Origin of the sequence: Halioxenophilus sp. WMMB6, assembly GCF_033283405.1 — a bacterium.
Taxonomy (GTDB): domain Bacteria; phylum Pseudomonadota; class Gammaproteobacteria; order Pseudomonadales; family Cellvibrionaceae; genus Halioxenophilus.
Genome location: NZ_JAWMQR010000004.1, coordinates 1 through 57,671 on the forward strand (window position 1 = coordinate 1; position 57,671 = coordinate 57,671).

49 protein-coding genes (1 of these 49 running past the window's edge) are annotated in these 57,671 nt (G+C 54.2%); 18 read left to right on the top strand and 31 right to left on the bottom strand.

From position 1 onward, the window contains the following. Positions 1 to 407: 407 nt before the first annotated feature. Positions 408 to 1,247 (bottom strand): CDP-diacylglycerol--serine O-phosphatidyltransferase, encoded by an 840-nt coding sequence (gene pssA / locus SBL51_RS11810; RefSeq protein ID WP_317931164.1) that lies wholly within the window; start codon positions 1,245 to 1,247, stop codon positions 408 to 410. Between the two features lie 147 nt (positions 1,248 to 1,394). Continuing rightward, entirely contained in the window at positions 1,395 to 2,411 is a 1,017-nt protein-coding gene (gene ilvC, locus SBL51_RS11815) for a ketol-acid reductoisomerase (protein WP_317931165.1), read from the bottom strand. 137 nt (positions 2,412 to 2,548) lie between these two features. On the opposite strand from ilvC, the gene ilvY reads away from it, so the two are divergent. Further along, positions 2,549 to 3,415, top strand: a complete 867-nt coding sequence (gene ilvY / locus SBL51_RS11820; RefSeq protein ID WP_317931166.1) for an HTH-type transcriptional activator IlvY — start codon at positions 2,549 to 2,551, stop codon at positions 3,413 to 3,415. Between the two features lie 14 nt (positions 3,416 to 3,429). Here the strand turns inward: ilvY and SBL51_RS11825 are convergent, their stop codons facing one another. Continuing rightward, complete coding sequence (locus SBL51_RS11825; RefSeq protein WP_317931167.1) at positions 3,430 to 4,254, bottom strand: hypothetical protein; 825 nt, start codon at positions 4,252 to 4,254, stop codon at positions 3,430 to 3,432. Between the two features lie 749 nt (positions 4,255 to 5,003). Between SBL51_RS11825 and SBL51_RS11830 the strand changes: the two genes are divergently transcribed. Beyond that, complete coding sequence (locus SBL51_RS11830) at positions 5,004 to 5,318, top strand: hypothetical protein (RefSeq protein WP_317931168.1); 315 nt, start codon at positions 5,004 to 5,006, stop codon at positions 5,316 to 5,318. A gap of 41 nt (positions 5,319 to 5,359) precedes the next feature. Here SBL51_RS11830 and SBL51_RS11835 read toward each other — a convergent pair whose 3' ends face one another. The 10 genes from SBL51_RS11835 to SBL51_RS11880 form a co-directional block, all read right to left on the bottom strand. Further along, positions 5,360 to 6,088: a putative metalloprotease CJM1_0395 family protein gene (locus tag SBL51_RS11835; protein ID WP_317931169.1), complete on the bottom strand. Its 729-nt coding sequence runs from the start codon at positions 6,086 to 6,088 to the stop codon at positions 5,360 to 5,362. 33 nt (positions 6,089 to 6,121) lie between these two features. Continuing rightward, entirely contained in the window at positions 6,122 to 6,454 is a 333-nt protein-coding gene (locus SBL51_RS11840; protein WP_317931170.1) for a hypothetical protein, read from the bottom strand. A gap of 288 nt (positions 6,455 to 6,742) precedes the next feature. Continuing rightward, positions 6,743 to 8,308 carry a metallophosphoesterase family protein gene (locus SBL51_RS11845; RefSeq protein ID WP_317931171.1) on the bottom strand — a complete coding sequence of 522 codons (1,566 nt, stop codon included), beginning with the start codon at positions 8,306 to 8,308 and terminating at the stop codon, positions 6,743 to 6,745. Between the two features lie 59 nt (positions 8,309 to 8,367). Then, complete coding sequence (locus tag SBL51_RS11850) at positions 8,368 to 8,775, bottom strand: hypothetical protein (RefSeq protein ID WP_317931172.1); 408 nt, start codon at positions 8,773 to 8,775, stop codon at positions 8,368 to 8,370. A 46-nt stretch (positions 8,776 to 8,821) separates the two neighbouring features. Next, entirely contained in the window at positions 8,822 to 9,214 is a 393-nt protein-coding gene (locus tag SBL51_RS11855; protein WP_317931173.1) for a roadblock/LC7 domain-containing protein, read from the bottom strand. 574 nt (positions 9,215 to 9,788) lie between these two features. After that, positions 9,789 to 11,363: a metallophosphoesterase family protein gene (locus tag SBL51_RS11860; protein WP_317931174.1), complete on the bottom strand. Its 1,575-nt coding sequence runs from the start codon at positions 11,361 to 11,363 to the stop codon at positions 9,789 to 9,791. 48 nt (positions 11,364 to 11,411) lie between these two features. Then, positions 11,412 to 11,819, bottom strand: coding sequence for a hypothetical protein (locus SBL51_RS11865; RefSeq protein ID WP_317931175.1), 408 nt, complete (start codon positions 11,817 to 11,819; stop codon positions 11,412 to 11,414). A gap of 46 nt (positions 11,820 to 11,865) precedes the next feature. Beyond that, entirely contained in the window at positions 11,866 to 12,258 is a 393-nt protein-coding gene (locus tag SBL51_RS11870) for a roadblock/LC7 domain-containing protein (protein ID WP_317931176.1), read from the bottom strand. Positions 12,259 to 12,261: 3 nt separating this feature from the next. Then, a complete protein-coding gene (locus SBL51_RS11875) occupies positions 12,262 to 12,768 on the bottom strand; it encodes a GTP-binding protein (RefSeq protein WP_317931177.1) in 507 nt (168 codons plus the stop codon). Between the two features lie 14 nt (positions 12,769 to 12,782). Then, on the bottom strand, positions 12,783 to 13,415 hold the full coding sequence (locus tag SBL51_RS11880; protein WP_317931178.1) for a hypothetical protein: 633 nt from the start codon (positions 13,413 to 13,415) through the stop codon (positions 12,783 to 12,785). Between the two features lie 526 nt (positions 13,416 to 13,941). On the opposite strand from SBL51_RS11880, the gene SBL51_RS11885 reads away from it, so the two are divergent. Then, positions 13,942 to 15,633, top strand: coding sequence for an ATP-binding protein (locus SBL51_RS11885; RefSeq protein WP_317931179.1), 1,692 nt, complete (start codon positions 13,942 to 13,944; stop codon positions 15,631 to 15,633). Positions 15,634 to 15,694: 61 nt separating this feature from the next. Here SBL51_RS11885 and SBL51_RS11890 read toward each other — a convergent pair whose 3' ends face one another. Further along, a complete protein-coding gene (locus tag SBL51_RS11890; protein ID WP_317931180.1) occupies positions 15,695 to 16,135 on the bottom strand; it encodes a VOC family protein in 441 nt (146 codons plus the stop codon). A 164-nt stretch (positions 16,136 to 16,299) separates the two neighbouring features. Here SBL51_RS11890 and SBL51_RS11895 point away from each other — a divergent pair, with 164 nt between their 5' ends. Both SBL51_RS11895 and SBL51_RS11900 read left to right on the top strand, forming a co-directional pair. Next, positions 16,300 to 16,977, top strand: coding sequence for an OmpW/AlkL family protein (locus SBL51_RS11895; protein WP_317931181.1), 678 nt, complete (start codon positions 16,300 to 16,302; stop codon positions 16,975 to 16,977). A gap of 309 nt (positions 16,978 to 17,286) precedes the next feature. Then, positions 17,287 to 17,715, top strand: a complete 429-nt coding sequence (locus tag SBL51_RS11900) for a hotdog fold thioesterase (RefSeq protein ID WP_317931182.1) — start codon at positions 17,287 to 17,289, stop codon at positions 17,713 to 17,715. A 209-nt stretch (positions 17,716 to 17,924) separates the two neighbouring features. On the opposite strand, the gene SBL51_RS11905 is transcribed toward SBL51_RS11900, so the two are convergent. From SBL51_RS11905 to ald, 3 genes are all read right to left on the bottom strand, one after another. Then, positions 17,925 to 20,024: a VWA domain-containing protein gene (locus SBL51_RS11905; protein ID WP_317931183.1), complete on the bottom strand. Its 2,100-nt coding sequence runs from the start codon at positions 20,022 to 20,024 to the stop codon at positions 17,925 to 17,927. Further along, a complete protein-coding gene (locus tag SBL51_RS11910) occupies positions 20,017 to 20,559 on the bottom strand; it encodes an RNA polymerase sigma factor (protein WP_317931184.1) in 543 nt (180 codons plus the stop codon). Before SBL51_RS11910 ends, SBL51_RS11905 begins: the two co-directional genes overlap by 8 nt. A 170-nt stretch (positions 20,560 to 20,729) precedes the next feature. Beyond that, positions 20,730 to 21,842, bottom strand: coding sequence for an alanine dehydrogenase (gene ald / locus SBL51_RS11915; protein WP_317931185.1), 1,113 nt, complete (start codon positions 21,840 to 21,842; stop codon positions 20,730 to 20,732). Between the two features lie 184 nt (positions 21,843 to 22,026). Between ald and SBL51_RS11920 the strand changes: the two genes are divergently transcribed. Beyond that, positions 22,027 to 22,500, top strand: a complete 474-nt coding sequence (locus SBL51_RS11920; RefSeq protein WP_317931186.1) for an Lrp/AsnC ligand binding domain-containing protein — start codon at positions 22,027 to 22,029, stop codon at positions 22,498 to 22,500. Here SBL51_RS11920 and SBL51_RS11925 read toward each other — a convergent pair. Further along, positions 22,497 to 23,219: a sulfite exporter TauE/SafE family protein gene (locus SBL51_RS11925; RefSeq protein ID WP_317931187.1), complete on the bottom strand. Its 723-nt coding sequence runs from the start codon at positions 23,217 to 23,219 to the stop codon at positions 22,497 to 22,499. The genes SBL51_RS11920 and SBL51_RS11925 overlap by 4 nt on opposite strands. Positions 23,220 to 23,774: 555 nt before the next feature. Between SBL51_RS11925 and SBL51_RS11930 the strand changes: the two genes are divergently transcribed. Together SBL51_RS11930 and SBL51_RS11935 are read left to right on the top strand one after the other, a co-directional pair. Then, positions 23,775 to 25,136, top strand: a complete 1,362-nt coding sequence (locus SBL51_RS11930; protein ID WP_317931188.1) for an O-antigen ligase family protein — start codon at positions 23,775 to 23,777, stop codon at positions 25,134 to 25,136. Positions 25,137 to 25,141: 5 nt separating this feature from the next. Next, a complete protein-coding gene (locus SBL51_RS11935; RefSeq protein ID WP_317931189.1) occupies positions 25,142 to 26,041 on the top strand; it encodes a hypothetical protein in 900 nt (299 codons plus the stop codon). 77 nt (positions 26,042 to 26,118) lie between these two features. On the opposite strand, the gene SBL51_RS11940 is transcribed toward SBL51_RS11935, so the two are convergent. From SBL51_RS11940 to SBL51_RS11965, 6 genes are read right to left on the bottom strand one after another with little or no spacing between them, the layout of a single operon-like run. After that, complete coding sequence (locus SBL51_RS11940; RefSeq protein ID WP_317931190.1) at positions 26,119 to 26,913, bottom strand: TSUP family transporter; 795 nt, start codon at positions 26,911 to 26,913, stop codon at positions 26,119 to 26,121. A 39-nt stretch (positions 26,914 to 26,952) separates the two neighbouring features. Further along, the gene (locus tag SBL51_RS11945) at positions 26,953 to 27,786 is read right to left on the bottom strand and encodes a dipeptide ABC transporter ATP-binding protein (RefSeq protein ID WP_317931191.1); all 834 of its coding nucleotides are present in this window, start codon (positions 27,784 to 27,786) and stop codon (positions 26,953 to 26,955) included. Beyond that, the gene (locus SBL51_RS11950; protein ID WP_317931192.1) at positions 27,783 to 28,616 is read right to left on the bottom strand and encodes an ABC transporter ATP-binding protein; all 834 of its coding nucleotides are present in this window, start codon (positions 28,614 to 28,616) and stop codon (positions 27,783 to 27,785) included. Before SBL51_RS11950 ends, SBL51_RS11945 begins: the two co-directional genes overlap by 4 nt. Before the next feature lies 1 nt (position 28,617). Continuing rightward, complete coding sequence (locus tag SBL51_RS11955) at positions 28,618 to 29,532, bottom strand: ABC transporter permease subunit (protein WP_317931193.1); 915 nt, start codon at positions 29,530 to 29,532, stop codon at positions 28,618 to 28,620. 3 nt (positions 29,533 to 29,535) lie between these two features. Beyond that, on the bottom strand, positions 29,536 to 30,540 hold the full coding sequence (locus SBL51_RS11960; protein ID WP_317931194.1) for an ABC transporter permease subunit: 1,005 nt from the start codon (positions 30,538 to 30,540) through the stop codon (positions 29,536 to 29,538). 9 nt (positions 30,541 to 30,549) lie between these two features. Further along, the gene (locus tag SBL51_RS11965) at positions 30,550 to 32,145 is read right to left on the bottom strand and encodes an ABC transporter substrate-binding protein (protein ID WP_317931195.1); all 1,596 of its coding nucleotides are present in this window, start codon (positions 32,143 to 32,145) and stop codon (positions 30,550 to 30,552) included. Positions 32,146 to 32,765: 620 nt separating this feature from the next. Between SBL51_RS11965 and SBL51_RS11970 the strand changes: the two genes are divergently transcribed. From SBL51_RS11970 to SBL51_RS11985, 4 genes are all read left to right on the top strand, one after another. Further along, positions 32,766 to 34,598, top strand: coding sequence for a M2 family metallopeptidase (locus SBL51_RS11970; protein WP_317931196.1), 1,833 nt, complete (start codon positions 32,766 to 32,768; stop codon positions 34,596 to 34,598). Positions 34,599 to 34,921: 323 nt separating this feature from the next. Then, positions 34,922 to 35,500, top strand: a complete 579-nt coding sequence (locus SBL51_RS11975) for an RNA polymerase sigma factor (RefSeq protein ID WP_317931197.1) — start codon at positions 34,922 to 34,924, stop codon at positions 35,498 to 35,500. A 435-nt stretch (positions 35,501 to 35,935) separates the two neighbouring features. Then, positions 35,936 to 36,973: a FecR family protein gene (locus SBL51_RS11980; RefSeq protein ID WP_317931198.1), complete on the top strand. Its 1,038-nt coding sequence runs from the start codon at positions 35,936 to 35,938 to the stop codon at positions 36,971 to 36,973. A 186-nt stretch (positions 36,974 to 37,159) separates the two neighbouring features. Then, entirely contained in the window at positions 37,160 to 40,132 is a 2,973-nt protein-coding gene (locus SBL51_RS11985) for a TonB-dependent receptor (protein ID WP_317931199.1), read from the top strand. 175 nt (positions 40,133 to 40,307) lie between these two features. On the opposite strand, the gene SBL51_RS11990 is transcribed toward SBL51_RS11985, so the two are convergent. Beyond that, a complete protein-coding gene (locus SBL51_RS11990; protein WP_317931200.1) occupies positions 40,308 to 43,247 on the bottom strand; it encodes a TonB-dependent receptor in 2,940 nt (979 codons plus the stop codon). Between the two features lie 562 nt (positions 43,248 to 43,809). After that, on the bottom strand, positions 43,810 to 46,038 hold the full coding sequence (locus SBL51_RS11995) for an NADP-dependent isocitrate dehydrogenase (protein WP_317931201.1): 2,229 nt from the start codon (positions 46,036 to 46,038) through the stop codon (positions 43,810 to 43,812). 673 nt (positions 46,039 to 46,711) lie between these two features. Between SBL51_RS11995 and pdhA the strand changes: the two genes are divergently transcribed. From pdhA to SBL51_RS12010, 3 genes are all read left to right on the top strand, one after another. Continuing rightward, positions 46,712 to 47,773, top strand: coding sequence for a pyruvate dehydrogenase (acetyl-transferring) E1 component subunit alpha (gene pdhA / locus SBL51_RS12000; RefSeq protein WP_317931202.1), 1,062 nt, complete (start codon positions 46,712 to 46,714; stop codon positions 47,771 to 47,773). 64 nt (positions 47,774 to 47,837) lie between these two features. Then, positions 47,838 to 48,818 carry an alpha-ketoacid dehydrogenase subunit beta gene (locus SBL51_RS12005; protein ID WP_411860480.1) on the top strand — a complete coding sequence of 327 codons (981 nt, stop codon included), beginning with the start codon at positions 47,838 to 47,840 and terminating at the stop codon, positions 48,816 to 48,818. Between the two features lie 14 nt (positions 48,819 to 48,832). Then, on the top strand, positions 48,833 to 49,984 hold the full coding sequence (locus SBL51_RS12010) for a dihydrolipoamide acetyltransferase family protein (protein ID WP_317931204.1): 1,152 nt from the start codon (positions 48,833 to 48,835) through the stop codon (positions 49,982 to 49,984). A 63-nt stretch (positions 49,985 to 50,047) separates the two neighbouring features. Here SBL51_RS12010 and SBL51_RS12015 read toward each other — a convergent pair whose 3' ends face one another. Further along, complete coding sequence (locus SBL51_RS12015; protein ID WP_317931205.1) at positions 50,048 to 50,395, bottom strand: hypothetical protein; 348 nt, start codon at positions 50,393 to 50,395, stop codon at positions 50,048 to 50,050. Positions 50,396 to 50,811: 416 nt separating this feature from the next. On the opposite strand from SBL51_RS12015, the gene SBL51_RS12020 reads away from it, so the two are divergent. The 3 genes from SBL51_RS12020 to SBL51_RS12030 all read left to right on the top strand — a co-directional run bounded on the left by SBL51_RS12020 (position 50,812) and on the right by SBL51_RS12030 (position 54,494). Beyond that, on the top strand, positions 50,812 to 52,089 hold the full coding sequence (locus tag SBL51_RS12020; protein WP_317931206.1) for a dicarboxylate/amino acid:cation symporter: 1,278 nt from the start codon (positions 50,812 to 50,814) through the stop codon (positions 52,087 to 52,089). A gap of 75 nt (positions 52,090 to 52,164) precedes the next feature. Next, a complete protein-coding gene (locus tag SBL51_RS12025) occupies positions 52,165 to 53,727 on the top strand; it encodes an alanine/glycine:cation symporter family protein (protein ID WP_317931207.1) in 1,563 nt (520 codons plus the stop codon). A gap of 20 nt (positions 53,728 to 53,747) precedes the next feature. Next, positions 53,748 to 54,494: a sulfite exporter TauE/SafE family protein gene (locus SBL51_RS12030; RefSeq protein WP_317931208.1), complete on the top strand. Its 747-nt coding sequence runs from the start codon at positions 53,748 to 53,750 to the stop codon at positions 54,492 to 54,494. 22 nt (positions 54,495 to 54,516) lie between these two features. Here the strand turns inward: SBL51_RS12030 and SBL51_RS12035 are convergent, their stop codons facing one another. The 4 genes from SBL51_RS12035 to SBL51_RS12050 all read right to left on the bottom strand — a co-directional run. Beyond that, on the bottom strand, positions 54,517 to 55,476 hold the full coding sequence (locus SBL51_RS12035; protein ID WP_317931209.1) for a DUF3445 domain-containing protein: 960 nt from the start codon (positions 55,474 to 55,476) through the stop codon (positions 54,517 to 54,519). Between the two features lie 71 nt (positions 55,477 to 55,547). Then, a complete protein-coding gene (locus SBL51_RS12040; RefSeq protein WP_317931210.1) occupies positions 55,548 to 56,600 on the bottom strand; it encodes a methyltransferase domain-containing protein in 1,053 nt (350 codons plus the stop codon). Further along, positions 56,593 to 57,219: a TIGR04282 family arsenosugar biosynthesis glycosyltransferase gene (locus tag SBL51_RS12045; protein WP_317931211.1), complete on the bottom strand. Its 627-nt coding sequence runs from the start codon at positions 57,217 to 57,219 to the stop codon at positions 56,593 to 56,595. The genes SBL51_RS12040 and SBL51_RS12045 overlap by 8 nt, the downstream gene beginning before the upstream one ends. A gap of 32 nt (positions 57,220 to 57,251) precedes the next feature. Further along, on the bottom strand, positions 57,252 to 57,671 hold the 3' portion of the coding sequence (locus tag SBL51_RS12050; RefSeq protein WP_317931212.1) for a TIGR04283 family arsenosugar biosynthesis glycosyltransferase. Its footprint extends 255 nt past the window's final position; only the last 420 of its 675 coding nucleotides appear in the window; its start codon lies off the right edge, out of view — the gene reads right to left on this strand; its stop codon occupies positions 57,252 to 57,254.

Below are 57,671 nucleotides of genomic sequence, written 5' to 3' on the forward strand. Positions count from 1 at the left end.
GGCGCGTCTAGCAGCCACCGTTTTGGCTTAAAAGCTCAGCTCTTAAGCCCGTTGCAGCTTCCTTTCTGACCCCAACCTTAAGGCCGATTCAGAACCCCTGCTCCAACGTAGGGATGCGCATTATACGCATCTAAAACCCTTGTGCAAGCTTTTATTTTGGAAAGATTTTGGAGATTTGATAGCGACAGAAACTGCCCAATCGATCACTGCCAAACGCTTCCGGCTGATAGCCTCTTGCACTCATCAAGGCGGGATTAACTTCCTGCCTGATGACTCTCTCGGCTGGCCAGCGGCCCTGCCTGAGCGAGGGCGCGAACTATACGAGAGCGGCAGTAGCTTGGCAACAATTATTTTTGCGCGAATATCAGATTGCCCAGAAAGGAATCAATTCGAATGATTTTTCAACATTATTGTGCCGACTTCTCTTTACCAAAGCGTTTAAAACCGATTCGAAACAGTGTTTGCAAAGGACCTGAAGCGGCGTACAGCACGCCAATCAGCAGAAGCACCCGGGGCGGATCAATAGTGATAATCGCAAACAGCATTACCATCACCAATATAAAAACAAAGGGTACCCTGCCCCTAAAATCGATACCCTTCATGCTTTGGTAGCGCACATTGGAGACCATCAACAGAGCGACCCCGAGGGTTACCATACCGACCAGCAGTGCCAGCCCACCGCCTACGTCAACATCAAACCCGGTCCATACCATGGTCGCGATCAACCCAGCAGCGGCTGGGCTTGCCAGGCCGACAAAATAACGTTTATCTGCCGTTTTGACTTGTGCATTAAAGCGAGCCAAGCGCAGCGCCGCACACGCCACGTAGGCAAAGGCAATTGCCCACCCCAATTTACCCAATAGCACCAGCGCCCAATTGAACATTAAAATAGAAGGCGCCACACCAAATGAGACCAGGTCCGACATGGAGTCGTACTGAACACCAAATTCACTGGAGGTGTTGGTTAATCGGGCAATACGGCCATCCAACCCATCCAGAATACCCGCCACGATCAGGGCAATAGCAGCATGCTCAAAATTGTGTTGAGTAGCAGCCACGGTGGCGTAAAAGCCACTGAAGAGTGCGCCGGTGGTAAACAGATTGGGCAGCAGATAGATACCTTTACGCCGCACTTTTTGATCACCGACCTGGATCTCTTCAACATGCTCATCGACCGGAAATATGGTTTCTACCGGTGGTGCAGCATTGGCTTCTGGTTGATTGGGTTCGCGTTCGGTCTCTGTCACAATCTCATCTCTGTAGGTCAGTGGAGGCTGGTAATCCGGGCATAATAGCTCGACATTTCCGCTCTTTAAACAACAAACGCGACCCGAGGGTCGCGTTTGTTGTTGGACTTCTCACCGGCCGAAAGACCGCGAGCAGGTGCCCACAGATTAGTTTTTGGACTTGTCGATAATTTTCTTCGAGGTGATCCAAGGCATCATTGAACGCAGCTGCTCACCAACCACCTCAATACCATGGGCGGCATTGTTACGACGATGCGCCGTCATAGAGGGGTAATTTGTAGCACCTTCGCTAATGAACATTTTGGCATACTCGCCCGATTGAATGCGCTTCAGCGCATTGCGCATTGCAGCTCGAGATTGATCGTTAATCACTTCACCGCCAGTAACGTATTCACCATACTCAGCATTGTTGGAGATGGAGTAGTTCATATCGGCGATACCGCCTTCGTACATCAGATCAACGATCAGTTTTAACTCGTGCAGACACTCGAAGTAGGCCATTTCCGGTGCGTAGCCCGCTTCCACCAAGGTCTCAAACCCAGCTTTCACCAACTCAACACAGCCGCCGCACAACACAGCCTGCTCACCAAACAGGTCGGTTTCAGTCTCATCTTTAAAGGTGGTTTCGATGATACCGGTGCGACCACCCCCAATCGCAGAAGCGTAGCTCAACGCCAGCTCTTTGGCGCGGCCAGAGGCATCCTGGAATACCGCGATCAGGTCGGGAATACCACCGCCATTAACATACTCATTACGAACAGTGTGACCGGGAGCTTTGGGTGCGATCATGATCACATCCAAATCACTACGGGGAACAATTTGGTTGTAGTGAATTGAGAAACCATGAGCGAAGGCCATGGTGCCACCCTGCTTGATGTTTGGCTCAATCACCTCTTTATAGAGAGCACCCTGGAACTCATCGGGAGTGAGGATCATCACCAGGTCCGCACCGGCAACGGCATCTGCCACACCGGCAACCTTTAAACCGTGCGCTTCTGCCTTGGCCGCAGAGGCAGAGCCAGGGCGCAGACCAACGGTCACATCAACGCCTGAATCATTAAGGTTACAAGCGTGGGCATGTCCCTGTGAGCCATAGCCGATAATGGCCACTTTTTTACCCTGGATAATTGAAAGGTCGCAGTCTTTGTCGTAGTAAATTTGCATGATGCTCTCCTGATATTAGTCTGCTTAGGTTGCCTGCCGAGCGTGGCACTGCTTAAAAAACGCGCTAAGTGTACGCACTCGAATTTATTGCGTAAAATGAAATATTTGAAACGTCATGATGCACAGGCTGCAACACAATGGATGACAAGGCACTTACACTGTTCCTCGCACTCGCCGACAATTTACATTTTGGACGTGCGGCGGAGTCCTGCCATCTAAGCCCATCTGCACTTAGCCGGGCCATTCAGGCTCTGGAAACGGAGCTCGGCGCACAGCTTTTTCAACGGGATAACCGTCACGTCAGCCTAACCCGGGAAGGCCGGGTCTTCCAAGAGCAGGCCCAGCAGCTGCTGAAACAGTGGCAACAGGCCAAAGCCGCCGTATCACAGGAGGTTTTGGGCTTGACGGGTGAATTGAAGATATTCTGCTCAGTCACCGCCAGCTACAGCTTTTTGTACGAGATTTTGCACGACTTTCGTAAACGTCAACCCAACATCGACATCAAGCTCAACACCGGCGACCCAGCTCAAGGCATCCACCGAGTGAGGGACGAGACTGAAGATATTGCCATTGCCGCCATGCCGGAACGACTGCCCCGCGGCGTCGACTTTCGCCGCATCCAAACCACGCCACTGCTGTTGATTGCCAACCGTGAGTCCGCCGACCTGTATCACCGCAATACCAGACGCTTCTGGCAACAGACCCCAATGATAGTCTCCATGGAGGGCCCAGCACGTGATAAAACCGAGGCCTGGCTAACCAGAAGTAAATTAAAACCGCGAATCTACGCCCAGGTTGCCGGCAATGAGGCCATCGTCAGCATGGTCGCCCTGGGCTTTGGCGCCGGCGTGGTACCAGAGATTGTTCTGGAAAACAGCCCGCTGAAAGATCGGGTGATCGCACTGCCGCAAAGCACGGCGGTGGGTCATTTCGAAATCGGCCTGTTTGCTCTCAGAAAACGACTACAGGATCCAATCGTGAATGGCTTCTGGCAAAGCCAATAGCTATTAAAAGCAGACTAATAGTGGAAGGTAACCTGCACCCCCATGGTTTCCAAATCGGCGGAATCGCCAAAGAAACCACCATCAACCTCGCTGAATACCTGCCAGAACAGGGAAATATCCCAATCACGCTGCCAACGCAAACTCGCCTCCAGGCCGTATATAAGTGGGATGGAGGTATCGGTCGCAGTACCACTGCGCTTGCTCTCCCCCCCCGGGAAGAGCACATCGGCAATGACAGGGTCTCCCGTCACTGGGTCGAACTCATAACTGCCCAGCAGCAGTACATCGGGGAATTGATCAATGATCTTCACCTCTGAGGTGCTGGAGACCAAGCCAAAGCCTAACTTGGCCTTCAAATAGAGCCAACGGGTCACCGGCAAAATGCCCACCCCCAGAACAGAGAGCCCCTGCTGATGCACCGTGGAGACCGAATAGCCATCGTAGCTGGCAAAGACGTCTACCGCGTCCCCTTCCACCACATTGCCGCCGGCATCCAAAACACCCAAGGTGTAGTAGCCAAGATACTGGTCTGCCACTTGATGCGAACCCACCATCTTATATTTGCCGCCGTCGAAGATCTGCGCTTCAACCGCCCAATGCTTGCGGAATTGGTAACCGTAGGTGAGATGCCAACCACCATCTTCATCATTGGAGGAGGTCAAGTCGAAGGCCTCCACTCCCCCCAGATAGCTATAGCTCGCCTGCACCGCTGACTGTTCGAAAGTACTCTCGGATCCAGCCAAACCAAAATAGAGATGGGTAATCGGCTGAGCCTTCGCTACCATCGGTAGCAACCCTGCCCCCAGCATCGTCAGAATAGTCAATTTCAATCGAGACATAACTTCCTTCCCTTAGACCCCTGTGGAGGTCGCCAAACTTAATTATTAGATAGGGTTTATATCAGCTCATGTCACCAATCGACAGCCTTATTCGGAGCGGTCAATCAGCGTCAGTAACCACATTTTCGTCACTACCACCATCAGATGAGGCACCTCCGAACAATCAACAGACGCAGCGGCCGTCTAATTCCACAGCGGCGCAGGCTGTATCAAACGCCAACCTGCCCCACGAGCATGCAAACTACTACAACTGTGGACAAATAGTGCGCACACACATTGCCAGTCCAGCATGTCAATTTTGTCACACCCATCAAAACATTGACGATCTCTCTGCATAAAGAAATTTTGCCCAATTTTCATTGACTTATATTAAATCCAGCGGCTCCCGCTTAGATTTTGTGAAAATAGAAGAAATCGTTGATAGAAAGTTTCAGACAGCAACTTCTACACAAAATAGCTGAACAACCCTCTGCATTACCTGTGGATAAGTCGCTGATCCAACCACCAAATCGCATTGTAGTGGAAGTGCTTAAAAAAAAGACGAACTGGTCCACCCCCAAATTAAAACCTACTGTTCAGGTCAATTAATTGACAAAGCCTCAAACACACGTGCTTACCAACGGGGCACAAATTGTTCCGTTAACGTCCAATAGAGTTGAGAAAAAGAGCAGGGTTATTGAAAATAGCGGGTTGATTGCTCAATAACCTAAACTTAGGCATGCCACTACCCCACTAACGCCACCGCAACCATGAAACGACCAAAAACCAAAGCCGAAGTCAGAGCTGAAATTAACCAGCAGGTGAGCGAATTTTTGCAAAGTGGCGGCCAGGTGAGCGAGCATCAGCAAGGTGAGAGCAGCCGAGCCTTCGCCCTACACCCCTTCAAAGCACAATCCGTCGACAAGCCCAGCGAAACACGAACACCAGTACCTGATGCCATAGCTGCCATTGAGAGTCGCCGCAAACCAGCGGCGAAAGAGAAGGCTCCGCCGCGCAGGAAGCCACGCAAAGTTCTCATTAAAGACGACTTCGGGCAGCCATTGCGCTGGGTATGGGAGGAGTGAAACGAGAGAAAAGGCGCTAAGATTTTACGCCCGAGAGGCAATCAAACCTGAGTAGCGACAGTCTGCCCAGGTTGCTGAGCGGCCTCTGCCGCCACCAACGCAGGGTAGGCCAGCGCAGCTGGGTTTAAGCGATTTTGACCTGCCCCCTCGGCTGCAGAGGATGCACCACGCTGCTCCTCACGAAGATCGGACTTGGCATCATTCTTTATTTGCACAGCCCGAGCGGCAATCGAACGATCCTGACTGGAGGGGTCTACCGGCGCCAGCGCAGCACGAATAACCTGATCGGCCTGCCGTAGTCTCTGCTGCGGGTCGCCATCACCCACCGGCAACCTAATAGGCACCTCGCCCGCGACGGCATAGCGGTTGCCATCCGGCCCAGTATCAAAATCGAAATTGGCACTACCCGCAAATTGCCCGGCAACCGACTGGTGGGCCTGCTCGTGATCCCTTACCGACTGGTCCACCAATTTCAGCTTTTGTAAGGTAGCCAGCTCCTGCTCACTGAGCGCAGCTGAGAAGCCCTCGGGTTGAGCGAACTGCACCGCCTCAGGGGTAGAAGATTCATCAACCTCGCCTGCATCTTGTTCCACTCGGCTGGCAGGTGTTGTGCGGCGCTCAACACGATTGCTGGTCCGGTCGACGGTTTCAGCCTGTTGAATCGGCGGTAGCGGTGCGGAACGCAAAGGGTTGGCAATATCTTCCCGTACGCCGGAGGAGAACGGCGTTACGACATTAACAAAGCTGGTGTTGATACTACCAGTATTCATGGCTCTCTAAACGGCTTAAATAACACGCTGCCGTTACACAACCTCATCAATTAAACGACCGGCCAAATCATCGGCAACAGAAACTACCTTTGCAGAAGCATCGAACAGCACTTGTCCTTGGCGCTGCTGTACCAAGGCATTGGTAATATCGGCATCGCTCACCAATACCCCCTCAGACTGATACGTTGTGCCCACATTGGCCAGAGTGGTCGCCGCAGAGTAAAGCTGCTCAGAGGCGTTACGGATACCAGACACCCCCTCATTCAACACACTGCCAATACCCTCGCCGGTGCGACTGCGGTTCAGTCCACCACTTGAAGAGGACTGAGTAACGAATGATGAATTCAATGCACCGTCGACATTCATGTTAAAACCCTAAAGTCAGATGAACGTAAATATTAAACGTTTATATTTCAACCAGAAACCGTTAATTAAGATTAATAATTCACATCAAATCGAACACTGCCCCTTTTTAAACATAAAAATCATCTCGCTGAGGCTCAATAAAATAATTAGCAATTATTTATATTAGCGGGCAGAAAAATGATACGGGCCGGTGATATACCTGGGCAGACAACGCCAGTTAGACAATAGGAAAGCCAATAGAAAAGGCATTTAACGAGTTTAGGAAAATGAAAAACGCTGCATCCGCGCTCATCTTCCCTCGGCGTAGCGATCAATCAACGCCGAAGGAAAACCCAGCTGCCGCATATCGGCCATGGTTTGTTGCAGCTCATAGTCGAGCTTTTTGAAACTCACGGTCGCCGACACCGGATCAAACAGCGCGAACTCCGCCCGCCAGTCACCACTACGCGGCTGCCCCACCGAACCTGGGCATACCAAAGCCCACGACGGCTCACACAAACGAATCTCACCCGCTTTACTAAGCTGATCCTTATTGCGATAGCGCTGATAAACCGACTGCGTATGACTATGACCGTGGAACGCAATCGGCACCTCATGGCTCTGTAACCAATCTAGGTTATCCTGGTAGGTCATCTGATAAACGTACGCATAAAAAAAGTGTTTATCGATGGGCGCACCGTGTACCGCCAACCAATTGTTGAGTCGCAACTGTGGTGGCAGGCTCGATAAGAACCGCTTCGAATCAATCGACAGCCGGGGCCGGGTCCACTCGATAGCCCAACGTGCCATCTTGGAAAAACCCCGGTGCACATCACCACTCACTGCCGCGTAGTCGTGATTGCCCTGTACCGTCAAGCAGCTGCGCGTTCGAATTAATTCAACACACTCATTGGGGTGCGGGCCATAACCAACGATATCCCCCAGCAGCAAAATCTTTTTGACTCCCAGGCGATCAACTTCCTCCAGCACCGCCTGCAACGCCGGAGCATTGGCATGCACATCGGCAATAATCGCTATAACCCCATCATCATGAGGCGAGGGAGTTTCATCATCCTCGGCATCTATCAACGCCACCGCAGCAACAGAGGAGCCGTTATCGGGCGATTTCGCCAACGTGGAATTCAAGCGCTTGATCTCCACCGCCAGCAACTCCACCACCAAACTAAAAAGACGCCGCTCCCTGTCGTTGTAAGCATCCAGGTCACGCAATTGCCCATAAACAACCCGCAACAGATGTGGTGAAGAAAATTGCTCGAGCAACTGCTCCACCAGGCAGCGGATCAACACACGGCAGAAGTTTTCGGAAATGGCTGGGTATTGTCGGCACCAGACGGCAAACGCACGGCTGAAAGCGGTAAAGTCATCCCAGGCATAGAGGTCGTCATCGAGGTAGTAAAGGCGGCCATTGCGGTCCAGGCCAAAATTAGAGAGACCTTCGTCCAACCGTTTTTTATGGCCGGTAGCGACAGAGAAATAGAGGCGAAACCACTGCCGCAGCAAACTGACCAAATCGCTCTCCGGCCCACTTAACAGGCGCTCGAAAGCCAGGTGCAAGGGTTGCAACTTAGGCGTAACGCTACCGATGACAAGAGCTTCATCGTCACGCAGATAAAACCAGGTTTTGGCCGGGTGGTAAACACCCACACTGAATTCCTGGGCGCGGGCGGCGCGGGCTTTACGCTCTACATCGACCGGTCGAAAAACAAAGTCAGAGCGCAATTTCGCCACTAAATAATCATTGGCAAACAGTTGCGTTGCCGGCCGCCCAAGAAACTCGCTGTTGCGAGCTAGGGCGATGGGGCAGTTCAACACATCGCGCAGTTGCTGCTCGGCGATGATTGTCGCCCCAGCCAACGAGGGCAGTATGACTAAATCGTTAATCGCAACTGCCCTTTACTTAAACACGCAAGCGCTTAGGGGCACAACGGCGCAATTACCGTTAGCGATTTACGCAAGGCTGACCAGCCCATACCCAGGTTAGCTTTACGACCGGTGATCAGCACCAGCAGACAATCCTCTTTACCCGGCACAACCGACATAAAGTGGTAGGTATGATCGGTACTCATTTGTACCTCTTTAATGGAATTTCTCACCTCGACGCCGCGCTGGTTGGACAGCAGGCCCTCTACAGTGCTGATATTTTTGCCGCGGAACATATCCACTGCTGCGGCCGCTACCGCATCCAGATAGCTCTGGGTAAAGTAAGGCACGTTGTGGTGGGCAGACAACAACAACCCGGAAGATAGGTCGACAACCGCAGCACCAAGAGCATCGCTAACATCTCCGATCAAACTCTGACAGGCTAAATCTAAATCACTCATATTTTTCTCCATCGATCAAAAGGACTGAACACTCATTCAGTTTTTATTAATTTTGAATGGCCTTTTCCAACTCTACAGCCACAGCGTTGGTAGCAGACAACACCAACCCCAAATTCACATTCTTGGTTGCCATTGTCGAAATAACCAATTTGTCACCCACTCTGCGCAGCACCATAAAACCATCCTGATTCTGTATAATCACAAAGTTGCAACCGGCCTGCTGTGCCTCGAGAGCCATCTTCTCACCCAACGCCAGACACGAGCTGGTCATTGCCGCCAAGCGGGAATCAGAGAAGTCCCGCTTGCTCTGCTTGGCTAACGCATGCCCATCAACACTGGACAAAAGTGCGGCATAAATTCCTTCATTACTCTGTAGCAGCCGGGTCAAATTAGTTTCGACATCCTGCTTTTTAATCACAATCTGTTTTTTTTCAGACATAAATTAATAACACTCAACCAACCCAATCATAGGCAACAACAACATTTACTTATCCGGTTCATCCGCAAGACCTATCACTCTGATCGAACAAATATCTGCCACCTGTAAGCATCAATAAAAATATCCAGTGCCGCTTATCACTGCAGCACCTGGCGATCAGCCTTTTTCGTCAAAAACCCAAGTCACCTGGAACGACCGTTCTCAATATCTACAGCAGCACAGGCGCTTGTAACCATTTTGAATGACGGATACACCTTTGCCTCAAGCGTCTAGGTTTAAATCAAAAAATTGGCAATCAAGATCAAATATTAGCAGCTATTTAGAAAACAACGCGCCAAGAGGCAAAAAAAATAAAAATCTGATACCCAACGCCGTGGTAACAAAATTAGGAATTATTTGTATTAGTGTTCAATTGGGAAGGAAAAATCAAATTGAATGAAGATTACAGAAGGGAAAATCGAATAAAAAAGGATCGGCTTTTTGCCAACCACATAAATTAGCTATCACCGAAATAAAAATCGAGCTCTGCCATCGAGTCTTTACAACCCATACCGGTGGTGGTCACCCACACAGCTCATTTTCCATCGGCGTAACGGTCAACCAACGCCGATGGAAAGCCCAGCTGCCGCATATCGGTCATGGTGTATTGCAGGTCGTACTTGAGCTTTCTGAACTTCACCGAGGCGGATGCAGGATCAAACAGAGCGAACTCCGCCCGCCAGTCACCACAACGCGGCTGCCCTACCGAGCCTGGGCACACTAAAGACCAAGATGATTCACGCAGCTGGACATCGCCCTCTTTAAAGTGGTAATCCTCTCTGCGAAAACGTTGATAAACCGACTGAGTATGACTGTGGCCGTGAAACGCAATTGGCACCTCGTGACTCTGTAGCCAATCGAGGTTAGCCTGGTAGGTCATCTGATATACATAGGCATAAAAAAAATGTTTATCGATGGGTGCGCCGTGCACGGCTAACCAACTGCCAATGCGCAACTGCGGAGGCAAGCTCGACAAAAACTGTTTCGACTCAATCGACAGACGCGGCTGGGTCCACTCGATGGCCCAGCGCGCCATCTTGGAGAAACCTCGATGGACATCACCACTCACCGCCGCGTAATCGTGATTGCCCTGTACCGTTAAGCAGCTGCGTGCTTGAATCAATTCAATGCACTCATTGGGGTGCGGACCATAGCCAACGACATCCCCTAACAATAATATTTTTTTGACCCCTAGGCGATCGAGTTCCGCCAGTACCGCCTCCAACGCCGGCGCATTGGCATGCACATCGGCAAGCACAGCCATAATGCCAGGCTCATTACAACTTGGATCTTCACCACCCAGGCTACTATCTGCAACCGAGGCATCATCCACTAGGCCAAGATCGGACTTTATCAAAGTGGTGTTAAAGCGCTTGATCTCCGCTGCCAACAACTCCACTACCAAACTAAAAAGACGCCGCTCCCTGTCATTGTAGGCGTCCAGGTCACGCACTTGTCCATAAACAACCCGCAATAGATGCGGCGAAGCAAAGTGTTCGAGCAACTGCTCAACTAGGCAGCGGATCAGCACACGGCAGAAGTCTTCCGAAATAGTTGGGTATTGTCGGCACCAGACAGCAAACATGCAGCTGAAAGCGGTAAAGTCATACCACGCATAGAGGTCGTCGTCCAGGTAGTAGAGGCGACCATTCTCGTCCAGGCCAAAATTGGAGAGACCCTCATCCAGCCTTTTTTTGTGCTGGGCCGCGACGGAGAAGTAGAGACGAAACCACTGCCTTAGCAAACTGACCAAATCACACTCCGGCCCACTTAACATGCGCTCGAAAGCCAGGTGCAGCGGTTCCAACTTAGGCATGACGCTACCAATGACGAGATCGTCACCGTCGCGCAGATAAAACCAGGTTTTACTCGGGTGGTAGACAGCCACAGTAATTTCCTGGGCGCGGGCGGCCTGGGCCTTGCGCTCCACATCGACCGGTCGAAAGACAAAGTCGGAGCGCAATTTTGCCACCAGGTGATCATCGGCAAACAGTTGCGTTGCCGGCCGCCCAAGAAACTCGCTGTTGCGAGCCAGGGCCACGGGGCAGTTCAACACATCGCGCAGTTGTTGCTCGGTGATGAGTATTGCCCCACCCAACGAGGGCAGCATGACTAAATCACTAATCGCGACCACCCTCGGTTTAAACGCGGACGGCGCTTAAGGGCACAACGGTGCGATCACGGTCAAGGAGCTACGCAAAGCGGACCAGCCCATACCAAGATTGGCTTTACGACCGGTGATCAGCACCAACAGGCAGTTTTCTTTGCCAGGCACCACCGACATAAAGTGGAACGTATGGTCGGTACTCATTTGTACCTCTTTAATGGAATTTCTCACCTCGATACCGCGCTGGTTCGACAACAGGCTCTCCACCGTATTTACGTTTTTACCCCGAAACATATCCACTGCAGCAGCCGCTACCGCATCCAGATAGCTCTGGGTAAAGTAAGGCACATTATGGTGGGCAGACAACAGCAACCCGGAAGATAGGTCGACTACTGCAGCCCCTAAAGCATCGTTTACTTCTGAAATTAAGTTTTGACAGGCTGTATCTAATTGACTCATAGCTTTCTCCATCGATTAAAGAAAAAAACACACCTTTCGGTTTTTATTAATTTTGAATGGCCTTTTCCAACTCTTCGGCTACAACATTGGTAGCGGACAATACCAACCCCAAATTCACATTCTTGGTTGCCATTGTCGAAATAACCAATTTGTCACCCACTCTACGCAACACCATGAATCCGTCCTGATTTTGGATAATCACAAAATTGCAGCCCGCCTGTTGTGCCTCGAGCGCCATTTTTTCGCCCAATGCCAGACAAGAGCTGGTCATGGCGGCCAAACGGGAATCAGAGAAATCACGACTGCTTTGTTTAGCCAGAGCATGGCCATCAACACTGGATAAAAGGGCGGCGTAAATTCCTTCATTACTCTGCAGCAGCCGGGTTAAATTACTTTCGACATCCTGCTTTTTAATTACTATCTGTTTTTTGTCAGACATAAATTAATAACACTCCAGCATTGCAATTAAAGACAGCAATAATTGCTTCATATCCGTTTTCTCTCTGGGGTCTACCGCCATTACCGGATAAATTAGCTGTTGATTTTCCAGATACTGATAAATCTCGTTCATTACGTTGGGATTTTGTTCACTACGGGTAACGCCAACCACAGCAGAACTTTCAGCAATATTTTTCTGGAAATTGGCCAGATACATATCCAAGTCCACTACCGGCTCGTCCCTACTGGCATCCACCAAAATAATAAACCCGAGAGCTCCTTCGGCAATTATCTCCCACATATGACGGAAGCGCTCCTGCCCCGGCGTTCCATAAACCCGAACGATAGTCTCATCCGGCAATACTATTTCACCGAAGTCGAAGGCCACTGTCGTAGTATCCTTGACAATGGCCAGACCATCTGTAGCGGCTTGATCGGTGGTAACAGGTGGGCGATCGCTGATCGATTGAATAGCGGTTGTTTTGCCAACCGCTGCGGTGCCGGTGATCACTATTTTGAGCTCCACTAGGCTTTAGCTCCAAACTTTAACCGAAGTTTTGCAAATAGCGGTTGCAAATGTCCCTTATCCCTTTTCATGCTGGTTGTAGTCTGCGTGCGCTCTTTCAGCACGAGAAATCCATCCGCCAAGCCAACACCAATAAAACTTTTAATCTTATCCAGCTCAATGCCAGTTAAATCTGATAGATGTTCGGCAGTTATCACCTGCTTAATAAGCAGTGCGCATATACGCGCGGCACCGGGAAATTCAGCCATGACGTCAATCGGCGGCCACCGCCGCAAGTGATAAGCATACTCGACAGCCCGGTGATCTTCGGCAAATTCGTGGGCACTGGAAGTGACTTCCAGGTCTGCCAGGCACTTCAAAATCGAGGCAGCTCTTAATGGCTTTGCCAAGGTTAGATAGCCATTGTTCAAACGTCGATTACCGTAAGCAATAACGCGATCGCAATTTGGCTCGACAGCTGTAATCAATTTGTCGTCAGTAAAGTTGTCCACATCGACAACAGAAACCTGAGCGTTACCGCTGCTGATCACTGCCCAGTGATCCTCTGTTTTATTCGATAGCAGAGAAAGTAGGCTGGTAAAAACCAGCTCATCATTTTTACTAAAGCCACACAGTTTAATGGTTCTATTCATTCAACCTGCCACAAAAAATAACCGGCCGTCACCAACAAACAACGGTCCCACTGTCTTCGATAAAAATGAGATATTTTGCTTAGATTCTTTCACTATCGAACAACCTTTAAACTCAGCTTTGTTCGATTGTGACGACCCGCACAGAGCACTTTGTATAGCGTAGTATGTTTTTTGAATAAGTGTTAAAGATCGCTTTTACCTCACTGTGTTAAAAAAAGCCGAAGCATATAATTTTGTCGCACCAATCCTTTTAGCAACAAAAAAACCTTAGGTTTAATAACTACGGAAAATAAAATTCAGCCTGATAGATTCAAAAAATACTTAAAAAAATATAACCATTGCTTATATATTTTTCCGTCCTGAGCGATAACAGACACACATTTGTAACTTTTCGCGCCAACCTTCGTCATTTGTTGTATTAGCAACAATCCGAAAGGCAGAAAATACTTGTTTTTCAATCTGTTAGCTTAGGTACAACCATTGCAATCAGCTCCCGGGCACTTTATGACTCTATTGGGAGATGGCAATGAAACTACACCTTGAGCGAAGCGTGGCTCTGGCACTATTTGAACGCTTCCCAGAAACACAACACTGGCAGGAACAACTAAAGTTAGCTGGGCGAGTCGAGGTGGACCCACAGTCACTCAGCCGGGACAACCTGGGTTTTCTGGCGACGACTTACGAAGCTACAAATGCAAATAAACACGCCACTGTCCAAGCCTTGCTCAACATAAAAGATCAAGCCCCGTCGGCGGTGGAAAACCTGGAAGAGTTTCTGGTTGAAGTCATCACCTACATCACAACCAATACAACGCGCGGCTGGCTCTTCCTTCCTGACGGTGGCGGATCACTACTTCCCTATGTTGTCAGCCGAATCGATTTCACCTCCGCCAGCGGTGAAGACCAGGCTCGAATTCTTATTGAAATTAAAGCCAACAGTCGTGGCAAACTGGCCAACACACAAATCATTATAACCGAGCGCGACCTCACGCCCGGTGGCAACCCAGCCACGCTACTGCTCGAAAAAGGTTATGTAAAAGAGACCGAGCTGCTGCTGCAACAATATGATTTGGCCGACGAACTCTATCGCGAGTGGCGCTCAGCCAGTGGTGAACAGTTCTCAGGCCTAGGTACGGGGATCTATGCAGAAGACCCGTCGTCCAACACCCGCAACAACGACTGGACGCGCAAGCCCCGAGTTATCTTGTCAACCACCGGCTCACCTGCCCGACTGGTTAACGACGAAGCCATACTCACCAATCGCGAACTGACTCTGGAGCAGTCCAAACAGATCCTGCGCCCCATTCTTAAAAAGATGGATCGCACCTCCCCGTTTCATATCGCGACTGAAAAGGCGATTTTGGCACTCAGTGAGGCGATGACATCCGATGCCTTTAGCGTAATACCCATGCACGGATTCATCCTGCTCTTTCACCTAGAGCTGCACCATCACCTCTGGGTGCATGTCGATAATTTAAAACCTTATGTTTATCAACCAGAGTTAAAAGATAAGCTGGTGCTCCCCGTCGAACATGTCGAGCTGATCGACATCCTCACCGCGGAGATGGAACTGCTGATGGAAGACATCGTTGAGGGGAAATCGGGCGGTACCACCGTGTTGTGCAGTGGCCCTCCCGGGGTAGGTAAAACACTCACGGCGGAGGTCTACGCGGAGATTATTCACCGGCCACTCTATCGGGTGCACTCGGGCCAACTGGGCCTCAATGTGGCCGAGATGGAGGCCAACTTAAAAGAGGTACTGATTCGTGCGCAACGTTGGGGCGCGGTTATGTTGATCGATGAAGCGGACGTTTATATTAAACGCCGGGACGACAACCTCACCATGAATGCGGTTGTGGGGGTGTTTTTGCGCGTGCTGGAATATTTCAACGGCCTGCTGTTTATGACCACCAACCGTATTGATGATATCGACGAAGCCATCATTTCCCGCTGTATTGCCATGATTCGTTATCAGTCACCGACCCGTGAGGAGCGTGCCCGAATCTGGGAGGTGATGTCACAACAATTTGGCCTGCCATTGGCCGAGGGAATGCACAACACGCTGGCCGACTACTTCCCAAAAACCAGCGGGCGTGACATTAAAGGCTTGGCAAAACTGGTGGCCCGTTTTTGCCAATACCGTTCAACAGCGGCCGATCTCACCATATTCGAGCATTGCGCCAAATTCCGCGCAATTGAGTCCGTACAAATGGACTAGCCCTCTCCCGGCACTAAACCTGCCGGGAGAGTTTCAATGATAATCTGCAAAGAATTGCTGTTTACCACTCGCCGCTATTGGGCATGGACGCCCAAGGCTCTTCCGCTGGCAGTGCCTCTCCTGCCTGTATCAATTCAATAGAGATATTATCCGGTGTGCGCACAAAGGCCATATGACCATCGCGCGGTGGCCGATTGATGGTTACACCAAGCGCTATCAAATGGCGACAGGTTTCGTAGATATCTGCAACCGCATAGGCCAAGTGGCCAAAATTACGCCCACCGGTGTAGTTTTCCGGATCCCAATTATAGGTAAGTTCCACCATAGGTGCCTTGTTTTCCCGAGCGGCCGCTTCGTCTTCGGAGGCCGCCAGAAACACCAAGGTGAAGCGCCCGGTGCTACTTTCGTGCCGATTAATTTCGACCATGCCCAATCCTTTGCAAAAGAACTCCAGGGACGCATCCAGGTCGGATACCCGGACCATAGTGTGCAAATAACGCATGCAAACCTCTCATTTTGTTTTAAATCAAGAATTACCAATTCAAGCGCACAGCCATCCTGAAAAAAATAGCTTGAGTAGCGCTTTTTAATCCAGATCAATATTGCCAGAATCGGCATGGGTATTCTCCTCGCCAATAACCAACACAGCAAAAGAGAGAATACCCGATGAAAATGGCTAATAAGTTTTTAACTCTTACCACAGCCGCTTCAGCATTAGCCCTATCCTCTATGGCAATGGCCTATGAACCCGGCGAAATCAGTCTGCGGGTTGGTGCTACGCATGTGGCTCCCGATGCCTCCAGCGACGCCGTTAAATTAAATGGCACCGCCCTACCCGCCAAGGTGGATGTCGACTCCAACACCCAACTCGGCCTGACGGTTGAATATTTTGTCACCCAGAATTTTGGTGTTGAACTGCTGGCCGCCACCCCGTTTGAACACACCGCTGAAGGTAAGGGCGCGCTCGCCGGCCTGGACATCGCCGATGTTAAACAGCTGCCACCTACGCTGAGTGCGGTTTACCACTTTAATCCCATTGGCGATTTCCAACCCTATGTGGGTGCCGGCCTTAACTATACTATTTTCTTTAGCGAAGACATGAGTAGCGATTTAGAAGCCGCACTCGGCACCGGCGGCGATGTTAGCCTGGACAACTCCTTTGGTTACGCTTTGCAAGCCGGTTTTGACTTCCACTTAAATGACAAATGGCTGCTCAACGCATCCGTCCGTTACATCGATATCTCCACCACCGCGGATATCGATCTGGACACGGGCGATAAAGTTTCTGTGGATGTTGATATCGATCCGTTCGTCTACACCCTCTCCGCCGGTTACCGTTTTTAATTAACGGCGCGAAGACGCCAACAAAACAGGCTGTGGTGCTGTTACCTTTGTCGATCTCCCGACAAAGATAGTAAGCTCAGTGAATAGCACGCTGATATACAGCCTTACGCCCCACAATAGGTTTACGTGGGGCGTCTCCTTACGGGTTCACTTGCCGAGCCGCCTGCGTTTATAGTCACAAACGTTCCCTACCACCAATAAACTTGTCCCTTTTTGCCCACAAATTTGGCTATTTTTGCCTCTAGGCTAGACGACAGCAAGCCGGTATTATTTCGCCTCATTCCTTGTATCACAGCTGTAATTCCCACTATGAGTCAACCTATCTGGTTTCAAACCCCCACCTCAGATCACCTGCAAACCATCCGCACCGGCACCATCGAAGAATCACTCGGCATTGAAATTACCGAAATTGGTCCGGACTATATTCGCGGCACGCTCCCCGCGGACCAGCGCACCTTCCAACCCACCGGCCGTATTCATGGCGGAGCCAATGTCGTTCTGGCCGAGTCACTGGGCAGCCTGGGGGCAAACCTGGTGGTGGACCAGACTCAATATGTCTGCTTTGGTATGGAGGTCAATGCCAATCACCTGCGCGGTGTCAGCCAAGGCAAGGTGACCGGCACCGCCAGACCGCTTCACCTGGGCAAGACTACCCACGTGTGGGAGATTAAGATTCACGACGATGACGACCAACTCACCTGTATCTCACGGTTGACCATGGCGGTGGTACGCAGATAAGCGGCTCGCTCATCCCCACCAAACGGCTCTAAGCGTCCATATACCACGCGCATAAATGTGTAGTCGCGGCTGAATTGGTCCCGCAAGCCCAAGCCATACCGGGCTCACGACCACCCATCTACCGGCGTTAGCGCTCGAGTTAATTTCAGACCAATAAAAAAGCCCCGTTGTTAACGGGGCTTTAGCGTTATTAATTGTAAGCGGGAGAATTACATTCCCTTGGCCAGTTTTGCTTTGCGAACCAATTGCACAAATTCCGTGCGATAGCCGTAGGCATCATCACCCTTGTTAGCCTGAGCCAAGCCCAGAGCATCGTCGTAACTCCAATTTCCAGTGTATTGTCCACCACGCAACAGCTGGGCAAAGCCGGCAACGGCGGTGGCAAAATTAGCTTCCCGGCGCAGCAGCTCACTGGTATTGCCACCTTTAATTAAAATCGGCTGCTGAATCAGCTGCGAGTTATCGTCACCCGGCAGTTTATAGCGTAACTTTAAGAAGCCGTATTCGTCGCCTTTATCGGCCACTGGCTGCTCACCCGGCTGGTAGCGGCTGTCGTCAATCAGCGACGAATCACTACCCACCGGAGTAATTTCATAGATGGCGGTGACAGTGTGACCGGCACCGATATCTCCTGCATCGACCTTATCATTGTTGAAATCCTCCTGCTTAAGCAGACGCGATTCAAACCCCAACAGACGATACTCCGCCACCGTTACCGGATTAAACTCCACCTGAATTTTTACATCCTTGGCGATGGTGAACAGCGTCGATGTAGCCTGGTGCACCAATACCTTTTGCGCTTCGCTCAGGGTATCGATATAGGCCGCCACACCGTTGCCATTTTGCGCCAGGTTTTGCATCAGATTATCGTGATAATTGCCCTGCCCAAAACCCAATACCGAGAGATAAATGCCTTTATCACGCTTGCGTTCAATAAAATCGGTGAGTGCGGAGTGATCGGTAATACCAACATTAAAATCGCCATCGGTTGCTAAAATAACCCGATTAACCGCTTTATCATCGTACTGCGATTCCGCCAGTTGATAGGCAAGCTGAATCCCTTCGCCACCGGCGGTGGAGCCACCGGCTGTGAGTTGATTTAACGCCTGCACAATTTTCTCCCTTTCACGCACAGCGGTCGGCTCCAACACGGTACCCGCGGCACCGGCGTAAACCACAATCGCGACGCTGTCGTCCTGGTTTAACTGTGATAACAACAACTCCATAGACTGCTTTACCAACGGCAGTTTATCGGGCTGACTCATGGAGCCGGAGACATCCAACAAAAAAACCAGGTTCGATTTAGGCAACTGCTCACGCGGCAGTTCGTAGCCTTTAATTCCAATCTGAATCAATTTATTACCGGCCCGCCAGGGGGAATCCTGCACAACCACCGAGGTGCTGAACGGCACTTTCTTGCTCTCCGGCAAGGGATATTGGTAATCAAAATAGTTAACCATCTCCTCCAACCGAACAGCGTCTTTCTGGGGTAGGACGCCGTTGTTCAACATACGTCGCACAAAACTGTAGGAAGCGGTATCCACATCCACCGAAAAGGTCGACACCGGGCTCTCGGCAACCCGCTGAACCGGGTTGCTATCTAACTCATTGAATTCATCATCCCCCGCCAGCCCGCTCGCCGGTGGCACTATGGCATTATCCTCCATCAGCATTGGTGCGGGCATGCTGGTGACCAGCGGCGATTGTGACGGCGCCGCCATCACCATTTTGCGCTCCTCGGCCTGCTTTCTCTGGGCCATGACGATCTCCGCTTGCCGCTGGCGCTCCACAGAGGCACGAGCGGCGAGATCGGCTTCGCTAGGACCAGCACTGACATCGGCCATTGCTTCAGCCATTTCTGGCGCCTCCCGTCCCGGAGCCGGTTCGGCCGCGACAACCACCTCTTCCAACACTCGCTCCCGCTCCACTCCCGGTGCGGTTGTAATCAGCTCCGGTTGCGTTACCCGCACCAGCACAAAAGTCACCGCGATTAAACTCACGCTCGCGAACGCGCCACTAACCAGCCACTGTTTTTTCATGTCGAACACCTCAGTTAATTGTTGCGTGAGGGTTTGACGTAAGCGCGGCCAAAATCCTTGGCGGTCTTTTATTTCAACGCTTTCAGCTTCTGCCGAAGTTTGAGTTGGCTTATTGTTACCAGCTAATGCAGATTCTCCCGCCTCTGCGTGAGATTCAGCAAAAGCCTGCATGGCCAGCCGACGCGCCTTTTCCCGCGCATCTTTCGCAGGCTCGGGGGTAGTTTGCAACAGTTTTTCCAGGTCATTGAAAGGCTGATCCGAATTACTCATGGTCGCCTCCTAATTGTTCAGTTAACACTTTGCGCACCTGATGAATTCGCCAGGATATCGTCGACTCTTGCACCGCTAATACCTCGGCCGCTTCCCGATGGGAGAAACCCTCGCCTAACACCAGTATCACCGCTTCGCGAAAGCCCTCGCCCAGTTCAGCCACTCGGGCAATCAACTGCTGCAACAACACCCCATTGAAACCCGCCTGGCTGTCGCCGGTTTCCGGTTCAATGGTTTCAGCTTGTGCAACAGGGTGATGGCGCTGATTGCTGCGTTGCCAATCAATCGCGGTATTGACCACCAGCCGATAGAGCCAGGTGGTGAAGGCGGCATCGAATTGAAATTGGCCAATCGATTTAGCCAGTTTAATCGACGCCACTTGGGTGATGTCTTCGGCATCGGCCACATTGCCGCTCCACTTCAAGGCGTAGCGGTACATGGTGCCATAACAGTGGTCAAACACCTGGGCAAAGGCGGCTTGGTCCCCCTTTTGGGCGGCTCGCAGCCAGGCGTCCAACTCAGACGGTGGTGACATAATTGAGGTCATCTCGCGCAGTTCTACTTTCGAAAGTATGGGTTAGACGGCCAAACCTAAAAATTCCTTGGTGATAGATTAAAAAAGTTTAGCGACCAATAGCTCAACACGGGATGACAGGCAAAAAAAGGCCGGCACGAGGCCGGCTAAAAATTTGGTAAATACAGCTACTACAACAGGGACAGAGGGTCGGTGTAGTCATACCCGAGAGATTCCGCCACCGCGCGATAGGTGACCTTGCCTTCGTAGATATTCAATCCGGCCAGCAGATGAGCATCATCCTTCAACGCCTGGCTGATACCTTTATTGGCCAGCTGCAACGCAAACGGCAGGGTGGCGTTGGTGAGAGCCATGGTGGAAGTGCGCGCAACACCGCCCGGCATGTTGGTGACGCAGTAGTGAATAACACCGTCCACCTCATAGGTGGGATGCTCATGGGAGGTTGGCTTGGAGGTGGCAAAGCAGCCGCCCTGGTCAATCGCCACATCCACCACCACAGCACCCTTCTTCATGCCGGCGACCATCTCGCGGGTCAGCAGTTTGGGGGCCGCCGCACCGGGAATCAGCACCGCGCCAATGACCAGGTCCGCACGGCTGGAGTACTCTTCGATGGCATCCACAGTGGAGTAGACACACTGAATACGGCCGGCAAACTCACTATCCAACTGACGCAAGCGCGGCAGAGAGCGGTCGACAATAGTCACGCTGGCGCCCAGGCCCACAGCCATACGGGCCGCCTGAGTACCGACAACGCCACCACCAATAATCAACACTTCCGCCGGCGCAACCCCGGGTACACCGCCTAGCAGAGTGCCCAAGCCACCCTGGGCCTTCTCTAAGTGGTGCGCGCCTGCCTGAATAGACATGCGACCGGCCACCTCCGACATGGGCGCCAACAGCGGCAGACCACCACCGGGGGCAGTCACCGTTTCGTAGGCAATGCAGCGTGCACCGGACTCAATCAACAGCTGAGTCTGCTCCGGATCCGGAGCCAAGTGCAGGTAGGTAAAAAGAATCTGGCCGGGACGCAGCTTGCGGCACTCGATCGGCTGCGGCTCCTTCACCTTCACCACCATTTCGGCGGTGGTAAAAATCTCATCGGCACCGCCAACAATGGTGGCACCGGCGGCGGTGTAGAGTTCATCACCAAAGCCAATGGCGGCACCGCCCTGAGTCTCCACCATCACCTGATGGCCGGCCGCCACCAACTCTCTCACGCCCGCGGGAGTCAGGCCGACACGATACTCGTGATTTTTGATTTCCTTGGGTACACCGATCAGCATGGCAACATCCTCTATAAACAACTATGGCTAAGTGAGTAACAATTGATATGCCTATTTTATTGAGATATATGCAGGTGTTTTCACTATTTTTAGTGCCAAATTAGGTAGATCAACGTATATTTTCCATTGCCGACTGGCTCCAACCAGCGAAATTCACTAGCCCTGCCGTCCGGAGGCCCCCACTGTGTTTGAACTCGATAAAATCGACCGCAGCATCGTCCGTATTCTGCAAAAAGAGGGGCGCATCACCCACGCCGAACTCTCCCGGCGCGTGGGCCTAAGTACCACCCCCTGCGTGGAACGGGTTAAGAAACTGGAAAAAGAGGGGGTGATTCGCGGCTACACCGCCTTAATCAACCCCCACTACCTGAAAGCAGACCTGGTGGTGTTTATCAATATCCGGCTGGCGCGCACCCCCAAAACCATATTCGACCAGTTTCGCGAAGCGGCCAAAGCACTGGCCGAAGTACAGGAGTGCTACCTGGTCTCCGGCAGCTTCGACTATCTACTTAAAGCGCGCGTGCAGGATATGCGCGCCTACCGCAAATTTTATGGCGAGACGCTGCTCACGTTGCCTGGGGTCGTGGAGTGCACCAGCTATGTGGTGATGGAGGAGGTGAAAGATACCCTGGAGATACCCGTCAGTTACAGCAGCTAAGCCAAGAGCTGCAGGCTATATTTAGCCAGCAGGTAAACGGCCATCAGCCCGGAAAAGAGTACCGTCGCCCCCTTGACGATTTTCGGCTGCCGCAGAAAACCGGCAAAGTGCGAGGCATAAAAACCAGCCACCAAGCCGGGCAACAACTGCACCGCCAGCAGAACCTCCTGCCAGGTTAGACGGCCGATCAAAAACAGGGCGGCCAGTGACATCAGGCAGCCAACCAGGAAAAAGGTGGACAGATTAGCCAGTGTCTGACGCGGCGACAGAGAGTGGAACAGCAGCGCCACCGGTGGCCCGCCCACCGCCACCACGGTACCACTCAGGCCCGCGATATAACCACACACCGAACCGGTAAGGACATTGATCGGCAAGCGCAAGCGCAGCACCGTCAGCACCACGGCCAGTAACAGCAGTAACGCAAACACCAAGCCAAACATCGCTTCATTGATAACCGCCATGATCAGTGCCGCCGAAACCACACCAAACGCCTGCCCAACAATAGGCCAGCGCACCAGTCGAAAAGAGAGGTCAGCACGGTTGGCCACCAGGATAACCGAGGTCAGCAGGGTCGACAGTAAAATCAACGGCGCGGGCAGGTAGCCGGGTTCGACCAGAAAGATAAGCGGTGCGCACACCACCCCCAAACCAAAGCCGATTAACCCCTGAACGAAGGCACCGAGAAAAATCACGGCATTTAACAGTAAGATTTCGGTCATAATAGCGACTGTGGTGCTCCGTTTGTTTTGTCAGAGGTTGGTGCTTGCTGGTTAACAGCCGAGTTTAGAAACAGACCAGATGAGAGAATGGGAAGTTGAGTGCACTACACTATGGTGTCCAGATCACACGCAGCCAAAGCACAATGCCCCAGCAGTGGCAACCAGCAAGAAGAGAGAGTAGTACGATTTTAATTGAAGGAAGTGAACACCGAACCGGGGCAATGGGGACACAAACCAACAGTGGCAGCTTAAGCCTCCTATCAAGCGATGGCAAATTCCCACCGCCGGCAACCAAACAGTACTTAGCTCTATACTGCACCACCGCCAGGGCTTCCCGCCGCAGCGACTTGTCGCCAGTTGCTAAGCCCAGCCAAGCCTTGCCCAAGCCCCTACTAGATAAGGGCTATCTGCCGCCTATGCTAGCCTCGCCGAGACGGCAAGTGAGGCGCAACAAGCCACTAATATCGAAATCACTCAGCGACAGTTATTGCGTGCCAGTAACTAAATCTGCGGTAAATTTCGATGCAATGACCAAGCAGAGATTGTAAGCAGACCGTGCAGATTCAGAGCAGACAAATCCTTAGCCACGATAAGATCTACTACCCAGGGCTGGTCTTGGTGTTCATCTACGGCGCCCTTTACCTGACCCTGGATACCCTGCCGGGTTATGCCAGCAAATTGTTAGTGCTTTTTACTGCCTACGCCGTATTGACCAGAAAAAGCTACACCCAAAAGCAAGCCATTTTGTGGCTATTCTATGGCACTATCGTCCTACAGCTGATCAGCTGGGGGGCAACCACCGTCTTTTTACCGCATATGGCCGACCCAACGTCACCCAAAGTGAACCGAATGGGCGCCTGGTTTATGCTGATTCCCATCGCCTTTTTCACGCGCCACCACACAAGCCACCCGTTCATCTTATGGTCCATCGCCCTGCTTGCCCTGTTACTCACGCCATGGAGCACCGGCGGTGGCAACGCTGAAATTTTGCGAGCGTTGCACCACGAACGCATCGATTTCAACCTGCGCAATGCCGAGCACATGGGAATGCTGTTTGGCACTGGCGTCATTGGCCTTACAGCCTTCAGCTATCGCTGCCTGATCCTCGCCAGAAAGCACAAGCTACTATGGCTGACACCACTTTATCTGTTGGCCTGGCTGGCAACACTTCTGGCAGTATTGGCCAGCCAGACCAGAGCCGTCTGGTTTTCGCTCGCCATAACCTTGGCCTGTGGTTTCATCTGGTTAGTGTGGCGAGCGATCATTGCTTGGCGCGAAGGCAACCGCCGCACCCTCCGGCTCACCGCCTACTCTCTGGCCGTCGCCGTAGCGGTGATTGGAATTTTTAGCGTACTGTTTGCCGATGTGGTCCAAACACGAATCGATGAGATGGAACCTACAAAGCTGATTAACCTTGTCCAAAACCCAGAGCAGGCAGCGGAACAGAGCGTACGGGTGAGGCTGGCAACCTGGCAGGAGGCCCTACGCTGGATCCGGCAGCGACCGGTTTTAGGTTGGGGAGGCAAGGGACGAGCGGCGGTGGTTCAAGCCACATCACAGTTGAACGAGCAAGAAAAGCAGGGATTCAACCACCTGCACAACAGCTACCTGGACATTGCCGTCAACTTCGGAGTGGCCGGTCTGGTGCTACTTTTCCTGCTGCTGGGCTATATCACCCGTACAGTTTACCAACGGGTGCAGTCTGGAGGCTTGGCAAGCGACCTATTACTATTTTGGTGCCTGTTCCTTGTCTATTGGCTGATCGTCAATCTATTTGAATCCTATATGTTCTTTGGTACCGGCAGCTATGCTCTGGGGATTATCGCCGGCGGTGTATTATCCCTATGCTGGAAAACCTCAACGCCTGGGACAGAAGAGACCGACTCTATTAGAATACCGGCACCTAGTAACGAATAGATCTCATGCTCAGTTATTTTTTGAAAAAACGCCTCAAAAAGCACGACAACCTCAACAATGTTGCCATTAAAAGCCTAATTCAAGCGGCTCTGCTGCAACAATCTGCGCTTAGCAGTAACGAACCGGGCATTGGCAACAACAAACCCCATAATATTGTGGTTTCACTAACCTCCTTCGGTCTGCGCATCGAAGATGTTTACCTGTGCATTGAAAGCCTGTTTAGCCAGTCTCTCAAGGCCGATCACATTGTGCTCTGGCTATCCCGGGAGAACTTCCCTGATGAACGTCTCCCCGAACTACTGCACAAGCAGCAACAGCGGGGACTAACCATCAATTTTGTTGATGAAGATTTCGGCCCTTACAAAAAGTACGTTTACAGTTTCAAACAATTTCCAGACAGTCTCATCATCACCGTCGACGACGACATTCTCTACCCGGTAGAGATGATCGATATGCTCTACCGCGGCTACCTCAAAGCACCACAGCATATCTACTGTCACCGAGGCCATCGCATTGTCACCAACGGCAAGGGCGGCGTGAAACCCTACCACGCCTGGGAATTTGGCCATGTCGATAGCAACCCATCCCTGCTGACCTTTCCCACCGGTATGGGCGGCGTACTCTACCCGCCCGGCTCACTGCACGACGATGCCTTCAATGCAGAGCGTTTTTTAGCGCTGAGTCCGCGCGCTGATGATATCTGGCTAAAGGCAATGAGCCTTAAGCAAGGCACCAAGTGCGTAAAAATTGCCGACCCCCGGCCGTGGAAGGAGCGCTTTTTAATTATTCCTGGGCCCAAGCAGGCGGCACTTTCACGCGAAAACCGGCGGAGCAAAGGCGGCAATGATGACAAAATCAAAGCCACCTTTTCTGCCTACAATCTATACGAGCGGCTGCAGGATTAAACACTCAGGCTAGAGCTCCCTTGAGTGGTCACTCTCAGCCCTGCGCCATCGACCATCAGCCAAGTGCGCCACTGCAACTAACCCCATAAGCCGCCTTTAACGCTCTGCCACAAACCAACCCCACTGATAACCAGCAGCGCCACCCCCAACACCTGCATAAAGCGTTTAGTGTCGGTGTTGATCAGCCAGCGGTGCAGTTTTAAACCGAACAGATGGCCCACTGCGGCACAGGGCAACAGCCAAAGGTGGTGAATCAGTTGCAGGTCGACACCGGCAATCAGGAAGGCGGTCATCTTGATGGAAACCAACACAATCCAGAGTACAAACAGCGTATCGCGCAGCTGCTGTTTGGCGACGTGGTTGACGAACACCGCAATAATCAGCGGTGCCCCCACCAGTGAAGTACCACTGATATACCCACCCAACATCAAGAACAGAACATCCACCCACGGGTGTTTGCTTTTCAGTGGTTTATTCAACACATAGGTGATCGAGTAGATGGCGATAATGGTGTAGATCACCGCGGTCATCACCGTGTTCGGTAGAACAATCACACCAAACACCCCCACCAGCTTCGGCACAAGCATGATCGCCAAAGCCCGCCTCAGGTAACCCCAGTCGACCGTGCCCTCAGCCCGCTCACCCGCACGCGCCATAAGCAGCTGTCGATTGTTTTGCCAAACGGTTAGGCCGGCAAAGACCAACAGGTGCACAGAGATAATCGGCAGAAAGACCAGTGGTTTATTAAGGATGAGCAGCAAGAACGGCAGCGCCATTACCGAGCCGCCAAAGCCCAAACCGGAGCGGACCACGCCACTCCAAACGAAGATGAGGCCGATGAGCACCAACTGCCAAAGGGATAGATCAGACATGCTACTACTGCTTACTGAACGAGACCGGCCCGGGCCGGATTAAACGGTGGGTTGCGTACCAGTGACCCTGGCGCGGATGGAATCGATATCCGCTCGCGGCGTCGCCGCAAACAGCGTTTGAGTATAGGCGTGCTGGGGGTTGGCAAACACCGCATCGCGGCTGCCATACTCCACTACCTCGCCAAAATACATCACCAACACCTCATCGGCGATATATTTCACCACCGACAGATCGTGGCTGATAAAGACATAGGTGAGGTCGAGCTCCTCTTGCAGATCAGCCAGCAGGTTTAAAATCTGCGCCTGCACGGAGAGGTCCAGCGCCGAAACCGGTTCATCCAGCACCAACAGCCGTGGCGTCAGCATTAAGGCGCGGGCGATGGCGATGCGCTGGCGCTGGCCACCGGAGAACATATGCGGGTAACGGTGGTAGTGCTCAGCACCCAGCCCCACCTTCTCCAGCATAGCCATGGCCAGCCCTTTTCGCTCGGCCTTGGTTTTGTTGGTATTCAACAGCAGTGGCTCCTCCAGCACCTTGCCTATCTTCTGGCGCGGGTTGAGGGAACCGTAGGGGTTTTGAAAAACAATCTGCACCTTGCGACGCAGCGCAGGCGTCAGCTTTTGGCGGGCAATCGCCACCGCCTCACCATCAATCAACAGTTCGCCGCTGGTGGCCGGGTCGATCAGGGTCAGTATTCTGGCAAGCGTCGATTTACCACAGCCCGACTCACCGACAATGGCCAGGGTTTTACCCTGCGCCAACTTGAAACTGACCCCCTTGAGTGCCCGCACTGTCTCTCTCTGGCCAAAGAAGCCTTTGGCAACCGAGTAATCGCGGGTCAGATTATTGGCCTCCAACACCCACTCACTCATACGGCGGCCTCATTAAAGTCAGCGACGGTGGGCAGGCGGTCGCCGGTGGCGTTCTCCGGCAGTGCCGCTAAGAGCGCCCGGGTGTAGGGGTGGCTGGGTGACTCAAACAGCGGTAACACGTCGGCCTCTTCCATAATTTTGCCCTTGTACTGCACCACCACGCGGTCAGCGGTAGTGGCCACCACCCCCATGTCGTGGGTGATCATAATCAGCCCCATGCCGGTTTGGCTCTGCAGGTTTAACAGCAGCTCTAAAATCTGCTTTTGAATGGTCACATCCAGAGCGGTGGTGGGCTCATCGGCAATCAGTAGGCGCGGGTTACAGGCGAGCGCCATGGCGATCATTACCCGCTGGCACTGGCCACCGGAGAGCTGGTGCGGGTAGCTTGCCAACCGCGATTTGGGATCGGGAATGCCAACCTCGTTGAGCAGCTCCAGGCAGCGCGCCTTGCGCGCCTTGCGCGACAGATCGGTGTGCGCCTTGAGCGCCTCTTCCAGCTGAAAGGCCACGCTAAAGCAGGGGTTGAGCGAGGCGATCGGCTCCTGAAAAATCATCGCCATTTCGCGGCCGATCAGCTGCCGTCGCTGCTTGGCCGTCAGCGCCTGCAGATCGCGGCCATCAAACAGTAGCTTATCAGCGGTCACCGTGGCGCTCTCGGGCAAGAGCCCCATCAAGGCCAGCATGGCCACCGATTTCCCCGAGCCGGATTCACCGACAATGGCCACCACCTCGCCGGAATCAACCCGGTAACTCACCCCATCCAGGGCGCGGAAAGCACCGCCGGCGGTGGCAAAGTCAACGGTTAGGTTTTCAATTTCAAGCAGTGCCATATCAACTCCGTTTGAGCTTCGGATCGAGGGCATCGCGCAGGCCATCCCCAAACAGGTTGATGGCCAATACCGTAATCAGAATCGCCACCCCTGGTAGCGTCACCACCCACCAGGCGCGCAAAATAAACTCCCGCGCCTCGGCCAGCATAGTGCCCCACTCCGGTGTCGGTGGCTGTGCCCCCATCCCCAGAAAGCCCAGCGCGGCGGCGTCCAGAATAGCGGCGGAAAACGAGAGCGTAGCCTGCACAATCAGCGGGGCCAGGCAGTTGGGCAGAATGGTGTGAACCATCAAGCGTAAATGGCCACTGCCGGCCACCCGCGCGGCAACGACATATTCCCGGTTGGCCTCGGCCAATACCGCCGCCCGGGTAAGGCGCACAAAGTGTGGTTGAAAGACCAGGGCGATAGCGATCATGGCGTTGAGCAGGCCCGGCCCCAACACCGCCACCAGCACCAGCGCCAACAGCAGTGACGGGAAGGCCAGAATAATGTCCATGATGCGCATGATGAGCGCATCGACCCATCCCTTACAGTAGCCGGCCACCAGCCCTAAAATCACGCCCCCGGCCAGAGCGATCGATACCACCACGCAGCCAATAAAGAGCGAGTAGCGGGCACCGTAAATCAACCGGGAGAGAATATCCCGGCCGACGGCATCGGTGCCCAACAGGAAGCTGCTGGAGCCCCCCTCCTGCCAGACCGGCGGCGTCAGGAAGTTCTCGCGGTACTGAAAATCGGGGGCATGGGGGGCAAGTAGCGGCGCCAACAGGGCGACCACCACCAACAGAATAAACAGCGCCAGGCCCACCACAGCCCCCTTGTTCTGGCTAAAGTAGAACCAAAACTCGCGCAGCGCAGAGCGCTCGTTTGCGGCCCTACTGCTGGCAGCCTCTTTGACACTGGTCGCCGTTGCCATGGGTTAACTTCGAATCCTTGGGTTGATAAGGCCGTAGAGCAGGTCCACCGTCAGATTGACCAGCATGATGATTCCGGCAATCAGCAGTAGCGCTCCCTGCACCACAAAGTAGTCGCGGCGGGTGATGGAGTCGACCAGCCACTTGCCGATGCCCGGCCAGGAGAAGATGGTCTCCGTTAAAATAGCACCGGCAAGCAGCACCCCCACCTGCAAACCGATAGTGGTCACCACCGGGATGAGTGCGTTGCGCAGGGCGTGCACGCCAATCACCCGCATGGGCGAGAGGCCCTTGGCACGGGCGGTGCGCACATAATCCTCGCCCATCACCTCAAGCATCGCCGAGCGGGTCTGCCGGGCAATCACCGCCAGCGGAATGGTTGCCAAAACAATGGAGGGCAGAATCAGGTGCTGCAGGGCCGAGAGGAAAGCCCCCTCCTCATCCGACAGGAGCGTGTCGATTAACATAAAGCCGGTCACCGGCTCCACCCAGAACATCAGTGAGATGCGGCCCGATACCGGTGTCCAGCCGAGGGTGCCGGAGAAGAGGATAATAAGCAGCAACCCCCACCAGAAGATGGGCATGGAATAGCCCACCAGAGCACCGCCCATGATGACCTGATCCACCACACTGCCGCGCTTGCTGGCGGCAATCACCCCCAGCGGCACCCCCAGCAGTACGGCAATCAAAATGGCACAGAGCGACAGCTCCACCGTGGCGGGAAAGAGCGCCAGAAATTCATCAAGTACCGGTTTTTTCGATGCGAAGGAGGTGCCCAGGTCACCGTGCAGAAGATTGCCGAGATAGTCGAAATATTGCTGCCAGAGTGGCTTATCGAAGCCCATCTGCTGCTGCAGCTCCAACTTGCGCTCGGCACTGATGCCCCGCTCGCCGGCGAGCAGCTCCAGCGGGTCGCCGGGCAGCAGACGGATAAAGGAGAAGGCCACCAGCGTGACCCCCAAAAAGGTGGGCACCAAAACGGCCAGACGCGACAACAGAAAGCGGATCACTGCAGGCTGCTACTCGATGTCAACACCGTCGAAGCGATGGTAACCAAGTGGATCGATAACAAAGTTCTTCACCCGCTTGGACATCGGCATAAACACCACAGAGTGGGCGATAGTGGCCCAGGGCGCCTGCTCTTTGAACAGCAACTGCGCCTGTTTATAGAGCTCTGCCCGGTCAGCCTGATTGGGCAGCGTGCGCGCCTTTTTAATCAGCGCATCGAACTCGGCATTACACCACTGTGCCCGGTTGGCACCGCCCACGCCATCGCAGCTGAGCAACACGCCGAGGAAGTTGTCCGGATCGCCGTTGTCGCCGGTCCAGCCCATAAGAATGGCACCGTCGCGATCCACCTCTTTGGAGCGGGCCAGATACTCACCCCACTCGTAGGAGACGATGCTGACCTTCACGCCAATCTTGGCGAAGTCGGCTTGAATCAGCTCGGCCATGCGCCGGGCATTGGGGTTGTACGGTCGCTGCACGGGCATCGCCCACACTTTCATCTCCAGATTGGATACCCCCGCTTCAGCCAGCAGCTGCTTGGCTTTTTCCGGGTTGTATTCATCGGCCGGGGTGGCCTCGTTGTAAGACCACATGGTGGGCGGAATGGGGTTTTTGGCGAGGCTGCCGGCCCCTTGGAAAACCGCATCCAAAATTGCCTGGCGGTTAATCGCCATACTCAGAGCACGGCGTACTTCGGGCTTGTCAAAGGGGGGTTGCTGGGTGTTGAAGGCCAGGTAGCCAACGTTCAGCCCTTGCAGCTCCGGCATTTTGAGGGAGGAGTCGTCGCGAATCAGTGCCACATCGGCCGGATTAGGGTAAGGGAGAATCTGGCACTCACCGGCCTTTAACTTTTGCAGGCGCACCGAGGCTTCAGTGGTAATGGCGAAGATCAGGTTATCGAGCGACTGTTTGCCGGCCCAGTAGTTGGGGTGGGCCCGGTAGCGGATCACCGCGTCCTTCTGATAGTTCACAAAGAAGAAGGGGCCAGTGCCCACCGGCTCCTGGTTTAACATCTCTTTACGCCCCTGAGCTGCCAGCTGATCGGCGTACTCTTTCGACATGATCGAGGCAAAATCCATCGCCAGGTTAGCCAGCATGGGCGCCTGCGGCGAGGCGAGAACCAATTTAACGGTGTAGTCATCAACCTTCACCACCGCCTTCAGCAGTTCAGGCATCGACATACCCTGAAAGTACTCCCAGGAGGTGCCAGGGGTGTATTGATGCCAGGGGTGGTTTGGGTCCAGCTGCCGCTGCAGGGAGAAGAGCACATCGTCGGCGTTGAAATCGCGGCTGGGGGTGAAGAAACGGGTCTTTTGGAACTTCACTCCGTGGCGCAGATGAAAGGTGTACTCCAGGCCATCGTCGGAGACCTCCCAGCGCTCGGCCAGGCCGGGCTCTATCTCAGTACTGCCGTGCACAAACTCAACCAATCGGTTGTAAATCGCCCTACTGGAGGCATCAAAAGTGGTACCTGAGGTGTAGAGCGCGGGGTCAAATCCCTCTGGCGAGCCTTCCGAGCAGTAAATTAAGGTCTTCGCGGCATAGGTTGAACAGCTCCAGACCAGCAGCGTGGCCAAACCCCAAATGCGCAGGTTGGTTAAATTCACGAAAGATTTCCTTACCAAAGTCGATTGATGAGTGATTCCGCCATGGTAGTAAAGTTCACCCACCACTGGCCACCCCGAAAGTAAACGCCCAGCGCCGGCCGATCATCGGCCGCTGCCACCATGATCATCGATGCTCGGCTTGGCGCCAGCTTCTATTATTGCCTGCCCAGATCAAGGACAGAGCCTGCACCCAGTAACCAAGCCAGTAACGACTTGTCCAGCAACAACAAGGCCAGCACAATTGCTGACCAGGTGGATAAAAACCGTTGAGCCAGTAAAGACGAGCCAAGTGCCCTCACCCTCACCACCAACATCATTGCCGGCAAGTTTGTCACACCAGCACTTCAGAGAATAGTCCTGAAAAAACAGAAAGTTAGCACCAACTTACTGATTGAGATCCAATTTCACGGGCTGCGGCAAGTTCGACCCATGGCCCCCTGAGGATACCCGAAGCTTGAAATTTCCTGACTACCTGGACAATATATGCCCCTGAAATCACACCGCACATAGCAACAACAATAAGAGTGGCGAGCCTGAATAACAGTAGCCAGCCAGGAGGGGATGGGGCGGAACGGCTTTTGCGAAGCTGAGCCCAATCATGCCACCAATTCAGGGACTTTATGATCTCAGCCAAGCGCTTTGCCCAGTTACCATCGCTTCTACTGACTATGGCCACACTGCCCGGCCTGCTCTCCTGCCGTCCGGAAACGACGGCCCAACCACCCGCTCCCCAAGCGTCGCCGGCGGAATTCGTCACTCGCATTCAGGATGAAATGGTCAACCTCTACCGCGAGGCGGAGACCGCCTATTGGGTACGGGCCACCTACATCACTCCCGACACCGCCCTGCTGGCCGCCAAGGCCGGCGAGCGGGAGTTAGCACTTACCAGCCGCGCCGTGGCCGAGGCCCGGCGCTTCGCCGGCGTAGAGATGGATAGCACCACCCGCCGCGCCATTGATCGAATTCTACTTGCCACCGCCATGCCCGCCCCCGACGACCCGGCCAAACAGGCCGAGCTGGCCACCATCGCCACCGACCTGGAGGGGCTGTACGGCGCCGGCAAAGCCTGCGATGCCGAGGGTAATTGCCGGCAACTACCCGAGCTGAAAAGCGTGCTGCGCAACTCTCGGGATTACGATGAGCAACTCCAGGCCTGGCTGGACTGGCGCACAATCTCCGTACCCATGCGCGCCAACTATCAGCGTTTTGTTGAACTCACCAACGATGGCGCGCGGGCGTTTGGCTACTCCGATGTGGGGGTCATGTGGAAGTCGGGCTACGACATGCCCGTGGCCGATTTCGAGCAAGAGGTGGAGCGCCTCTGGCAACAGGTGGCGCCGCTCTACAACAATTTGCACTGCTACGTGCGCTCGCGCCTATCCGACTTCTACGGCGCTGACCGGGTGCCGGAGCAGGGCACTATTCCCGCACACCTGCTGGGCGACATGTGGGCCCAGGACTGGAGCAACATCTATCCGCTGGTGGAGCCCTACCCAGGCGCCTCCGAGCTGAATGTCAGTAAAGCGCTGCAGAAGCAGGACTATACCCCCCTGGCCATGACCAAAATGGCCGAAGGCTTTTTTACCTCCCTGGGCCTACCCGAACTGCCAGAGAGCTTCTATCAGAACTCGCTGTTGCAGAAACCCAGAGACCGTGACGTCGTCTGCCACGCCAGCGCCTGGGATATGGACAACGGCAACGACCCACGCATCAAGCAGTGCGTGGAGCCCAACGCCGGCGAGCTGGCCACTCTGCACCACGAGCTGGGTCACATCTACTACTACCTGATGTACAAAAACCAGCCCTATCTCTTCAAAGGCGGTGCCCACGATGGCTTCCACGAAGCCATCGGCGACACTATCGTGCTGGCCATGACTCCGGCCTACCTGCAAAAGATGGGGCTGGTGGAAGCCACCAGTAACAGCTACCAAGCGACCATCAACGCCCAGATGAAAATGGCACTGGAGAAAATTGCCTTCCTCCCCTTCGGCAAACTGATCGACCAGTGGCGCTGGCAGGTCTTCTCCGGCGCCACTAGCGCTGAGCACTATAACCAGGACTGGTGGCAGTTGCGCGAACAGTACCAGGGGGTAAGTGCCCCAGTACCGCGTAGCGAGGCCGATTTCGACCCGGGGGCCAAGTACCACATCCCCGCCAACACCCCCTACACGCGCTATTTTCTGTCGTACATTATCCAATTCCAGTTTTATAAGGCCCTGTGTGAGACTGCCGGCGCGACCGGCCCGCTGCACGAGTGCTCCTACTATGGCAGCAAGGCCGCGGGTGACAAACTGGGCGCCATGCTGGCCATGGGCGCCAGCCAACCGTGGCCAGAGGCCATGGCCATGCTGACCGGTGACCGGCGTATGGATGCCGCGGCGCTGCAGGAGTACTTCCAGCCACTGACGACCTGGCTGGAGAGCCAAAACAGAGGCAAGCAGTGCGGCTGGTAACGAGCACCAAAGTGGTACCGCTGGCGCACCATTTTCTGTCAAAAACAGTGATTTAAAAGAGACAACTAGAAAACCACTTAAGCGAAAACTGAAATTCAGCCGGGAATCTCCGTTAAGCAACAGCTACCAAAGGGATTTTTCAGGCGCTTGGGAGTGAAAAATCTAAACCCTTGTTTTGTTTCAGTTAACCGGTTTATTAATCGACCAAAAAACGTTACATTGAGCGCCTATCGCACCTGATCACAACCCACTGGGGCGGCTTATCTGTCCAGAATATGGTGATCGGTGAAAACCGATGGCACAGAACTTGTTATGGTGAGCGCATGACAACCAAAACCACCTATAAAGTCCAAAACGCTGAAGCTCACGAGGATTTCTCCGTGCTGGATACCAAAGCCCCCCTGGAGCAGGTCTTCACCAGCCACGCTCAGGGTTTAGTGCGATTTCTCTATCGCAAGGTGAAAAACTGGGAAGACGCAGAAGATATCGCTCAAAATGCGTTTATCCGCATTCAACGCTTAACCCAAAGCGGCGAATTGGAAAATCCCAAAGCCTACCTCTACCAAACCGCCTCCAATCTGGCGATTGATAAAATCAGACGAGAAAAGCTACACACGGCTTATATTCAATCTGAAATGATCGACAGTAGCATGGGCATCCAAAGCAACGATACCGACAACTGTTGCCCCGAACGGCAACTGGGCGCACGGCAACAATTACAAAAAGTGGAAGCCGCCCTGGCGCAGCTCCCCGTCAAATGCCGGCAGGCATTTATGCTGCATCGGGTACGTAATATGTCGTATAACGACATCGCTCAGGAAATGAATGTTTCCGTTTCAAGCGTTGAAAAGTATATACTGCAGGCCCTCAAGCACTGCCGTAAATCACTGAAAGACGCTTAAACAGAGATTTTGTGTCCCCCTGTTATCCCGCCACCGGATAGCCTCTTTCAGCCATCATTACTGGCTGTATACATTGAGGCATAAACCTTTTCGCTCGTTTATGTATCCAAGGTAGCGTCAGTAATATTCCGCCTTGGGTAAAGCCGTTAGCGCCTGTCGCCTGACTACACTGACATCCAATGAAAGACAAATTAACGCAACAAAACGTTGCTACGCTGCCCTCTCTTTCATATATCCGGCTAGTTGGCCTGACGTGATCTACTCGTCCAGGAAAGCCTTTAATCCATTAATGAATAAGTAATGGGTTAAAAAGGAGCAAGAAGAAGCAAGCAGCAACTGCCTCTTTAGTATCTAGATGAACTATAATGTTGATTTACATGTCAACAAAATTATCCCGCTGCAGCCTCGGCCATCGGGATTAACAGAGAAGATTAAGTGAGCAAGCAGGAAGAGCTACATAGCGAAGAGGATCTCTTCGACGCTGCCGCGGGTTGGATAGTCAAGCTGCGGTCTCCTGCTGTAAGCGAGCGCGACCATATCGACTTTTCCCACTGGCTGAACGCCAGTCCAGCTCATCAAACAGCCTTTGACGAGATGCTGGAAAGTTGGGAGCTGATGGCACTCGGGGCGGAACTACCGGAGTCCTCCTGGAACCCCAAGGTTAGTAAACGAGGCTTGGCTGCCAAGCTTGGCCACCTGCTGAGCCGCTTAAAACCGGGCCCGGCCAGCAACAACTTCTGGCTTGGCGGCCTGGTTAGCGCCGCCGCCTTGGCACTGGTTGCCATCGCAGTCACTCTGGACCAGAGCAATCCCACCCAGCCGGAGATATACCAAACAGCTACTGGCGAGCAACAACTGATCGAGCTGGCTGATGGCTCCACTGCCACCCTCAACACCCACTCTAAAATTGCGGTCGCTTTTACCGAGGAGCAGCGCCTGATTCAGCTGCTTGAAGGCGAAGCCTTCTTCCAGGTGGCCCCCAGTAAACGCCGGCCATTCGTCGTCGAGAGCGGCCGCGGAACCGTCACCGCAGTCGGCACGGCGTTTAATGTATACCGTAAAAGCGGTGCTGATATGGTTACCGTTACCGAAGGTGTAGTGCGGGTGAAACAGAGCAAAAATGCCACCACCCCCTATCCGGAGAGCAAATTCGTACGGGCCCGCGAGCAGTTAGCGCTGTCGACCAATGGTTTAAGCAAAACCGAAGCCGCCCCCGAAGAGATGGCCTGGCTCAACAAAACCCTGAGCTTCGATAACACTGAGCTGGCGGAAGCGTTGGCCGAGTTGAATCGCTATCTGAGCCAGCCGGTTAAAATCGACCATCCCAGCCTAAGACAGCTGCGTATCTCCGGCACCTTCCGCACAGACTCCCCGGAAGAGACGCTGTCGGCCATTATTACCACCTTCAATCTACAGCGGTTGGATGACGGCTCCTTGCGTCAGCCCCCACAGCAGGAACCCGCCTCTGCCTAAAGTCGCGCCAAAGCGCTCGTTTATCGCACACATCCGAAGAGACTTCCGCCACCCTTAACCTACCTGTTACACTCCTCGATTAAATTCGCAATAGAGTGGGTGTCTTTGACAGTTAGCCACCGTTCACGAAAGTGACCACTCACTTGCAATATGCTATCCAGGCACAATAGCGGTCAAATCTCCCACGTGACGTTTGCAAAGCCCCCCAACATTTTTGCTGGTAAGCCAATACTGAAGCTATTGGCTGCACTGCTGCTGGCAACTTCGGCACACGCCAGCCTGGATACCATCAAAACTGTCGACCTACCCCAGCAACCGCTGGCCCGCTCCATTATCGCCATCGGCCAGCTGTACGACATCAGCGTGATCTTCCCCACCCACCTGCTACAGGGCAAACAGGCGCCCGCCATTACCGGCGAGTACTCTTCCAGTGAGCTATTAGCCAAGCTCCTGAAAGAGCCAAACCTTGCCTTAAAACCCATCAGTAACAACGCAGTGGCTATCGTGGCACTTACCTCCGAAAGGGCAGATGCCAGCCTGTTACCCACCTACTACGAAGAGATCACCGTTAAAGGCGAAGCACTGACGGGCTCCAGAGTACCCAACGCCGCCTACAATACAGTGGTACCGGTCGACATAGTCACCGCCCCAGAACTCTCCAACAGCGGCGCCCAAACCCTGGTTGAGTTTCTCAAATTTACACCCGCCGTCTCTGGTAATTCCACCAGCACCACCGTCTCCAACGGTGGCGATGGCACCGCCAATGTCACCCTTCGTGGTCTGCCGGCGAACAACACACTGGTACTTGTGAATGGCCGCCGGGTGGCTTACGACGGCCTGGCGGGTAATGCCGTCGATCTAAACACCATCGCCCCCATTGCCGTGGATCGGATCGAGATCCTGACCGACGGCGCATCGGCAATCTATGGCTCCGACGCCATCGCCGGGGTAGTCAATATCGTCCTAAAACAGGCCGCCCAGGGGCTCACGGTAGATCAATATTATGGTGTCAGCAGTCGCGGCGATATGGAGACCATAACCACCAACCTGCTGGCCAACCACGATTTCGAACGCGGCAATCTGCTGGTCGCCGCCTCGGCCTACGAGCAGGACGGCCTTTTCAGCCGTGACCGCAGTTTCTCTCGCAACGCCGACGCTCGCGATCAGGGTGGTGCCGATCTCCGCTCCAGTGCCACGCCTGCGGCCCGCATCACCTTACCAACGGATGAGGTGGTCACACTCGATACCGATACCAGTGGCAACTACCTGGCCGGCACGACCCCGGGCGATTTCCGGACAGCGACCGATGAAGATCGCTACAACTACAATGAAGTGACCTCTTCCACTTCGCCATCGGAAAGGCAAAACCTCTACCTGGCCTTCAACTACCAGCTTAATGACAACCTGCTGTGGCAGATGGATGCCAATTACGCCAACACCAGCGCCACTATAACCCTGGCCTCTATGCCGCTGTTTACATCTGAGCAGGAGACACCAGCTCTGGTGGCCGCCGATAACCGTTACAACCCATTCGGCACAGAATTGATCGATGTCCGTCGTCGCCTGGTCGAGCTGGGTAATCGTCAGCAGGAGGATAAGAGCGACAGCTATCGCTACGCCTCCTCACTGGACGGGTACTTGGGTGACCTTCACTGGAACGGCTACCTCTTCTGGAGTCAGACACGCTCCACCGAAACAACCAGCGGGCTTGCGGATCTGGACCGGGTAGTACGCGCCCTTGGGCCGGCAGACAACTGCCAGGGCGCCACCGTTGATGGTTGCGTGCCACTCAATCTGTTCGGCGCTCCCGGCTCCATTACTCCAGACCAGGTAGCCTACATTGCCGGCACCCAAACGGTACGCGGTACCAGCGATTTACGCGGCTTTGGCTCTTACCTGGATGGCACCTTCCTCCGCCTGCCTGCCGGCGAGACACAATGGGCGGCCGGCGTAGAGTGGCGCCACGAAGGGACAGACCTAAAAGCGAAGACAAGCGGTACCACCGAACGCTTTGTATCCGAAGTAGGTTCCAGTGGGGTGGAGGGCCGTCGTCGGGTGACGGAAGCTTTCCTGGAGTGGCACCTACCTCTGTTAACCGGTTCACCGGGGGTTCATTCACTCGACCTTGAGCTCGCCGGGCGCTACTCCCACTACAGCGATTTTGGCAACAACACCTCCCCTAAGGTCGGCCTAAAATACCGCCCCATCGAATCACTTCTGTTGCGCTCCTCTTTTGGACGGGGCTTTCGCGCGCCCAGCCTAGACGAGCTCAACGTTGAGGGCCTGCAGAGCCAGCTATCGCTCACCGACCCCTGTGCCAACGAGGAGAACGTAGGTGTGTTACCTGGCTGCCTTCAGCTGGCCGACATTAACCGCACTCAGTTCCTGACAATCTATACCGGCGATGCCGATCTACAACCGGAAACCTCTGAAAACACCACTGCAGGCGTGGTTTGGACGCCCACCGAGTTACCCGGATTACGCGCCACGCTCGACTGGTTCTATATCGACCAAAAAAATATCATCGACACCAACCCGCAGGCCATTCTTGATGAAAACGCAGCCAGCGGTCGCTTTGCCGACCTGGTCGTTCGCGGACCGGATGGCAATATCATGCGGATACTGGCGCCGGCTATAAATTTGGGCACACGCCAGGTGACCGGGCTCGATTTCACTCTGCAGTATCTGTTTGATCTGTACGCCTACGGCAACTTTGCGCTCTCCGCCAATGGCGTGAACTTAATGAAATATGAGCAGCAGGCAGATTCCAGCTCAGCAGTGGTGGACTATGCCGGCAGCTTTACCGACAGCGCTTCGGAGGGACCTGGCCCCCTACCCAAATGGAAAGCCAGCATCGGGGTGGAGTGGACCAAGGCCAACTGGCAACTCAATTACAGTCTGAACTACATCGACAGCATGACAGAAACCTATCGCGCCGACGATTCACTGGCCGAGCGTGAGATTAACTCCTGGCTCACCCATAACCTGCAGCTCAACTACCAATACAGTAAAAATCTGCGCCTGACCCTGGGAATCGACAACTTGTTCGATGAACCACCGCCCTTTGTCGCCTCCTCCCTAACGGACAACTTTGACGGCTTTGGCTACAACCCCAAGCAACAATTTTTTTATTGCCGGTTTTCAGCCAATTTCCATTAACGCCCGAGCCGGAAAGCCAGGCGGAGTAAACACTCCCCCGTCCAATGCGCTTACCACATTGTCACTCACAAACCATTTTTATCAGCGGCCAATAACATGGGCCACCAATAACAGGCACTATAAAAAACCCCGGCAGAGGCCGGGGTTTTCGGTAAAGCAACAACTTGCTGGCTGTTTAGAATCGAATCGAAGCGCCCAGCCGAATTTGCCGTGGTGACTGATAAGAAGTGGCCAGGCCATAGCGTGGATCACCTTCACCCGGTGAACCATCTTCTGCGTCCTCATACACCTCGGTCACCTTGTCAGCATCCAACAGGTTGAGAACATCGAGACGCACTTCTACATCTGACTCATAGAATCTGGTGCTGTAAACCACGTTCAAATCGATGGTGGTAACCGTTGGAGTACGACCATTGGTACCACGGGGATTGAACTCATACTCACCAGTATCATTGTTGTAGGTGTAGTAGGTTTGACCGTAGTCGGGATCGCCATCCGGGTGACCAACACCGAATTTATTGATTGGTCGGCCGGAACGAACAGTCAACACACTGCCGACACGCAGATCTTCCATCACCTGGTAGGTACCCCACAATTTCAACAGGTGCGGACGATCATTAGGCAGGTCGCCGTAGGCACCATCCATCAATGTCGGGAAGTCAAAGTCGGTGGTGATACCGGCGTCATCCTGGCCGTTATCCGACTTAACCAAGCCTTCGGTGTTACCCTTGGATTCCGAATAGGTGTACGAACCTTGCAGAGACCACTTGCCGTCCCACGCCCGCTCAAACTCAAACTGCAACGCTTTGTAGGTACGTTCAGCTTCAGGGAAGCCCAGGTCGGCGGCCGAGTAGTGAACCTTAACCAGGTCACCATTAGCGTCCGGCTCATAGACGGTCATACTGGTACCCGGGTTGGTCAACACATATTCACCCGACTGAGCAACCAATACATCATCGATGGTACTGCTGAGTTCACGGTGGATGTAGTTTACGCCCACATTCCAGAGGTCATTGATGCGATAGTTGTAACCGATGATGTATTCATCCTGGTACATCGGGTCGATGGACTCATCAACAATTTCGCGGGTATCTGGTATTTCGCCATCTGAGAAGTAGTGCACAGGGCTGATAACAGTGCTTGTGGGTATCCCGTCAGCGGTGATGTTAGCAGGTGCGTTGGTGGCCGGGTTAATGGCACCATCATCCAGGAACCAGGTTTCAGAGAAGGTCTCCGAACCGGACAAACGGGCGTTGGTGTTGTTAGCAACCGGCAGGTGGTATCGACCCCAGAAGGCGTGGATCACTGAACCGCCTTCACCGCCGGTGAAGTCCCATTCGGCGCCGATGCGAGGCGCAATCTGGTCATCAATTTTTACGAACGACTCATCGGCACTGTTTTTGTTGTTAAACGATTCGCTACGTACACCAAGCGAGAGTTCCAGGTAGTCGTTGACCTGCCAAATGTCTTCCAGATAGATCGCACTGGCTTCAGTCTCGAACGAGCCACCTGAAGAGAGGTAACGGTAGCGGATAACATCAACATCACTGCCATCACCATTGGCATCGGGTACCACGTTGCCATCTTGCAGACCTGACCCTGGGGTCAGAGAGTAGTAGCGGTAGTAGTGGCCACCAGCCGGGTAGGCCGAAGTCAGATCAGTGGTGTTTACTTCGTTATCGATACCAAAACGCAGTTTGTGGTCACCCAGTTGCCACTCGGCATCAATTCGATAGGCTTCACGCTCATCACCACCGATATCAGCCAGTACGAAGTCACCGGAACAGGAGGCATAGAACGGCAGATCGTAGTTCGGGTTACTGTTGATTACGTTGGGACATTCGAGCAACACACTGGAGGTATCAGTCAAATCGTATTCGTTCTTACCATACATGGCCGACAGGCTGAAAGAGTCGGTAATTTGGCCGTCGTAACGGACGATGGTGTTATCACCGCCACGAAACTCATAATTGGTCGACGCCGGAGTGCCACCGTGCTTATCGCGACTGGGATCGTAGTCATCGTAAAGATCGGTAGTGATGGTACGCTCATCAGAGAAACGGGTGAAATTTAATGAGTGGTTATCAGTGATGTACCACAGCAGATCAAGGCCGTAGAAATCATCATCTTGCTTTTCTACGTTGCGCACATTGGGTGAACCGCGTGAAGTGTATTCCTGTTCGGTATCTTGTGGCTCATAGAGTGCGTAGAAAAAGAGCTTATCTTTGATAATAGGACCGCTAACATAGAAATCAGTCGTCCAGCTCTCTTTAGTGTTGTCGGAGTTGTGATCGTACAACGAGCCGTCAGAAAAGTGCGTATCCGGAGAGGTTGAGGTCAAGGCTTCTGGGCTGAAATAGGCCACGGCACCATAGTGAAATTCATTGTCACCGTGTTTGGTAACAGCATTAATAACACCACCCGTAGATCGGCCGAATTCCGCTGAGTAACCACCCGTTTTAACCTGGAAGTTGCTGTAAAACTCAAACGGTACAGACGAGCCACCCAAACCATTACGGAAGTTGGTAACGTTCAATCCATTGATGTAGTAAACGTTTTCAGCAACCGATGAACCGCCAAAGGAGACCAGTGTTTTATCATCACCGAATGCGGTATCACCACTAACGGTGCCCGGCGCCAACAGCGCGACCGCTTCGATGTTACGCGGCATCGGCAGCAGCTCAACATCTTCCAACGTCATAGAGAGGCCAGTCACAGCTTTTGAGGTGTTAATGTCTGCACGACTGCCGGTAACCACCATCTCTTCCAGGATTTTTTCATCGGTACCCAGGAACAGAGACATAGAGGTCGACTCACCCAACAGGATATTAATCACCTGTGGTTCGGTACTCACCAAGCCGGATTTAACGGGCTTCACTTCATAGCTACCCGTTGGCAGATTCAATTCAAAGCTACCATCCGCCTCGGTTACGTCGGTTCGAGTGAGGCCGGTTTTGGTGTTAATAACGATAACCTCAGCCTGGCCTACAGGGTTGCCATTAGTATCGAGGACCACCCCCTCCAAACTGCCATTGACGTTGCCACCCGCGGCGAATGCGCCTTGGGCTGACAAAAATGCCATAGCCATTAATGTTTTCTTTAAATTAATTCTCATAGCGATTCCTTTAATTGGACCCTGGTTATGCCTACCGATTTTTAAAAGCCAACCACCACTCACCGAACACCGGTTATGACAAGCTGTGCAATCTGGCCTTGCCAGCAGCGGGCACATCCCCCGTTTGCCAGAGTGGTATCTTGTATTGACGATTTCTGAAAAAGTTCCCTCAAAAAAAAATTTTATCAGGGAAAGGGGAACGATAGAGAACGGGCGGGAGGCGGGCCCGGGTAGCAAACATCCGGGGAGCTGTGAACCTATTTGGAGATAAGACGAACAACCGCGGTGGTTTCCTCAAACCTTTGGCGGTTTTATTGCGCAGAGCATTTAAAAAGTTGTTTAAACAAGGCTGCGTGAAAGAGCGAGCGCCCAAATTCGGATCTTGCATCCGGGGCCCACTATGGCCCTCCCGGCGTTACAAACCGAGCTCAACGGGAGTAAAACGATGTTTTAGGAGTGTGGGATGAGAAAAAGCCAGGCAGGAAAAATCGAGAGCTGCAAAAAAGAAGAGAGACAAAAAAAGGGGGCTATGCCCCCTTTTTTCTAACATCAGCCTCAAGCCTTAGATCGCCGCCAATGCCTCATTCAAGATAGCACTTGGGCACATGGCCGCAGTTGCTTTGGCATCATCCGGCAGGTAGTAACCGCCGATGTCCGCAGGGTTGCCTTGGGTGGCATCAATCTGCGCAAGGATCTCTTTCTCGTTGGCAACCAGAGTCTCAGCCAGCGGCTTAAACTTAGCGGCCAGACCGGCGTCTTCCGTTTGAGCAGCCATCGCTTCTGCCCAGTACATGGCAATGTAGAAGTGGCTACCACGGTTATCCAACTGGCCCACTTTACGCTGGGGCGACTTGTTGTTGTCGAGCAGTTTCTCGGTGGCTTGATCCAATGCTTTTGCCAGAATCGCCGCCTGCTTGTTCTCTTTCTTCACAGAGACATCTTCCAGCGAGACCGCCAGTGCCAGGAACTCACCCAGTGAATCCCAACGCAGGTGCGACTCTTTCACAAACTGCTGTATGTGTTTGGGCGCAGAGCCACCGGCCCCGGTTTCAAACAGGCCACCACCAGCCATCAAGGGCACAATGGAGAGCATCTTGGCACTGGTACCGAGCTCCAGAATAGGGAACAGGTCGGTGAGGTAGTCACGCAGCACGTTACCGGTCACAGAGATGGTGTCCTGGCCACGAAGTATGCGCTCCATGGAGTAGCGAATGGCCGGCACCGGCGCCATGATCTGAATATCAAGGCCAGTGGTGTCGTGCTCTTTCAGGTACTCGTTCACTTTCAAAATCAGCTGCGCATCGTGGGCGCGCTCGGCATCCAACCAGAAGATAGCCGGCATACCAGAGAGACGGGCGCGGGTTACCGCCAGTTTCACCCAGTCGCGAACCGGAGCATCTTTGGTTTGGCAGGCACGCCAAACGTCACCGGCACCCACCTCGTGGCTCATCAACACCGTGCCATCCTCAGCCACCACTTTCACGGTACCGTCGGCGGGGATTTCAAAGGTTTTGTCGTGCGAACCGTACTCTTCGGCCTTCTGCGCCATCAAACCAACGTTGGGTACGGTACCCATGGTGGTCGGGTCAAACGCGCCGTTGGTTTTACAGAAGTTGATCACCTCTTGATAGATGGTGGTGAAGGTACGGTCGGGCATAACGGCTTTACAGTCGTGCTCTTTGCCATCGGCGCCCCACATTTTGCCGCCGATACGGATCATGGCTGGCATAGAGGCATCGACGATCACGTCGGAGGGGACGTGCAGGTTGGTAATACCCTTGTCGGAGTCAACCATAGCCACCGCCGGGCGCTCTGCGTAACAGGCGTCCAGGTCGGCCTTAATGGCCTTGGCCTGCTCTTCCGGCAGCTCGTTGATTTTGGCATAGACCGCCCCCAAGCCGTTGTTGGCGTTAACACCCAACTGTTTGAAGGTTTCGGCGTGCTTTTCAAACGCGGATTTGAAGAAGACCTTAACCGCGTGGCCAAACAGGATAGGGTCGGAGACCTTCATCATGGTCGCTTTCAAGTGCAGCGAAAAGAGAACACCCGCCTCTTTGGCGTCTTCGATTTCCGCCTCCAGGAACTCACACAGCGCCTTTTTGCTGATGTACGAGGAGTCGAGCACTTCGCCCGCCAGCAATTTCAGGCCAGACTTCAGCACCTGGGTGTTGCCGGCGGTGTCGGTAAATTCGATGTTGACCGCACCGGCACCGGCCATGGTGATGGACTGCTCGGTATCGAAGAAGTCGCCATGAGTCATGCAAGAGGCGTGAGTCTGACTGGCTTTGGCCCATTTACCCATGCTATGCGGGTTCTTCTTGGCGTAGTTTTTAACGGCGGTAGGGGCGCGTCGGTCGGAGTTACCTTCACGCAATACCGGGTTTACCGCAGAACCCAAAACCTTGGAGTAGCGAGACTGAATCTCTTTTTCTGCGTCGTTTTGGGGCTCATCGGGGTAGTTGGGCACATTGAAGCCCTTCTCCTGCAGCTCAGAGATGGCTGCTTTCAGCTGCGGAATAGAGGCGCTGATGTTGGGCAGCTTGATGATATTGGTATCCGGGTCTTGCGTCAGACGGCCCAGCTCGGCCAGTTCGTCGGCAATTTGCTGGTCGTCGGCGAGGTTTTCCGGAAAGTTGGCGATGATACGCCCGGCCAAGGAGATATCACTGAGTGTTACGTTGATCCCCGCAGTACCTACAAAGGCTTTAATAATTGGCAAAAAAGAGTAGGTAGCAAGCAGCGGGGCTTCGTCAGTTTTGGTGTAAATAATCGTTGACTCGGGTGTTGTCATTGTGAACCTCTATCTGTGTTAGCGGAGCGCTAAACCCTGTTAAGACTGAACCTGAGCTTGCCTGGCCGCTTATGCGCTCTATCCAAGCTCAGCAAAATAGTGTTGAGGCAATTTTTGGTTGCGATGAGCCTCTATCCAATTGAGGCGTTGACCGGATCCCTGGTGCGGTGTCAGCTACAGTTACCGTGAGGTGTGTGGTGAAGGCTCAATAAATTGCTCTGCGTGCTGCCTTCCCGACTATATTCCGCGTGTGGTGCCAACCGTTGGCAAAATTGCGCCCGGCATTATACCCAAATCTTGGCTATGACAGTACTCGACCAAAGGTTTATTTGTGGCAAATTGGTTTCAAAATCGCCACATTTTTACTTCAAACCAGAATTTTCCCACCACTGTTAATAGCAAAATAGTCTTATTTAGCGAGAGCCGGGTGCTCAAACCGGGAAGTGCTGACGGTCCTATTTTGCGCAAGATTCACCCAAAGTAGGAGGATCACCATCCCTGCTCCTATAGCAGAAATTATCTCCCGCGCAAGACTAATTCCTCCTAACCAACTGACTGTCTTAGCAAAATTGGTCCTATTAGGGCCATTGCTCCTCTCTGATGGCAGTCCTACATTAACCAAAAGCACCCCAACCTGGCCGGTGACCGGCCAAGCGCGTATTTGGGAGGTACTATGGATAATAACTTTACGCACGTTCACCCACCCACACTCGGCCCACACGGCGAGGTAATCACACCATCGCGGCTGGCCGAGATTGCGCCCGAACAACTGCTCGGCTGGTACCGGGCCATGGCTCTCACCCGCAAATTTGACGAGAAGTGTGTCGCTCTGCAGCGTACCGGCCAACTCGGTACCTACGCCTCCTGCTTGGGCATGGAGGCCATTGGTGTCGGCTTGGCCTCTGCCATGCAGGCTGACGACACCTATATCCCCTTCTATCGCGACCAGGCCGTACAGCTGCAGCGCGGCGTCAGCATGGAGGAGATTCTGCTCTACTGGAGCGGCGATGAGCGCGGCAGCCATTTTCAGCAGTGCCACGACTTCCCCAATACCGTCTGTATCGCCACCCAGTGCAGTCAGGCGGCGGGTGTCGCCACCAGTTTCAAGCTGCGCCGGCAGCCGCGGGTGGCGGTCTGTAGCCTGGGCGATGGCGCCACCTCCAAGGGCGATTTCAGTGAGGCGCTCAATGTCGCCGGTGCCTGGCACCTGCCACTGGTGGTGGTGATCCACAACAACCAGTACGCCATCTCTGTACCCCGCCACAAGCAGAGTGCCGCCCGCCACCTCAGTGATAAAGCCCTGGGGGCGGGTATTCCCGGCCACCAGGTGGATGGCAACGATGTCGACTCGGTCTACCGGGTCGCGCACGAAGCCATAGAACGGGCTCGGGCCGGCAAGGGCGCCAGCCTGATTGAAGCGGTGACCTACCGCCTGGGTGACCACACCACCGCCGACGATGCCCGCCGCTACCGCCGCGCCGCCGAAGTGCAGGCCGCCTGGCTGAGGGAGCCCATCGCCCGGCTGCGCCACTACCTGGAGAGCCAGGGGCTGTGGAATAAAGCCAAGGAAGCCGAGCTGCAAAGCGACTGCCAGGCGCAGGTGTTGGCGGCGGTGGAGCGCTTTAAAGCCCTGCCGGCACAACCGGCCACCGCCATGTTCGACCATCTCTATGAGCAGTTGCCCGAGCCGTTAATGGCTCAGTACCAGCAGCTGCAAACCCGTCACTGTTCATAAAAAGGAGGTTGTTACCATGGTCGCATTACCGCAATTGGCAGACAGCCATTTCCACCCCCACATCATTCACAACTGCACCCTAATCGAGGCGATCACCGCCGCCCTGCACCGGGCCATGGCCGACGACCCCAACGTCCTGCTGCTGGGTGAGGATATCGGCGTTAACGGCGGTGTCTTTCGCGCCACCGAGGGGTTGCAAGCGGAGTTTGGCCCGGAACGGGTAATCGACACCCCGCTGGCTGAGGCCTTGATCACCGGCGTGGCAATCGGCATGGCCACCCAGGGGCTGCGACCAGTGGCCGAAATTCAGTTCTCCGGGTTTCTCTTTCCCGCCATGGAGCAGCTGGCCACCGGTGCCGCCCGCCTGCGTAACCGCACCCGTGGCCGCCTCGCCTGCCCGATGGTAGTACGCGCCCCCTGCGGCGGTGGTATCCACGCACCGGAACACCACTCCGAGAGCCTGGAGGCGCTGTTTGCCCATCTGCCCGGCCTGCGGGTAGTGATGCCCAGCTCCCCCGGTCGCGCCTATGGCCTGCTGTTGGCCGCCATCCGCAACCCGGACCCGGTGCTCTTCCTGGAACCGAAACGGATCTACCGCTCGGTGAAATCCGATGTTATCGACGATGGCCAGGCGCTGCCGCTGGACCGCTGCTTTGTGCTGCGTGAAGGCAGCGACATGACCCTGGTCACCTGGGGCGCCACCGTGATCGAGTCGCTGCAGGCAGCCGACCAGCTGCTGGCCCAGGGGGTATCGGTGGAGGTGATCGACCTGGCCACCATCAAACCCTTCGATGTCGAAACGATTCTGGCGTCGGTACGCAAGACTGGCCGCCTGGTCATTGCCCATGAAGGGCCGCAAAGTTTTGGCGTGGGCGCCGAAATCGCAGCCCAGGTGGCCGAGCAGGCCCTGCTTGACCTGCGCGCCCCCATCGCCCGGGTGGCCGGCTACGACACCATCATGCCACTGCCCCAGGGCGAACACTTCTACCTGGTGCGCAGTGAGGATATCAGCCAGGCCTGTGTCCGCACCCTGGCCTTTGAATAGAGCGGAGGTGAACCATGTTGGCATTTCAGCTACCCGATCTGGGTGAAGGTTTAAAAGAGGCGGAGATCGTTGAGTGGCATGTGAAGCCCGGCGACCAGGTGGAGTGTGACCAGTTATTGCTCTCGGTCGAGACCGATAAGGCCGTGGTCGATATTCCGAGCCCCAGGGCTGGCAGGATTGTTAACCTGTGCGGCGCCGTCGGCGATTTGATTCCGGTGGGCTCACCGCTGGTGGAATTTGAAGATGAGGGTAGCGAAAGCAACCCCCAACGGCCGGCCTCGGCAGCGACGGTGGTGGGCAGTATCAGCGAAGATGCCTACGCCGGTAGCGCCAATGTCGAACATCTCTCCCCCCACCGCAAAGCCCCAACCAGCTCCCCCGACCAGGCCACCATTCACACCCTGGCCACCCCCAAGGTGCGCAGTCTGGCCCTGCAGTTGGGGGTTGACCTCAACCAAGTGGCCGGCAGCGGCATGCACGGCCTGATTCTGGCTGAAGATGTCACCGCCGCCAGCCAACACGCCACCATCGCTGGCGCGCCACTTAAGGGGCCACGCCGCTCCATGGCCAAGGCAATGGCTGAGTCTCACGCCCAGGTGGTGCCGGTGACGCTGCAGGATGTCGCCGATGTCAGCCTGTGGCACCACCAGGACACCACTGTTCGCCTCTGCCAGGCCATCGCCGCCGCCTGTAGCGAGGTGCCGATTCTCAACAGCTGGTTCGATGGTCAACAGCAGCGCCTTGAGCAGCGCGAACAGGTCGATTTGGGTATAGCCGTGAATACCGACCAAGGGCTTTTGGTACCGGTGTTGCGCGGTGTCGGCAAGTTGAGTGGCAGCGCGCTGCGCAAGGCGCTGGATCGGTTTCGCCAGCAGGTGGAGGCACGCACCATTCCGCCCGCCGACCTGAAAGGCGCCAGTATCACCCTGAGTAACTACGGCGCCCTCGGCGGCCGCTTTGGCACACCCATCGTGGTACCGCCAACGGTAGCGATTTTGGGGGCCGGGCGCACCTTTACTGAGATGCAGCTGGATGAGCGAGGCAAACCAGTGGCCAGGCAGAACCTGCCCTTGTCACTGACGGTTGATCACCGGGTAATTACCGGCGGCGAAGCAGCTTACTTTTTACGGGTACTGAAAGATCAATTGGCACGGGCCAAGGTATGAAAACACCGGCCGCCACCGCGGCCGGGCTCTAAAGGCGGGAGTTGTGCGTAGGGTGAGCCTGTTTTACTGGCACTGCCAGCCCCACTCCTTCAGTTTGGCCACGAAGTCGCTGGCTTTCTGCTCGCAGTAGCCAACTTCCTGCTCGGCAGACCAGAGCGCCTGCGTCTGGCCCGGGGCTTCAACCTCTTTCAGATAATTCACTTCACAGGGCACCAGCGCGCTGGGATTTAGGTAGCTCACCTCAATGCGCCGCACCTTGCCATGCAGTTCACAGCGATAACTGGGGGCGGCACTGTCTGCAGCCATTCCAGGCGCAACACTGGCAGCTTCCGGCTCCGCTACCGCTTCCGTCACCATCTCATCGTTTGCTGCGACTGCCTCACTCATCTCCGACTGAGCTCGGCTAGCCATAGAGATGACCAACGACAGCGCCAGTGAACACGCCACAACAGCAGCTCTAGTATTTATATGCAGAGCCATAAACCTCTCCAAAAGCATTTGCTAATAAATGCGTAAATTTCGAACAGAGTGCATCGCTCTGCCCGCTCTCCAGGGTGAAGATTCCGCCGTCAGCACAGCGAGACCTGTTATCACTATAGACCAAGGTTTATGGGGTAACAGAAATCCGTCTCGTCTAGGAGACTAATTCTCCTGGTAATTTGCATGATTGGGTTGAAGCCGGCACACTGGCTGCGGTCGCGGAGGCAGAGCCCCGCCTGTAAAAGACCGGCGAGAGCCCTTTTTTAGCAAGGCCGGCAAAATAATTGCACACTGTTGCGAAAACAGAGGCAAAAACAGTTGCAAAAAATGACTCTTTGCGGGGAAGCATGAACCTTACAGTAAAAGTTTTTATCGGCCTGCTTGTGGGCCTGTTAGTCGGCCTGGCCATTAATGTAGCCGGTCTCAATAGTAGCGGCAGTTTCACCCAGGTTTACCTGATTGATGGCCTCTTTTTCACCATCGGTAAATTATTCGTCAACGCCCTGAAAATGTTAGTGGTGCCATTGGTGCTCTTCTCGTTGATCAGCGGTGTAGTGGGTATTGGCGATATTCGCATGCTGGGCCGCGTGGGCGGCAAATCATTCACTCTTTATATTGCGACCACCGCCATTGCCATCGCCCTGGCCCTATTTATGGCCACCCTTTTTAATGTCGGCGTGGGTGTGGATGCCTCCACCACCGATACCTTCACCGGCGGTAGTGCCCCCTCCTTTGCCGAAGTGGTTACCAATATTGTTCCCGCCAATCCCATTCAGGCCATGGCCAAGAGCGATATGCTCTCTGTCATCTTCTATTCGGTGGTATTTGGCGTCTGCCTTTTGGCTGTGGCTAAGGAGGCCTCCGGCGTCGTCAGCCTGGTGGAGCAGCTCAATACCGTCATGATGAAAATGGTCGAGCTGGTGATGCACTTCGCCCCCTACGCCGTCTTCTGTCTGATCGCCAAAGCCATTGCAGAGATGGGCTTTAAACTGTTCGAAGAGCTGCTGCTCTACGTGGGGGTATTAGGTTTCGTTCTGCTGTTTCACGGCTTTGTTATTTTGCCGGTGATACTCAAGTTTCTATCGGGCCTCAACCCGCTGGTATTTTTGAGCAAAATTCGCGCAGCACAACTGTTTGCCTTTAGTACTGCCAGCAGTGGCGCCACCATTCCCGTCACCCTGCGTAGCGTGGAAAAGCGCATGGGGGTCAATGGCTCAGTGGCTTCATTTACTGTTCCATTTGGGGCCACGATCAACATGGATGGCACTGCCATGATGCAGGGCGTGGCTACGGTTTTTGTTGCCAACGTCTATGGTATCGACTTAGGTCTAAGTGATTATCTGGTGATTATTTTAATGGCGGTGCTCGCCTCCATCGGCACCGCCGGCGTGCCCGGCGTGGGGCTGGTGATGCTGACCATGGTATTTAATCAGGTGAATCTGCCGATTGAAGGTATCGCGCTGGTGATGAGTGTCGACCGGTTAATGGATATGATCCGTACCGCCGTCAATATTACCGGTGACGCAGTGGTTACTTGTATCGTTGCCAAGTCGGAAAATAAATTGGATCAGAGTATCTATGCCAACCCCCACGCTGGCACCATGGAAGAGCAGGAAGCCAGTTGATTTACCCACACACTCGCCTCCAAACTCATTGAACCAGCCAATAGAGCCTAACCCTAGCCCACGGAGCAAGACCGCATGGAACAGTTTGTCGGTGCATTAAATAATATTGTCTGGAGCCCAGCGCTGATCTATCTCTGCCTGGGTGCCGGCCTCTTCTATTCGGTACTGACGCGATTTGTTCAAGTGCGCATGTTCAAAGAGATGTGGGTGCTGCTGTTTACCAATCGCAACTCAACCAAGGGCATCTCCTCATTTCAGGCGTTGGCCGTCTCCCTCTCGGGCCGAGTGGGTACCGGTAACATAGCCGGGGTGGCCGCCGCCATCGGTTTCGGTGGCCCGGGGGCGGTGTTCTGGATGTGGGTAGTTGCCTTTTTGGGGGCGGCAACCGCCTATACGGAGTCGACCCTCGCGCAAATTTATAAAGAGGAAGAGGACGGACAATACCGCGGTGGCCCGGCCTTCTATTTTGAAAAAGCGCTCGGGCAAAAATGGTTTGGATTGGTGTTTGCAATAGCCATGATTATCTCCTGCGGCCTCTGCTTACCTGGCGTGCAAGCCAATAGTATTGGCAACGCCGCAGAGATGGCTTTTGGTAGCGGGCCCATTATCGATACGGCCATTGGCGCCTTCAGCTTTACCAAAATTCTGGTCGGCACCATTATTCTGATCACCCTGGGTTTTATTATTTTCGGTGGTGTAAAACGTATTGCCGCTGTGGCTCAGTTTGTTGTGCCGTTTATGGCGCTGGCCTACATTATTGTTGCCTGTGTGATTGTCGCACTCAACATTACCGAGCTGCCGAAAGTTATCGGCATGATTATCGGCGACGCCTTTACCCCCATGGCCGGCTTTGGCGCCGCCATCGGCTGGGGGGTAAAACGAGGCGTTTACTCCAATGAGGCCGGCCAAGGTACCGGCCCCCACCCCGCGGCGGCAGCCGAGGTGGAACACCCCTCCCAGCAGGGGCTGGTGCAAGCCTTCAGTGTTTACATCGATACCCTGTTTGTCTGCTCCGCCACCGCCTTGATGATTTTAATTACCGGCTCCTACAACGTGCACGGCAGTGGCGATGTATTCCTACTGCAAAATATTGCCGCTGAAATTGCGGCCAACAGCCCAGCCTTTACCCAAACTGCGGTGGAATCCACACTCCCGGGTGTGGGCGCTCCCTTTGTTGCCTTCGCCCTGGTCTTCTTTGCCTTTACCACGGTGCTCGCCTACTACTACATTGCCGAAACCAATGTCGCCTACATCAATCGCTTTTTGCACATTCCATCGCTGAGCCTGATTTTAAAACTGGCGCTAATGTCTGCCACCTTTTACGGCACCATCAAAACGGCCGATCTCGCCTGGGCGCTGGGTGACTTTGGTGTCGGTCTAACGGCCTGGCTGAATATCGTCGGGATTCTAGCCATTTTCTTCCTCTCCAAACCCGCACTGCTTGCCTTAAAAGATTATGAAAAGCAGCGCCGGGCCGGTGTTGCCAACTACACATTTGACCCGGATGCATTGGGAATTAAACACGCCACCTTCTGGCAAAAACGGCTCGCCGATCGTCACTCCACACCGGCTTCTGCAAACAGTACTGAAAGCAGTACGAAAAATAGTACTGAGAGCAGCGCTGAACAATCCGTGTAATTAATAGCGGGTAATCGAATTTGCTGGCCGATCTTTCCTACTGGCAGCTGGCCACCCTCACCCTGGCCAGCTTCTTTGGTTCGTTAATGAGTGCTGCCCTGGGCGTGGGTGGCGGCTCCTTTCTGATTATGGTGATGGCCAATATTCTGCCACCCCTGGCACTAATCCCAGTACACGGTGTGGTGCAGCTGGGCTCCAACAGCAGCCGCGCCTGGCTAACCCGCAAGCACCGGGAAAACAGTATCGTCGGTTGGTTTATTCTGGGGGCGGTGCTCGCCACCTTCGCTTCGGTGTGGCTGCTCAACAAAATGGACCCCCGCTGGATTCCAGTGGCGACCTCGTTTTTTATTCTCTATTTGAGCTGGGGGCCAATGCCCAAAATTAATTTGGGCCGCAGCCCGGCGGGTTTGGTAACCGGTGGCCTGGCCACCACCATTGCCACCATGTTGGTGGGCGCCTCCGGGCCACTGGTCTCGGCCTGGCTTGGCCGCGATGGGCCCAGTAAGTGGCACTACACTGCCAACTTTTCCACCTGCATGGTGGTGCAACACCTGCTGAAAATTTTAGCCTTTGGCTTTGCCGGATTCGTCTTCACACCCTGGCTGCTGCTGCTCGGATTAATGCTAGTGGCCGCCTGGCTGGGCACCCGGGTCGGTTTGAAGTTACTGGATAAACTGCCCGAAAAACATTTCAAAATTGTTTTTCGCTGGCTGTTAACACTGCTGGCCCTTCGAATTCTTTTCCGCTTTTTCACCACCGCCTTTTAATAAAAAAGGCAGGCAAAAACAGTTAATGTTGTGCCAGCCAGTCAATGATTTTCGGCCGCAGGCCAGCCAGCCCTTTGTAGGCAATAATCGGCTCGGGCGTGGTCGCCAGAACTTGGGCGAGCAGCTGCCGCCACTGCCGATTGGCAACCAACTCATTGAGGGTTAAAAAGTAGGTTCGGATATGGAAGAAGATAAAACCGGATTCCGGCAACCGCTCCAACACCTGGTGCTCTACACGCAAATTGAGTTTATCGCCGAAATCACACTCGGCCAGGCTATCCCGGTCATTGCGCCACTCGGCGTACGCCTCCATCGACATATCCAGCCGCGGGTAGACACACAGCCCCCAATTTTTGCGGCGCACCGGTTGCGCCGCTGGCATACGCAAGAGATATTTCAGAGAGCGGGGAAATACCTGGTAATCATCCGGCACCGGCGCATGCCACTCTAAAAAATCCATACCAAAGGTTTCCGCCAGCGACCATCCGGCCGGGCCGGTGACCACACCCCCTTCGATAAAGAGATTCTCTTTTTTCTGCTCAAGCAGCACCCAATCACCTGGGACAGTACGGGCGACAAACAGCAGCGGCGACATCCCGAGGCTCACCGCATCCCCAAAAATGAAATTATTTTGGTTCTGCGTTAACTTGTTTTGCCAATGCCAAACATCATCCTCAACCGAGAGGAAAAAATAGTTGGGGAAGTCGGCAGCCAATTGCCGAGTCACCTGGGCAAGCAACTCCCAGGCGGCAGGCTCAGCACTCTCCGCCAGAATAAAATGGTGCAGATTTTTAGCTAACACCCGCTCGCGCTCGGCTAATTCCGACAGATAAAACTCATCGATATCAAAATAGAATTCATTCACTGAGCCAGCAATGCCATTAGTCGCGTGCGGTTCGATGTTTACCGAGTAGCGAAAGGGAACCGACTTTTTTTGCTCAAAGGGGAAGGGAAAGCGGGCCACCGCCGCGGCACTATTCACTACCGTGCAGGGTGGGTAAAAAGATTGAACTGCTGTTGGCTCTGGCCGCATCAACACCACCGACTACCTCATTAACAACAACTGCTGCCCAAACCACCTTCAACGGCAGCCAGTTGATCAAACGGTGTGCTGCCACCACAACCGGGGAAGAGACCAAAGTGGCGAGAGAAGTCACCTATAAATTCAAAGTGCGGCGCAAAACGGGTGTTGGCCAGCATCTGCCAGCTGTTGCCACACACAGGAAAGATTCGGCCAGCATCAAGCACGTGGTGATCATCCAACATAAACTGGTGCGGCGCCTCGGCAATGGAGCCGCGGTAGATAACCGCCTGGCCGTAATCTTCGCAGGCGCTGTCGAGCTTGGGCAGTTTAAAGAGCCGATAAGTGGCCGACATAAATTGAATCATACCCAGCTTGGCTTGCAGCTCGACATCGGTCACCGCCAGCGGCCGGCACTCCACCAGGCGCGGATCAAGAAATCCCTGGCGCTTAGCGATGGTCATAAAATCGTTCCAGTAAAGGGCACCGCCCAAACACTCGCCCACCAGCACCGGATCGTTGGCTACTGCTTCCGGCACCCGACGGTCGGCGTAGACATCGGAAAAATAGAGTTCACCGCCCTCTTTCAGCAGGCGATAAGCACCGGCAATAACGGCGTCCTTATCGGGTGACAGATTAATCACACAGTTGGAGACAACCACATCAAAACTGCCGGGCGCTAAATCCAATTCATCCAGGCGCTCGATATAACCCTGTAGAAACTGCACATTATCGAAACCGAACTGCTCGGCGTGATAGGTTTGATGTTGACGGGCCACCGCCAACTGTTCGTCGGTCATATCGACACCCACCACCGATCCTTCCGGCCCCGCCAGTTGCGCCAGGGCATAAACATCGCGTCCGCTGCCACAGCCGAGATCCAGCACCCGGGCACCACGCAACTGCGCCGGGCAGACCAGGCCACAACCGTAATAACGGGAGAGCACCTCCGGGTGGATGTTGCTTAACAGTGGTTTCAACCACTCCGGTACACTGCTGGCGTCGCAACAGGCGTCTGTTTTTAAGTCATCGGACGACTGCAACTGCTTACCGTAATAATCTTTCACCCAATCGTGGTTACTCATAAGGGTTAACCTCAAACAGTTTAAGCTCCTGCTGCCACGCTTGTGGCAGCCAGTGTAAATCTTCGGCGGTATCGATATCCGCCAGCGGCGGCAACTCCAGCCAACGCCAATCCAGCTCCCGCATGCGCTGGCGGGTCTGCTCGGCCACCCGCGCCGTACTCCAGGTAATATTTTCAAATATGGCCGGCCGGTATTCGCGCATGGCCAGGGCCACATAGCCGCCGTCCAACGCTGGAATCATACAGGCATCGTAATCCTGCAGGCTGCTGGCCATCTCTCTTAGCAGCTCTGCACTCAGCGCTGGGCAATCGGTACCCATCACCAACACCGGGCGTTGAGCCCGGGCACAGGCGCGGGCCATCCGCTCACCCAGGTCGCCCTCGCCCTGTTCACAAAATTCGAACACCTCTGGCCAGGGATAGGCCGCAGCATACAACCAATCGGCCGGCGTATAGCAGAAGTGCACCCGGCCTAACCCAAGTTGACTGGCCTCGGCCACTGTTCGCTGCAGCAGCCGCTCGGCGAGTTGCGCCGCCCGCTCTGCCCCTAATGCCGGAATCAACCGGGTTTTGGCAAAGCCGGGTTTGGGCTGCTTGGCAAAAATAATTACTTCTGTCATCGGCTCTCAGGTATTAAATGGTGATCCGGAAATCAGCGATAGAGTTTCGCCAGGTGCGCAGGATTTACGCCCAACCAATAGAGCAGGCGCAGGCGCCACATCAACAAAATGGTCGGCACTACGCCTCGGCTCAACCAGCGACGACCGGAGGTAACCACCCGCGCTTTAAGGCAAACCGGTGGTGTAATTTTTTTTAAGCGCCGGCAGAGCTCAATATCTTCCATCAAGGCGATATTGGCAAAGCCGTGCAGTTGTTGAAAGAGCGAGCGCCTGACAAAAATCGCCTGGTCACCGGTAGCAATACCGGTAAGGCGTGATCGCCAGCGCATCAGCCGGGCGATTACGGGCAGCAGCCAGTGCTCACCCGTGATGGTTACATCAAACCGCCCCCACCCCGCTTTGGGGTTATCGAGCGCCCGGATTATTTCGCCACAGGCGTTAGCGGGTAGTTG

Bases quoted from the DNA above. Each gene is read 5' to 3' on its own strand.
- ilvC (WP_317931165.1), bottom strand. From the start codon at position 2,411: ATGCAAATTTACTACGACAAAGACTGCGACCTTTCAATTATCCAGGGT.
- ilvY (WP_317931166.1), top strand. From the start codon at position 2,549: ATGGATGACAAGGCACTTACACTGTTCCTCGCACTCGCCGACAATTTA.
- SBL51_RS11825 (WP_317931167.1), bottom strand. From the start codon at position 4,254: ATGTCTCGATTGAAATTGACTATTCTGACGATGCTGGGGGCAGGGTTG.
- SBL51_RS11830 (WP_317931168.1), top strand. From the start codon at position 5,004: ATGAAACGACCAAAAACCAAAGCCGAAGTCAGAGCTGAAATTAACCAG.
- SBL51_RS11835 (WP_317931169.1), bottom strand. From the start codon at position 6,088: ATGAATACTGGTAGTATCAACACCAGCTTTGTTAATGTCGTAACGCCG.
- SBL51_RS11840 (WP_317931170.1), bottom strand. From the start codon at position 6,454: ATGAATGTCGACGGTGCATTGAATTCATCATTCGTTACTCAGTCCTCT.
- SBL51_RS11850 (WP_317931172.1), bottom strand. From the start codon at position 8,775: ATGAGTGATTTAGATTTAGCCTGTCAGAGTTTGATCGGAGATGTTAGC.
- SBL51_RS11855 (WP_317931173.1), bottom strand. From the start codon at position 9,214: ATGTCTGAAAAAAAACAGATTGTGATTAAAAAGCAGGATGTCGAAACT.
- SBL51_RS11860 (WP_317931174.1), bottom strand. From the start codon at position 11,363: ATGCTGCCCTCGTTGGGTGGGGCAATACTCATCACCGAGCAACAACTG.
- SBL51_RS11865 (WP_317931175.1), bottom strand. From the start codon at position 11,819: ATGAGTCAATTAGATACAGCCTGTCAAAACTTAATTTCAGAAGTAAAC.
- SBL51_RS11870 (WP_317931176.1), bottom strand. From the start codon at position 12,258: ATGTCTGACAAAAAACAGATAGTAATTAAAAAGCAGGATGTCGAAAGT.
- SBL51_RS11880 (WP_317931178.1), bottom strand. From the start codon at position 13,415: ATGAATAGAACCATTAAACTGTGTGGCTTTAGTAAAAATGATGAGCTG.
- SBL51_RS11885 (WP_317931179.1), top strand. From the start codon at position 13,942: ATGAAACTACACCTTGAGCGAAGCGTGGCTCTGGCACTATTTGAACGC.
- SBL51_RS11890 (WP_317931180.1), bottom strand. From the start codon at position 16,135: ATGCGTTATTTGCACACTATGGTCCGGGTATCCGACCTGGATGCGTCC.
- SBL51_RS11895 (WP_317931181.1), top strand. From the start codon at position 16,300: ATGAAAATGGCTAATAAGTTTTTAACTCTTACCACAGCCGCTTCAGCA.
- SBL51_RS11900 (WP_317931182.1), top strand. From the start codon at position 17,287: ATGAGTCAACCTATCTGGTTTCAAACCCCCACCTCAGATCACCTGCAA.
- SBL51_RS11905 (WP_317931183.1), bottom strand. From the start codon at position 20,024: ATGAGTAATTCGGATCAGCCTTTCAATGACCTGGAAAAACTGTTGCAA.
- SBL51_RS11910 (WP_317931184.1), bottom strand. From the start codon at position 20,559: ATGTCACCACCGTCTGAGTTGGACGCCTGGCTGCGAGCCGCCCAAAAG.
- ald (WP_317931185.1), bottom strand. From the start codon at position 21,842: ATGCTGATCGGTGTACCCAAGGAAATCAAAAATCACGAGTATCGTGTC.
- SBL51_RS11925 (WP_317931187.1), bottom strand. From the start codon at position 23,219: ATGACCGAAATCTTACTGTTAAATGCCGTGATTTTTCTCGGTGCCTTC.
- SBL51_RS11935 (WP_317931189.1), top strand. From the start codon at position 25,142: ATGCTCAGTTATTTTTTGAAAAAACGCCTCAAAAAGCACGACAACCTC.
- SBL51_RS11940 (WP_317931190.1), bottom strand. From the start codon at position 26,913: ATGTCTGATCTATCCCTTTGGCAGTTGGTGCTCATCGGCCTCATCTTC.
- SBL51_RS11945 (WP_317931191.1), bottom strand. From the start codon at position 27,786: ATGAGTGAGTGGGTGTTGGAGGCCAATAATCTGACCCGCGATTACTCG.
- SBL51_RS11950 (WP_317931192.1), bottom strand. From the start codon at position 28,616: ATGGCACTGCTTGAAATTGAAAACCTAACCGTTGACTTTGCCACCGCC.
- SBL51_RS11955 (WP_317931193.1), bottom strand. From the start codon at position 29,532: ATGGCAACGGCGACCAGTGTCAAAGAGGCTGCCAGCAGTAGGGCCGCA.
- SBL51_RS11970 (WP_317931196.1), top strand. From the start codon at position 32,766: ATGATCTCAGCCAAGCGCTTTGCCCAGTTACCATCGCTTCTACTGACT.
- SBL51_RS11975 (WP_317931197.1), top strand. From the start codon at position 34,922: ATGACAACCAAAACCACCTATAAAGTCCAAAACGCTGAAGCTCACGAG.
- SBL51_RS11990 (WP_317931200.1), bottom strand. From the start codon at position 43,247: ATGAGAATTAATTTAAAGAAAACATTAATGGCTATGGCATTTTTGTCA.
- SBL51_RS11995 (WP_317931201.1), bottom strand. From the start codon at position 46,038: ATGACAACACCCGAGTCAACGATTATTTACACCAAAACTGACGAAGCC.
- pdhA (WP_317931202.1), top strand. From the start codon at position 46,712: ATGGATAATAACTTTACGCACGTTCACCCACCCACACTCGGCCCACAC.
- SBL51_RS12010 (WP_317931204.1), top strand. From the start codon at position 48,833: ATGTTGGCATTTCAGCTACCCGATCTGGGTGAAGGTTTAAAAGAGGCG.
- SBL51_RS12015 (WP_317931205.1), bottom strand. From the start codon at position 50,395: ATGGCTAGCCGAGCTCAGTCGGAGATGAGTGAGGCAGTCGCAGCAAAC.
- SBL51_RS12020 (WP_317931206.1), top strand. From the start codon at position 50,812: ATGAACCTTACAGTAAAAGTTTTTATCGGCCTGCTTGTGGGCCTGTTA.
- SBL51_RS12025 (WP_317931207.1), top strand. From the start codon at position 52,165: ATGGAACAGTTTGTCGGTGCATTAAATAATATTGTCTGGAGCCCAGCG.
- SBL51_RS12040 (WP_317931210.1), bottom strand. From the start codon at position 56,600: ATGAGTAACCACGATTGGGTGAAAGATTATTACGGTAAGCAGTTGCAG.
- SBL51_RS12045 (WP_317931211.1), bottom strand. From the start codon at position 57,219: ATGACAGAAGTAATTATTTTTGCCAAGCAGCCCAAACCCGGCTTTGCC.